We start from the raw sequence: 56,924 nt of genomic DNA, 5'->3' as shown, positions 1-56,924 counted from the left end.
CACCCGGTCGGCGTCCATGCCCAGCTCGCCGGCGATCAGCGCCGACGCCCGGCCGACCCGCTCGCTGTGGCCGCGCGTGTACGGGTCCTTGAGGTCGACCGCGTGCACCAGCGCCCGCACGGTCGCCTCGTGCGCGTCCCGCACCCGCCGGGCGCGGGCGAACACCCAGCACGCCACGTACATCGGCAGCGGCACCAGCACCGCCGCGAAGACCCCGTAGCCGCGCAGCCACAGCAGCGCCGTGGTCAGGCCGACCACGCCGTACGTCAGGTGCGGGCCCAGCGCGCCGAGCAGCGGCTCGCCCCAGGCCGCGGCGGGCGGGCAGTGCTCCGCGGTGACCAGGACCGCGCCGGTGAGCGCGGTGGCGGTGACGCAGAAGACGAGGGCGGCGACGGCCGCGGGCAGCAGCGCGTACGGCAGGTCGCCGGCCCGCAGCGCGGCGGGCCCGTCGAGCAGCCGGGCGGCCAGCGACGCGGTCCACGCGGCGACCGCCAGGTGGGCGGCCCGCCAGCAGCGCCGCACCCACGGCACGGGGTGCCCGGCCAGCGACCCGGGCACGGCGACCAGCGCGGCCGCGGCGGGCGGCAGCAGCAGTGCGCCGGCCAGCAGCACGGGCAGGAACGGTCCGACGGCCGACGGCGGATGCCGTTCACCGGGCAGCACGCCCGGCTCGCACAGCGCGTACAGGACCGCGAGGACGACCACGGTGCCCCACGGGACGCCGGCGACCGGCGCGGGCGCCGCGCACAGCACCCCCGCGGCGCACACCGCGCCGACGGTGACACGGGCCTCACGCGGCAGCGCACGGCGGGCCGCGGCGGGCGGACGGGGAGCCGCACCCGCAGCACCGGCCACGGCGGGAGCACGCGGCGGACCGGACGGGTCGGTGGAGCCGGACCCGCCGGACGGGCCGGTGGAGCCGGTGGCACCGGACGCGCCGGACGGGCCGGTGGAGCCGGACGCGCCGGACGGGCCGGTGGAGCCGGTGGCATCGGACGCGCCGGGCCTTTCGGCGGTACCGGACGCGCCGCCGGGCGGACCGGGCTCGCCCGAGGCGTCGCCGGACGCGTCACCGGGATCACCGGACGTGCCGGAGGCAGCCGGCACCGCCGCCCCGGGCGCAGTGGGCACCATCCGCACGAGCGGCCTCCCCTCGGGCTCCTCGACATGCACGGCGGGCGCGGCCCTGTCCCCCGCCGAGCCCGTCAGAGACTCAGGAGGATAGGGCCGCGCCCGCCGTGGAAGAGCCCGCGTCGCCCTCGCTCACCCGCACGGGTGACCGGGGTGTTCGGGAGGCCGCGCGGCCGGGAGGCCGGCCGGTGTCAGGCCGAGGGGGCCTCGGTCGGGGTGAACGCCTCCGGCTCGGGCACCGCCTCGCCGGAGCGGATCATCTCGAGCCGCATCATGACCTTCGACCGCAGATCGGTCGGGACGTCGTCGGAGCCGCAGCAGCGTTTGACCAGCTTCTTCACGGCCTGTTCGAGCCCGTACTTCTCCAGGCACGGATGGCACTCGTCGAAGTGCTGCCTGAACTTGGCGCAGGCTTCCTCGGACATCTCGTCGTCGAGGTACTCGTAGAGGTGGTCGAGCACCTCGGAGCAGTCCGTCTCATGTGCGTTGCCGCAGCTCATGAATCCGCGCCCTTCTCCTCCACCGCGCCTGCCGGAACGAGCCCGCGCTCGCGCGCGTAGTCCTCGAGCAGCTCACGCAACTGACGCCGTCCGCGGTGCAGCCGCGACATCACGGTGCCGATGGGTGTTCCCATGATGTCCGCGATCTCCTTGTAGGCAAAGCCCTCGACGTCCGCCAGGTAGACCGCGATGCGGAACTCCTCGGGGATGGCCTGCAGGGCCGCCTTGACGTCGGAGTCGGGCAGGTGGTCGAGCGCCTGCGACTCCGCCGACCGCAGACCGGTCGACATGTGCGACTCGGCTCGTGCCAGCTGCCAGTCCTCGATGTCCTCCGCGCCGCTGCGCAGCGGCTCGCGCTGCTTCTTGCGGTAGGAGTTGATGAAGCTGTTGGTGAGAATGCGGTACAGCCAGGCCTTCAGGTTGGTGCCCTCGCGGAACTGGTGGAACGACGCGTACGCCTTCGCGTACGTCTCCTGCACCAGGTCCTCGGCGTCGGCCGGATTGCGGGTCATCCGCAGCGCGGCCGAGTACATCTGGTCGAGGAAGCCCATGGCGTCCCGCTCGAAGCGCGCCGTGCGCTCCGCGACGCTCTCCTGTGCCTCTCCCGTGCCGGACGCACCCGCGTTACTCGCCGTGCTGTCGTCGGTGCCGGTGACCGGACCCACCTCCTCAGTGACGCTTACGTGTCCACGCGCGGACACGCTCGTCTGGGAGGATATTGCACGAGGGATGGGCGTGCCGGTTCCGCCCTTGCCGTCCTTGGTCGTGGACCACTCGGTCCACTCCAGAAACGGTGCGGCGGCGGCCGCCTGTGCACCGGCGACATCCGCCTCTGCACGTGGCCGGCATGCGGCTGAAACCATGCGGCTGCCTTTCTCGCCAAGCTCCGGGAAGCTGTTTCCGTCTGTCGCCTGTCACAACGCGTGCTGTGATGTCGTCATTCCCGAGGACGAGAATGCCGGGCCTCCCCGCGGCGGAGCGCCGCGGGGACGGTGCGTCCCCGGCCGGTTTCAGGCCGTGGCGAGCCCCAGGCCGGCCAGCCAGTCGCCGACGGCGCCGGTGAGGATCCGCAGCGCCTCGTCCTGGGTGAGCGGCGCCCGCTTGGGGACGGCGAAGCCGTGGTCGCCGTACGGCACCTCCGTCGGGACATGGCCGCGCGGGAACTCCGCCGGGCGCCCGAAGGTGTCGTTGCCGCCCTGCACGCCCAGCAGCGGCAGCGCGCCGGCCGCCGCGGTCAGCTCCTCGGCCCGGGACTTCTCCGGCTTGCCCGGCGGGTGCAGCGGGAAGGACAGCGCCAGCACCGCCGCGGCGCCCAGCTCCCGCGCCGTCCGGCAGGCCACCCGCGCGCCCGCGCTGCGCCCGCCGGCCACCACCGGCAGCCCGGGCGCGGCCAGCGCCGGCCACAGCGCGGTCCACCCGGCGTCCAGGGTCTTCGGCGCCGGCGCGAGCTTACGGCCGGCCACCCGCCACGGCTGCTCCACCAGGGCCACGATCACGCCGCGGGGCGGCAGCGCGGCGGCCAGCGCCGCCAGGTCACGGGCCTCGATGCCGCCCCCCGCGCCGTGCCCGAGCGCCAGCACGCAGCGCGCGGCGGCCTTCCTCGGCGGGCCGTGCCAGGTGATCCGGGCCGGCCCGGCGGGGGTCTCGACCGTCTCCACCGTCCCGGCCGCCGGCTGCCGGGGCTTCCCGGGCCGTGCGGGCTGCTTGGGCTGTGCGGGCTGCGGCATCAGAAGAGCGTCTCCTCCTCGGGGGCCGCGAGTTCGGTGACGAGTTCGGGGCCGTTGTTCTGCACGTTGCTGACCGCGGTGCCGACGGGGTACGCGCGCAGCAGACCGGTCGGCGGGGGCGCCAGCAGGCCGGAGAGGTCGTCGGGGTCGGTGGTCGCGGGGTTGAGCCAGGCGTCCCACCGGTCCGGGGTCATCATCACCGGCATCCGCGGGTGGATCTCGGACAGCGAGCGGGGGCCGCGGCCCTCGTAGCCGGCCAGGTCGGCGGTCTCCGCGGCGGTGGTCACCACCGTGCAGGTGGTCCACCAGGCCCGCGGGTGGTCGTCGGGCAGGGTGCGGTCGCGCCAGAACTCGTACAGCCCGGCCATCGCGAACACCGAGCCGTCCGCCGGGGTCACGAAGTACGGCTGCTTGCGGGGCCGCTTCCGCCTGCCCTCCTCCTCCAGCTGCCGCTCCTGCGTGCCGGTGACCCACTCGAAATAGCCGTCGGCGGGTATCAGGCAGCGCCGGGCCGCCAGCGCGCGCCGGAACGACGGCTTCTCCGCGACCGTCTCGGCGCGCGCGTTGATCAGCCGCGCCCCGCCCTCGGGCGTCTTGGCCCACGACGGGACGAGCCCCCAGCGCAGCACACGCAGCTGCCGTACCGGATCCGGGGAACCGGAGTCCCGCACCGGACGGTCAAGTACGACGTAGACGTCTTTCGTCGGCGCCACGTTGTAGTCCGGCGCGAGCGTCTCGGTGGGCTCCCACTTCTGGACCTCGAAGATTCCCGTGAGGTCCTCGGGTTTCCGGCTCGCTGCATACCTGCCACACATAGCTGCAACACTGCCACGACCACGGCCCCAGAAAGCAACACGCGAAGGATTGATCGCCCGATGAACGTCGCGAGCATCACCGAGATGTGGCACCGGCTGACCGGAACCCAGCCCGACCCTTCGCGCTGGCTGGTGGGGGCGACCGCCCTGGTGGCGCTGGCCGCCGTGCTGATGCGCGGGCTGTGGCACGTCACCAGGAACGCGGTGACGATCGCGCACGAGGGCGGCCACGGCCTGCTCGCGCTGCTGTCCGGCCGGCGGCTGGACGGCATACGCCTGCACTCCGACACCTCGGGGCTGACCGTCTCGCGGGGCAAGCCGCACGGCCTGGGCATGGTGCTCACCGCGGCCGCCGGGTACACCGCGCCGCCGCTGCTGGGGCTGGCCGGTGCGGCGCTGCTGGCCGCCGGGCACATCACCGCGCTGCTGTGGGGCGCCACCGCCCTGCTCCTGGTCATGCTCGTGATGATCCGCAACGCCTACGGCGCCCTCACCGTGGTGACCGCCTGCGCGCTGTTCCTGCTGGTCTCGTGGCTGACCAAGGCCCAGGTGCAGGCGGCGTTCGCCTACCTGGTGGTGTGGTTCCTGCTGGTCGGCGGTGCCCGCCCGGTCGCCGAGCTGCAGCGCACCAGGCGCCGCGACCGCAGCGGCACCTCCGACGCCGACCAGCTCGCCCGCCTCACCCACACCCCGGCCGCCCTGTGGCTGCTCTTCTTCTACGCCGTCGCGCTCTGCTCCCTGGTCGGCGGCGCCCGCTGGCTGCTGGGTCGCTGACCCGCGGGTCGGGTCCGGGCCTAGCACCTTCCTGTTTCCAGCGGGTTTCGGCGGATTCGCCGACTTATCTCCCCGTACCCGAGCCACTACGCTTGCTGACCATGACGGACAGCACCGCGCAGACCGACGTGTGGCCGGCCCCGGCAGCGGCCGGGGCCGTGGACGCCCTCGTCCAGGTACCCGGCTCCAAGTCGGTGACCAACCGCGCCCTGGTGCTGGCCGCCCACTCCACCGAACCCGGCTGGGTGCGCCGCCCGCTGCGCAGCCGCGACACCGTGCTGATGGCCGAGGCGCTGCGCGCGATGGGCGTGCAGATCGACGAGATGGTCAACCCGGACGGCGGCGAGGCGTGGCGGATCATCCCGGCCGGCCTGCACGGCCCGACCCGGGTGGACGTCGGCAACGCGGGCACCGTGATGCGCTTCCTGCCGCCCGTCGCCGCGCTGGCCGACGGCCCCGTTCGGTTCGAGGGCGACGCGCGGGCGTACGAGCGGCCGCTGCACGGCGTGATCGACGCGCTGCGGGTGCTCGGCGCCCGGATCGACGACGAGGGGCGCGGCTCGCTGCCGATGACCGTGCACGGCGCGGGATCGCTGGCCGGCGGCGCGGTCGACGTCGACGCGTCGGCGTCGTCGCAGTTCGTCAGCGCCCTGCTGCTGTCCGGCCCGCGCTTCAACAAGGGCCTGGAACTGCGCCACACCGGCCGCACCCTGCCCTCGCTGCCGCACATCCGCATGACCGTGGACATGCTACGGAAGGCGGGCGCGAAGGTGGACACCCCGCAGGACGGCGGGGCCCGCAACGTGTGGCGGGTGGCGCCCAGCGCGCTGCTCGGCCGCGACCTGACCGTGGAGCCTGACCTGTCCAACGCCGCGCCCTTCCTGGCCGCCGCGCTGGTCACCGGCGGCCGGGTGACGATCCCCGGCTGGCCGCGGTACACCACCCAGCCGGGCGACAGCCTGCGCGAACTTTTCACCCGGATGGGCGGCTCGTGCGAGCTGACCGACGCCGGCCTGACGCTCCGCGGCGGCGGGCGCGTGCAGGGCCTGACCGCCGACCTGCACGACGTCGGCGAACTCGCCCCGGTGATCGCGGCGGTGGCCGCGCTTGCCGACGGCCCGTCCGAACTGAGCGGCATCGCCCATCTGCGGATGCACGAGACGGACCGGCTGGCCGCGCTCGCCCGCGAGATCAACGGCCTGGGCGGCGACGTCACCGAGACCGAGGACGGCCTGCGGATCCGCCCGCGGCCACTGCACGGCGGGGTCTTCCACACCTACGAGGACCACCGGCTGGCGACGGCCGCCGCGGTGCTCGGCCTGGCCGTCGAGGGTGTCGGCGTGGAGAACGTGGCCACCACCGGCAAGACCCTGCCGGACTTCCCCGACCTGTGGACCGCGATGCTCGGCGCCCCGGCCGCCGCCGGCCGGCCGGCCACCGCCGGGCCCGCGCAGGCCAAGGCCCAGGGGCAGGGCTGAGCAGTGCGGCGCTACGGCAAGAACCCCGACGAGGACGACATCCGCGTCCGCCCCAACCGCAAGGGGAACCGCCCGCGGACCAGCATCCGCCCCAAGCACGAGGACGCCGCCGAGGGCATGGTGCTCACCGTCGACCGCGGCCGGCTCACCGTCCTCGTCGACGACGTCGAGATCGTGGCGATGAAGGCACGGGAACTCGGCCGCAAGTCCGCGGTGGTCGGCGACCGGGTGGCCGTCGTCGGCGACCTGTCCGGCGTCAAGGACACCCTGGCGCGGATAGTCCGGGTCGAGGAGCGCTCCTCGGTGCTGCGGCGCACCGCCGACGACACCGACCCGTACGAGCGGGTGGTGGTGGCGAACGCCGACCAGCTGGCGATCGTCACCGCGCTCGCCGACCCCGAGCCGCGCCCCCGGATGATCGACCGCTGCCTCGTCGCCGCCTACGACGCCGGGCTCCAACCGCTGCTGGTGCTCACCAAGTCCGACCTGGCCCCGGCCGAGCCGCTGCTGGAGACCTACGGCGCGCTGGACCTGGACTACGTGGTGACCAACCGGGACGACTTCCTGACCGGCGGGGTGGACCAGATCCGGCAGCGGCTGGCCGGGCGCGTGACGGCCTTCGTCGGGCACAGCGGTGTGGGCAAGACCACGCTGGTCAACGCGCTGGTCGAACGTCAGCGCAGCACCGGCCGGGTGAACGCGGTCACCGGGCGCGGCCGGCACACCACCACGTCCGCGCTCGCGCTGCCGCTGCCCGGCGACGCGGGCTGGGTGATCGACACCCCGGGCGTGCGGTCCTTCGGCCTGGCCCACATCGACCCGTCGCGCGTCATCCACGCCTTCCCCGACCTGGAGCCCGGCACCGCCGACTGCCCGCGGGCCTGCTCGCACGACGAGCCCGACTGCGCGCTGGACGACTGGGTCGCCGCCGGCCACGCCGAACCGGCCCGGCTCGACTCCCTGCGGCGGCTGCTGGCGACCAGGGAGCGGCGCGAGGGCGACTGAGCGGACCGCCCGACTGGCGGCGAGTGCGCCAAGGCGGTCACACGCACCGGGCATGCTGTGTGATGATCGACAGCGCACGGCGTGCCGGACGCCGTGCGGTACGGCGCAGCGAGCGGGCTGCGGACGGCGGCCCGCGCAGAACGGAGGCAAGCGATGGCCTGGCTCCTCGTGGTGGTCGCGGGGCTCTTCGAAACCGGGTTCGCCGTGTGCCTCAAGCTGTCGCACGGCTTCACCCGCCTCTGGCCGACCGTCGCCTTCGCCCTCTTCGCCCTCGGCTCCTTCGGCCTCCTCACCCTCTCCCTGAAGAAGCTCGACGTCGGCCCGGCCTACGCCGTCTGGACCGGCATCGGCGCGGCCGGCACCGCCATCTACGGCATGGCCTTCCTCGGCGACCTCGTCTCCGCCCTCAAACTCGCCTCGATCTCACTGGTGATCCTGGGAGTGATCGGGCTGCAGATCTCGGGGTCGTCGCACTGATATTTTTGCCGGCGCGCGTCAGGGTGGGGGTAGCCCGCGGGGTGAACGGATCGGGTGAAGGTGATCGGTGCGGGTAGCTCGCAACGTGAACGGATCGGCTGAAGGTGATCGGTTGCCCTAGCTCGAAAAGTGGACGTCCTGGCCCTTATTGCCGCGCCCTCGCCTCCGGGCCCTTAGATCCGGTGTCTGCCGGTCGATCGTGCTCGGCCCGCTCGTTCCTCACGGGGCTGCGCGCGTTCTCCCTCTAGACACCGGCGGGCCCTTCGGCTCGGGCGCTACAAAAACGGGTGAGGCCGCACATGCAGAACGCCCCCAGGGTTCGCTGTCAGGGTCACCCTGGACCAGCTGTCTGGGGTACCCCATAGGCCCGCACCAATTCCCCCGGCTGCCCCGTGTAGGCATCGAGCCAAAGGGCCCGCCGGTGTCTAGAGGGAGAACGCGCGCAGTGAGCGACGAAGGAGCGAGCGAGCACGATCGACCGGCAGACACCGGGTCTAAGGGCCCGGCGGCGAGAGGCCGGCAAAAAAGGGCCAGGACGTTCACTTTTCGAGCTACCCGCACCGATCACGTTCAGCCGGAACGTTCACCTTGCGAGCTACCCGCACCGATCACGTTCAGCCGATCCGTCCACCTTGCGAGCTACCCGCACCGATCACGTTCAGCCGATCCGTCCACCTTGCGAGCTACCCGCACCGATCACCTTCACCCCCCTCCCCCTCACACCACCTCCCTCACCACCGGAAAGTGGCAGGCCGCGACGTGGTCCGGGGCGTGGGGGGTGAGGAGAGGGGGTTCGGTGGTGCAGCGGGTGCGGCTGGTGGGGTCGAGGGTGGCGAAGACCGGGCAGCGGGTGCGGAAGCGGCAGCCGGTGGCGCGTTCGGTGGGGCCGGGCGGGTCGCCGGCGAGGAGGATGCGGGTGCGGCGGCGCTCGCGTACGGGGTCGGGCAGCGGCACCGCGGAGAGCAGCGCCTGGGTGTAGGGGTGGCGCGGCCGGGCGAAGACCTCGGCGACGGCGCCGGCCTCGACGGTCCTGCCGAGGTACATCACGCTGACCCGGTCGGCGATGTGCCGCACCACGGACAGGTCGTGGGAGACGAACAGGTAGGACAGGCCGAGTTCGGCGCGCAGCCGCAGCAGCAGGTTGAGCACACCGGCCTGCACGGACACGTCCAGGGCGGACACCGGTTCGTCGAGCACCAGCAGGCGCGGGTCGACCGCGAGGGCCCGGGCCACGCCGATGCGCTGGCGCTGGCCGCCGGAGAACTCGTGCGGGAAGCGGGCGGCGTGGGCGGGGTCCAGGCCGACCTGGCGCAGCAGTTCGGGGACGCGGCGGGCGATCCGGTCGCGGTCGGCGCGCTGGGCGCGCAGCGGCTCGGCGATGATGTCGCCGACGGGTTGCCGCGGGTCGAGACTGGCCATCGGGTCCTGGAAGACGATCTGCACCTGGGCGCGCAGGGCGTGGGCCTCGCGGCGGGTCAGTCCGGTCGCCGGACGGCCCATCAGTTCGACGCTGCCGCGCTCGGTGCCGGCCAGTTCCAGGATCTCGAAGAGCGTGGTGGACTTCCCCGAGCCCGACTCGCCCACCAGGCCCAGCACTTCGCCCTGCCGGATGTCCAGGTCCACGCCGTCGACGGCGTGCACGGACCCCACTCTGCGCTTGAACACGGCGCCCTTGAGCAGCGGGAAGGTCTTCGCCAGCCCGCTGACCCGCAGCACCTCGGCGGTCTCCGGCCGTTCCTGGGCGCGCGGCGCGGCGGCGCGTTCGGCCTCGGGCACGGGGAACACGTCCAGCGGTCCGAGCCCGGCGACGTCCGCGGTCCGCACGCACGCCGCCCGGTGGTCCCCCGCGGCAGGGTCCGCCGACCTCGGCGAGGGCTCGGCCCCGCCCGTTGCGCCGCCGGCGACGTCCGCGGTCCGCACGCCCGCAGCCGTCGGCGACGGCTCGGCCCCGCCCGGTGCGCCCGCGGCGACGTCCAGCAGGGCGGGCTCCGCCTCCCGGCAGCGGTCCTCGGCCAGCGGGCAGCGCGGGGCGAAGGCGCAGCCGGGCGGCAGGGCGTCCGGGAGGGGCGGGCTGCCGGGGATCGGCACCAGCACGCCGGGGGCGGACCCGTCCGCCCCGGGCCCGCCGTCGAGGCGCGGGACGGCGCCGATCAGGCCGAGGGTGTAGGGCATGCGGGGGCGGGCGAACAGGGTCCGCACGTCGGCGGTCTCCACGATCCGCCCGGCGTACATCACCGCCACCCGGTCCGCGGTGCCGGCGATGACCCCGAGGTCGTGGCTGACCAGGAGCAGTGCCGCGCCGGTCTCCCGCTGGGCGGTGCGCAGCACGTCGAGGATCTGGGCCTGGATGGTGACGTCGAGGGCGGTGGTGGGCTCGTCGGCGAGCAGCACGTCGGGGTCGTTGGCGACGGCCATCGCGATCATGGCGCGCTGCCGCATGCCGCCGGAGAACTCGTGCGGGAACGCCTGGGCGCGCACGGCCGGTTCGGGGATGCCGACCAGGTCGAGGAGTTCGACGGCGCGCCGCGCGGCCTTGGCGCGGGTCATGTCCTGGTGGGTGCGGAGGGCCTCGACGATCTGGTCGCCGATCCGGTAGACGGGCGTGAACGCGGTCAGCGGGTCCTGGAAGACCATGGCGATCCGGTTGCCGCGCAGCCGGGAGAGCGCCGTGTCGGAGGCGCCGACCAGTTCGGTGCCGTCGAGCCGGACGGAGCCGCCGACGGTGGCGCTGTCCGGCAGCAGGCCCATGGCCGCCAGCGCGGTCACCGACTTCCCCGACCCGGACTCGCCCACCAGGCCCAGGACTTCACCGCGGCGCAGCGCCAGGTCCACGCCGCGCACCGCGGGCGTGCCGCGGAAGTCGACGGTCAGTCCGCGGAGTTCGAGCACGAGGTCGCTCACCGCGCACCCGCCTTCGCGCCCCGCCGGGACGGCCGTCGCCGTCCGCCGCCGGGGCCGCGGGAGGTCGGGTCGAGGGCGTCCCGCAGCCCGTCGCCGATGAGGTTGACCGCGAGCACGAACACCACGAGCAGCCCGGCGGCGAAGAAGAACATCCACGGGTAGGTCACGGCCGCGCCGGTCCCGTCGGCGATGAGCGTGCCGAGCGAGACGTCGGGCGGCTGCACGCCGAAGCCGAAGTAGGACAGGGCGGTCTCGCTCATCACCGCGGAGCCGACCGCGATGGTGGCGTCGATGATGAGGAAGGAGGCGACGTTCGGCAGCACGTGCCGGACGATGATCCGCACCGGTCCCACCCCCATGTAGCGGGCGGCCCGGACGAACTCCCGCTCCCGCAGCGAGATCGTCATGGAGCGAACCACCCGGGCGGTGACCATCCAGGCGAACAGGGCGAGCAGGAAGGCGAACACCAGCCAGCCGCCGCCCTTCAGCCGGGGCGAGATGATCGAGATGATCAGGAAGCTGGGGAAGATCAGCAGCAGGTCGGTGGTGAAGGTCAGCAGCCGGTCGGTCCAGCCGCCGAAGTAGCCGGCGCAGGCCCCGACGGCGGCCGCCGCGCCGGTCGCGAGTACGCCCACCAGCAGCCCGATGACCAGGGATTTCTGGAGTCCGCGCACGGTCTGCGCGAACACGTCCTGCCCGATCCTGTTGGTGCCCCACCAGTGCCGGGACGAGGGCGCGGACCGCAGGGCGGTGTAGTCGACGTCGCTGTAGCCCCAGCGGGTCAGGTGCGGGCCGGCGAAGGCGAGCACGAACAGCAGCACCACCACGACCAGCCCGGCGACCGCGGTGCGGTGGGCGGCGAAGCGGCGCAGCACCACCCGGGTGCGGCCGGGCGGCGCGACGAGGGTGCCGTCGTCTGCGGCCCCGGCGAGCAGGGCCTCGGGTGCGGTTGCCATGGGTGGGTGGGCCCTGTCAGGAGTGGCGGATACGGGGATCGAGCGCGGCGTGCAGGAGGTCGGCGAGGAACCCGGACAGCAGGACCACGACGGCGGCGAACGTGCTGACCGCGACGACCGAGTTGACGTCGTCCTTGGCGATCGAGGCGACCAGCCACTCGCCCATGCCGTGCCAGCCGAAGATCGCCTCGGTGAAGATGGCGCCGGTGAACAGGGCGAGGAAGTTGTAGGAGAAGAACGTCGACATCGGGATCAGCGCGGTACGCAGCCCGTGCCGCAGCAGCGCCCTGCGCCGGGTCAGGCCCTTGGCGCGCGCGGTGCGCAGGTAGTCGGAGCCGAGCACGTCGAGCATGGTGTTGCGCTGGTAGCGGCTGTAGAGGGCGACGGTGACCAGGCCGATGGACAGGCTCGGCAGCAGCAGGTGCACCGCCCGGTCCTTCAGGTGCGCGAGGAGGCCGCCCTGCAGGCCGGGGGTCTTCTCCCCGGTGAACTGGATGACGTCCGAGCCCAGGGCCTGGTTCAGCCGGATCGCGCCGATCTTGAGCAGCACGGCGAGCAGGAACACCGGGGTGGACAGCAGCAGGAAGGAGCCGAGGGTCACCAGCCGGTCGGGGAGCCGGTACTGGCGGACCGCGGTCCACGCGCCGGCGAGCACCCCGAACACCGTGCCGAGCACGGTGCCGACGATCAGCAGCCGCAGGCTCACCCCGACCCGGCGGCCGAACTCGTCGTTGACGGAGGCGTCGTCGATGGTGCGGCCGAGGTCGCCGCGCACGGCGTGCCCGGCCCAGTGCCCGAAGCGCTCGGCGAGCGGGGTGTGGTCGTTGATGCCGAGCTCGGTCAGCTGCGCGTTGACGGCGGCGGGCCGCGGCGGCGGCTGCCGGGCCTCGAAGTAGGCGCGCGGCTGCAGCGCGGTGGCGGCCAGCGCGTACGACAGGCAGACCGCCACCAGCAGCAGCGCCGCGTAGTAGCCCAGCCTTCTCGCCAGATACGCCAGCACGTCGGCGGTCCTCTCCGTCGGGGTCCTTCCGATCTTCGAGTCCTCACATTGCCGCACTGTGAAGAGTCCATGTCAACATCCCGGAGAGCGATTCGCGCCGTCCGCATGCCGGTCTACGGTGTGGCCACTCTGGGTCTGCTGGGACCTGAGTGCCGGCTGCACACTGCTGCACGACAGGAGGAGTTGCTCATGCCAAGGACCTTCGGCAGATCCGCGACCGCATGCGCGGTCGCCCTCGCGGCGGTGCTCGCGGCGGCGGGGTGCAGCAGCAGTTCGCACGACTCGACGTCCCCGAAGCGCGGTTCCGCGCCGCCGGCGGCGGGCTCGCAGGAGGTCAACGCGCAGCCCGCGGACAAGGTGCGGCAGGGCGGCACGATGAAGATGGCGATCCAGCAGTGGGTCTCGCAGTGGAACTTCTACCAGGTCGACGGCACGCAAGGAGACGGCCAGAGCATCGTGCAGCAGGTCGAGCCGAACCTGTTCACCTTCGACGCCCAGGGCGACTCGGTGCTCAACAAGGACTTCCTGGTCTCGGCGAAGGTGACCTCCACCAGCCCGCAGGTCGTCACCTACCGGCTCAACCCCAAGGCGAAGTGGTCCGACGGCAGGCAGCTGAGCTGGCAGGACTTCGCCACCCAGTGGAAGGCGCTCAACGGCAAGGACGACCGCTACCTGGTCGCGGACACCAGCGGCTACGACCAGATCGCGTCGGTCACCCGCGGCGCGGACGACCAGGAGGCGCGGATCACCTTCCGCACCCCGTACGCCGACTGGCAGCGGCTGTTCCGCCCGCTGCTGCCCGCGCCCTCCATCGCCACCCCCGAGCTGTTCAACAAGGGCTGGCTGGCGAAGATCCCGATCACCGGCAACTCCTGGAAGGTCGGCTCGTACGACAGGACGGCGCAGACGGTCACCACCGTGCCGGACCCGAACTGGTGGGGAGCCAAGCCCAAGCTGGACGCGATCATCTACCGGGCGCTGGACGCCTCCGCGCAGACCGACGCGTACCTCAACAAGGAGATCGACTACACCTCGGCGATCCAGCCCGAGGACTACAAGCGGCTGTCCGGTGCGCCCGGCACGGACATCCGGCACGGCGCCCGCTGGGACGAGGTGCACATCACCTTCAACGGCGCGCGGGGCCCGCTGCAGGACCTGCGGGTGCGTCAGGCGGTGGACCTGGCGATCGACCGCAAGGGCCTGGTCGAGGCGTTCTCCAAGGACCTGCCGTTCCCGGTCTCGCCGCTGGGCAACCACTTCTTCATGCCCAACCAGCTGGGCTACCACGACAACAGCGGGCGCTGGGGGACGTACGACCTGGCCGGCGCCAAGCAGCTGCTGGACCAGGCCGGCTGGAAGGACAACGGCGCCGGGAAGGCCAGGACCAAGGACGGCAAGCAGCTCACCCTGGACTACGTGCTCAGCGCCGGCTCCAGCTCCTCGGCGACCGACCAGGCCCAGCTCGTGCAGGCGCAGCTCGCCCAGGCCGGCGTCGACGTCCGCATCCGGCAGGTCCCGGCGAACGACTACTTCGAGAAGTACGTCAACACCGGCGCGTTCGACCTGGTGAGCTTCCGCAACGTCGACGCGATCTTCCACACGCTGCTCTACTCCACCTTCCAGGCCCCCAAGGGCCAGCAGGTGTACGGCAACTACGGCCGCGTCACCACCCCGCAGATCCAGCAGCTGCTGGACCAGGCCGCGCAGACCACCGACCAGGCGCGGTCCAACGCCCTGTACAACCAGGCGGACACGCTGCTCTGGGAGCAGGTGCACTCGATCGAGCTGTACCAGCGCCCGCAGATCCTCGCGGTCCGCAAGGGCCTGGCGAACTTCGGCGCCTCGGGGCTCGCGGACTGGTCCTACAACACCATGGGCTGGACCAAGTAGCCGCCCCCGTACGGCAGTCGCGGCCCGCCGTCACCGGCGGGCCGCACCCCGGTCCGGGTGGCCGCGGCCGTCAGCCCGCGGGGCGCTCCAGCAGGCTGCGCACCAGCTGGGCCACCCGCAGGCAGGCGTCCTCGTCACTCGGGGCGGGGGCGATGACGTAGGAGAGGGTCAGCCGGATCGCGGCCTCGCAGGCCCAGGCGACGCCGTCCCGGCCCAGCTGCGGGAATCCGGCCTCCAGCGCGTCGACCGCCCGTAAGTGCAGCGCACCCACCAGGTCGGGCAGCGGCGGGCGGTGGGCGCGCGGGCCGGTGAGCCCGGCGCGGACCAGCGGGCTGCGGCGGGCGCTGCGCAGCGTCCAGCCGGCGGCCGCCGCGAAGCACTCCCCCGGGTCGCCGCAGTCCCGCCCGGCCAGATCCAGGGCCCGGTCGACGCCGGCCAGGTACGCCTCGGCCTCCCGCCGGGCGAGCGCCCTGGCCAGACCGTCCTTGCTGCGGAACTCGTTGTAGAGGGTCTGCCGGGACACCCCGGCGGCGGCCGCGACCTCGACCATCCGGACCGCCGCCCACGGGCCGCTGCCCAGCGCGGCGAACGCGGCGTCGAGGAGCGAGTCCCTGGCTGTCGGCATCGTCGCCTCCCGGGCCACCGCGCCGTGGCCGCGGGCGCGGGGGTGCGAAGAGAATTGACGCGGCCGCGGGGTCTGTCAAGGTTCCGCGTCGCGGTCCGGCCGGTGCGCCGCCGGGCGGCCCGCGGGGGTCGGCGCGCCCGGCGCGCCGCGGGCGGATGACGCTGCCGCGCGGCGGTTTCGGTGTCCGGGGCCGGGCCCGCCGATGGCCGCGGCCAGGCGGGATCGCTACTGTTCGGCTCATGGCCGACTACAACGACGACCTCCGATTGGCCCATGTGCTGGCCGACGCCGCCGACGCCGCGACCATGGCCCGCTTCAAGGCCCTCGACCTGAAGGTCGAGACGAAGCCCGACCTGACGCCGGTCACCGAGGCGGACAAGGCCGCGGAGGAGGTCATCCGCGGCCAGCTCAGCCGGGCGCGGCCGCGAGACGCGGTGCTGGGCGAGGAGTTCGGCAGCGACGGCGGCGGGGCCCGCCGCTGGATCGTCGACCCCATCGACGGCACCAAGAACTATGTGCGCGGCGTGCCGGTGTGGGCCACCCTCATCGCGCTCGCGGTGCGCGGCGAGCAGGGCGACGAGGTCGTCGTCGGCGTGGTGTCGGCGCCCGCGCTCGGCCGCCGCTGGTGGGCGGCCAAGGGCGGCGGCGCCTACACCGGACGCAGCCTGTCCTCGGCGACCCGGCTGCACGTCTCGCGCGTCGGCAAGCTCGCCGACGCCTCGTTCGCGTACTCCTCGCTGAGCGGCTGGGAGGAGCAGAACCGGCTCGACGGCTTCCTGGACCTGACACGCGACTGCTGGCGGACCCGCGGCTACGGCGACTTCTGGCCGTACATGATGGTCGCCGAGGGCTCGGTGGACATCTGCGCGGAGCCCGAGTTGAGCCTGTGGGACATGGCGGCCAACGACGTGATCGTGCGGGAGGCCGGCGGCCGGTTCACCTCGCTCGACGGCACGCCGGGACCGTACGGCGGGAACGCGGCGGCCTCCAACGGGCTGCTGCACGGCGAGCTGCTGGGGTACCTCAGGCCGTCCTGACCGCCCGCCGGGCACCGTCCTGACGGAGCACCGGCGCCACCGCCCCACCGGCGCGCGGGAGTTGAGCTCCCGCACGCCCCCTTGCCCGGCACCGGAGTGCGTGTGACGATGAAGGTGCCGGAGTTTGTGAATTTGTGAAAACATTCACGGGGATTCCAGAGCGCCGGCGCCACGCCCCCAACGGAAGGCTTCACCCCCAAGGAGGTGCCCCTTCATGCTGGTCCGCGACGCGATGACCACGGTGGTCCTCACCATCGGCCCCGCCCACACCCTCCGCCAGGCCGCCCAGCTGATGTCCGCCCGCCGCGTCGGCGCGGCCATCGTCCTCGACCCCGACACCTGCGGCCTCGGCATCCTGACCGAACGCGACGTGCTCAACGCGATCGGCGCCGGGCTCGACCCCGACGACGAACCCAGCCACGCCCACACCACGACCGACGTGGTCTTCGCCGCACCCCAGTGGACGCTGGAGGAGGCCGCGGCCGCCATGCTGCGCGGCGGATTCCGGCACCTCATCGTCCTCGACGGCCAGGAGGCGGTGGGCGTGGTGTCCGTGCGCGACATCGTCGCGTGCTGGGCGACGGCCCACACCGCGGTCCCGGCCTGACGGCCACGCCCGCTTCGACGGCGATGGGACCGGAGCCCTTTGGCGTCCGGCCCCATCGGCCTCAGCGGTCAAGCGGTCATCAGGTGCGGAGGGCCATGGACCGCGGCCTGCGCGCTTGCCGTCACCGGCCCCGCGGTCGTCATCGACCGGGACCGTGAACTCGATCCTACGATAGACAATGTCTAAGTCAAGAGAGAGACCAGTCACGGATCTATTCGCTTCCAGGACTCCCGCTGTTAAGCTGGACACATGAGCGACCTGCTGGAACGACTGCGCGAACGCGGCTGGCGCATGACCGCCCAGCGGCGTGTCGTCGCCGAGGTCCTCGACGGCGAGCACGTCCACCTCACCGCCGACGAGGTGCACGCCCGCGCCACCGCGCGCCTCCCGGAGATCTCCCGGGCGACCGTCTACAACACGCTCGGCGAGATGGTGACCATCGGCGAGGTCCTCGAGGTCGCGACCGACGGCCGCGCCAAGCGCTACGACCCCAACGCCCACCGGCCGCACCAGCACCTGGTGTGCTCCCGCTGCGGCACCATCCGCGACGTGCACCCGCTCGGCGACCCGCTGGCCGCGCTCCCGCAGAGCGAGCGGTTCGGCTTCGCCGTCTCCGAGGTCGAGGTCACCTACCGCGGCCTCTGCCCGGACTGCGCGTAGGCGTCACCCGCGAGCCCGGAGCGCCGGGCGCCGATCCGCTCGGCGAGCCGGCGCACCGCCGGCTCGGTGCGGGTCCGCCCGATCCACAGCGTCTCCGGCGGCACGGCCTGCGGCACCCGGCTCAGCCCCTCGAACACCTCGCGTGCCACACCCGCGTCCGGATCGTTGGCCAGCGGGGCCAGCAGCGGCACCAGCTGGTCCGGAGCGGCCAGCCGGGCCACCCCGCGGGCCGCGGCGCGGCGCACCGGGGTGTGCGGGCTGTCCAGCAGCCCCGTCAGCAGCCGGGCGTCCGAGGCGTCACCGCACTCGCCGAGCCCCGTCGCCAGCCCCGCGAGCAGCCGGGGCGCCGCGTTCGCGGCCTTGACGGCCTTGCGCAGCTGCACCCGGTAGACCTCGGCGGGCGGCTCACCGCGCTGGTACAGCTGCCAGCGCGCCTGCGCCCGCACCATCCTGGCCCGGTCGGCCAGCAGCGGCACCAGATGCTTGGCCGGGACGTCCGGCGGCAGCGCGGCCACCGCCAGCTCCCGTACGCCGGCGCCCTTCGCGGTCAGCAGCCGGCCCGCCTGGCCGGGGTCGAGTTCGAGCAGCCGCTGCGCGCACAGCCTGCGGCACACCTGGTCGCCGTCGTACAACGCGGCCCGCTGCAGGTCACCCGGCACGTACTCGCCCAGGTCCAGGGCGAGTTCGACGCCGAAGCGGCGGGCCGGCGGATCGGCGTCCGCGGCGAGCGCGCGGACCGCGCGGCGGTGCGGGGGCGTGGCGAGCAGCACCCGGTAGTCGGCCAGCAGCCCGCCGGCCCGGTGGCGGCGCTCCATGCGGAGCAGCACGCGGACCGCGGCGGCCACCTCGTCCGGAGCACTGCGGACCATCAGCGCGCGGGTCGCGCGCTGCCTGACCTCCACCGCCCAGTCGTCGGTGCGCAGTGCGAGCGCGGCGGCGGCCAGCGGCCCCCCGCAGCCGGCGAGGCCCTCGACCGCCGCCTGGCGGGTCGTGCCCCGGGCGTCCAGGGACTCCAGGAACAGCCGCAGCGGGCCTGACGGGCCGCTGACCGGCGGGCCGGGGCGGGCGTGCCGGTCGAGCAGGAGCAGCAGCCGGGCCGGGGCGGCGGACAGCGCGTCCAGAGCGGCCGTCCGGGCGCCGGAGGGGCCGGTGGTCAGCACCGCGCGCAGTTGGGTCAGGAGGTGGCGCACCTCCTCCGGTCGGCCGTCGGCCGCGGCCGCGCACCAGGCAGCCCAGCTTCCGGAGTCCACGGTCAGGGCCGTGGCCCGCCCCCGCCGTCTGCGCAGCAATACCGCCTCCAGGCTCGGCCCGGCCGTCGTACGCTCCCAGGATCGCGCGCCGTACCCGTGGCGGCCAGGCAGGTTGCCCGGACTTTGCCCGAAGTGTGATGAAAGAAAAGACGAGGCCCGGAAACCGAGTTTCCGGGCCTCGTCCTCTGTGGTAGCGGGGACAGGATTTGAACCTGCGACCTCTGGGTTATGAGCCCAGCGAGCTACCGAGCTGCTCCACCCCGCGTCGTTGTGCCCTTACTGTAGCCCAGCCGCCCCGCGCCGACCAAATCCCTTTCCCGGAGGGGCCGGGCGGGTGACAGGTCGGCGGCGGGACGGCCGTCAGGCCGTCAGTTCGTGGGTGACGGCATCGCGCAGGCGTGCGGCGCGCTCGGCGACCGGGGCGGGACCGCAGGCGATCGCGCGGGCGCACCAGGACTGCGCCTCGGCGAGCGCGCCGCGGCGGGCGGCGAGCAGCGCCAGGCGCAGCGCGGCGCGCCCGTGGCCGGCGTCGGCGGCCAGGGTCCACCACTCGGCGGCCTCCGCCTCCTGCCCCTCACGCGCCAGCAGCAGACCGAGGTTGAACGCGCCGTTGCGCGACCCGGCCTCGGCGGCCAGCCGGTACCAGTGCCCGGCGTCCTCGGCGTCGCCCCGCTTGGCGGCGCGCATGCCGAGCCGCACCTGGGCACGGCGGTGGCCCTGCCGGGCGGCCCGCTCGTACCACTCCTCGGCCTCCTCGCCGGCCGCGTCCGCGCCGGGGTCGGCGGACTCGCCGCCGGCGTCCCGCGCGGCGTCGAGCAGCGCGCCGAGCCGGAACGCCGCCTCGGGGCTGCCGCCGCCGGCCGCGCACCGCAGGTGGCGCTCCGCGCCGTGGTGGTCGCCCTCGCGCTCCAGCGCTATGGCGACCTGGAGGGCGGCCTCGGCGTGCCCGGCCGCGGCGGCCCGCTCGTACCAGCCGCGCGCGGCGTCCCGCTCGCCGCGGCCCGCGTGCAGGATGCCGAGGTTGAACGAGGCGTCGATGCTGCCCGCCTCGGCCGCCTTGGAGAACCACGGCTCGGCGCCCGCCGCGTCGCCGCGCTGCAGCAGTAGCACGGCCAGCGCGTTGGCCGCCTCGCGGTGGCCCGCGTACGCGGCCTTGCGGTACCACTGCTCGGCCTGCGAGCCGCGGCCCTGGCCGGCGCACAGCAGGCCGAGGTTGTACGCGCCGTTGACGTCACCGGCCTCCATGGCCGTGCGGTACCAGCGCTCGGCGGTCTGCGTCTCGCCCTCCTCGGCGTGCAGCGCGCCGAGCGCGTTGGCCGCCTGGCCGTCGCCGGCCTGGGCGGCACGGCGCCACCAGGTGGCGGCCTGGTCGATGTCGCCCGCGTCGCGCAGCAGGAAGCCCAAGGCGCAGGCCGCCCGGGCCTCGCCGTCGCGCGCTGCGGTCAGGTACCAGCGCTGGGCCTCCGCGGTCTCGCCGCGCTCCTCCAGGAGCGTGCCGAGGCGCAGCGCGGCCCGGCGGTGGCGGCGGGCCGCGGACTGCCGGTACCACTGCTCGGCCTCGCGGTTCTCGCCGCGGTCCGCGCAGATCCGGGCGAGCCGGTAGGCGGCCTCGCGGTGGCCGTGCTCGGCGGCGAGCCGGAACCACTGCTCGGCGCCGTCCTCCTGGCGGTGCTCGATCAGGTCGGCGAGCGCGTACGCGCCGAGCGCGTGCCCGGCGTCGGCGGCCTGCCGCAGCCAGTACTCGGCACCGGGCTCGTCGCCCCGCTCACGGTAGTGGCGGCCGAGCGCGTGCGCGGCGGCGGCGGAGCCCGCGACGGCGGCGATCCGCCACCAGCCGGCCGCCTCGTCGGCGTAGCCGCGCTGGTGCAGCAGCAGGGCCAGGTTGTTGGCGGCCGCGCGGTCGCCGTGCTGGACGGCGGCGCGCAGGTAGGGCTCGGCGCCGTCGAGGTCGCCGCGGCGCAGCAGGAGGGTGCCCAGCGCGCTCATCGCCGCCGGGTCGCCCTGGTCGGCGGCACGGCGGTGGCGGGCCGCGATCTCGGCCTCCTCGCGCATCGCGAGGGTCTCCTCGTCGGGCAGTTCGGTGATCAGTGCGGGCACGGCGTCCGTGCGGCCGTCGCCCTCGGGCTCGGCCTCCCGCGGTGCGGGCAGCATCCCGGCCGCGGTCGCGGGCAGCGACGGACCGCCCGCCGACCCATGCCCCTCATGGATCTGACGAGTGTTCAGCAGCCTTGCACCATCCCCCATGAGTTCCATCGTCGCACCACCCGATACCGGCGTACACCTGGTATACCGCAAGCCAGTCGGTCACTTCAGCGTTTTGTCGACTTCCCGACAAGGCGTCACTCCAAACCCCTCAGCGCGAAGCTCCCCCGAACAAGTGAAGAGGCCCGGAGTCGATTGACTCCGAGCCTCTTCGTGCAGTAGCGGGGACAGGATTTGAACCTGCGACCTCTGGGTTATGAGCCCAGCGAGCTACCGAGCTGCTCCACCCCGCGTCGTGTGGAACCACCGTATCACGACTCGGGGATGAGCCCTGGTCAGCGGGTCGGGGTGGGCGTCGCCCCGGTCGGCGTGGGCGTCGCGCGGGCCGTCGTGCCCTTCTCCGCGGCCTGCGCCCGCTTGAGCGCGTCGGCGAGCCGCTTCTGGGCCGAGCCGTACGCCGTCCAGTCACCGTGCTGCATCGCCGTCTGGCTGTCGTCGTACGCCTGCTGGGCGTCCGCCAGCGCCTTCTGCAATTCGGGTGTACCGGTGCCGCCGGTTGACGGCGGCTTGGCGCCGCTGCCGCCGGTCGAGCCGGAGTCGGCCGGCGGCGAGCCGCTGGTCTGGAACACCGCGTCCAGTGCCTCGTCGAGGGTGTCCTTGAACGCCATCGTCCCGTCGAAGTCCACCAGCACCTTCTGCAGCAGCGGGTAGTTGATGGCCGGGTCCGATCCGCGGACGTACACCGGCTCCACGTACAGCAGGCCGCCGTCCAGCGGCAGGGTGAGCAGGTTGCCGTACTCGATCGTGGAGTCGCCGCGTTTGAGCAGGTTCAGGTCGGGGGCGAAGCGCCCGTCGGAGTTGAACTTGCTCTGCACCTGCTGCGGCCCCTCCACCGGCGAGTTGAGCGGGAGTTTGAGGATCCGCATCTTCCCGTAGTCGGGACTGGTGGCGTCCGCGTCGACCGCCATGAAGGACGCGAGGTTGTCCCGGCTGGTGGGGGTGAACGTGGTGGTCAGCGAGAACGCTTGGCTGTTCTGCCCGGGCATCTTCAGGCTCAGGTAGTACGGCGGGACGGCCTTGCCGGACTTCGACGCCGGGTCGTCGGGGACCTGCCACACCTCGCTGCCACTGTAGAACTGGGCGGCGGTGGTGACGTGGTACTTCGCCAGCAGCTGCCGCTGCACCTTGAACAGGTCCTGCGGGTAGCGCAGGTGGGACATCAGGTCCTGGGAGATCGCGCTCCGGGGCTGCACGGTGTGCGGGAACGCCTTCATCCACGTCTTGAGGACCGGGTCCTGGGTGTCCCACTGGTAGAGCTTCACCGTGCCGTCGTAGGCGTCGACGGTGGCCTTGACGGAGTTGCGGATGTAGTTGACCTGGTTCTGGTGGGCGACCACCGTGCGCTGGTTGTCGGTCAGCGAGTCCGTGGTGGTCTCGCCCAGCGTGGTCCGCGAGGCGTACGGGTAGCCGTCGCTGGTGGTGTAGGCGTCGACGATCCACTCGACGTGGCCGTCCACCACCGCGGGATACGGGTCCCCGTCGATCGTCAGCCAGGGCGCCACCGCCTCCACCCGCTCCTTGGGGGTGCGGTTGTAGAGGATCTTCGAACCGTGGCCTATCGCGCCCGAGTACAGGATCTGCGGCTCGCCGAAGGTCACCGCGTAGGCCGCCCGCGTCACCGGGTTGTCCAGGCTGACGCCGCCCTTGCCGGTGTACGTGGTGGTGCGCTCGCCGCCCTTGTCGGCGTAGTCCAGCTCCTTGGTGGGGCCGCCGACGATGGAGTACTGCGTGGTCCGCTCGCCGAAGTAGATCCGCTGCTCGTACGGGCCGAGCTTGCCGGACGTCGGCAGGTTCTGCTCGGTGTAGACCGGCTGCCCGACCGGGTCGGAGCCGGTGGCGGTGGTGCCCTTGGCGGCGATGACGCCGTAGCCGTGCGTGTACTTGAAGTGGTCGTTGATCCAGTTGTTCTCGGGGATGCCGTTGATGTTCAGCTCGCGCACCCCGACCACGGTGTCCTGCTCCTGGCCGTCGACGGTGTACCGGTCGACGTCGAGGGTGGACGGGAAGGAGTAGTAGCCGCGGGACTGCTGCATCTGCTGGAACGTCGGCGAGACCACGTTCGGGTCCAGCACCCGCACGGAGGCGGCACCGGCCACGTCCTTGCGCAGCGCCGCCTTGTCGGTGCTGCTGCTCTTGCCGGTGTAGTCGGACACCTCGCTGTCGTCGATGCCGTAGGCGGCCCGCGTGGCGTCGATGTTCTTCTGGATGTAGGGCGCTTCCTTGGCGGCCTCGTTCGGCTGCACCTGGAACTTCTGCACGAGGGCCGGGTAGAGCCCGCCGATCAGGATCGCGGACAGCACCATCAGGCCGAAGCCGATCATCGGCAGCGACCAGGTGCGCCGCCACAGGGTGGCGAAGAACAGCACCGCGCAGATCACCGCGATGCAGAAGAGGATCGTTTTGGCCGGCAGGTACGCGTTGGCGTCGACGTACCGCAGCCCGGTCCAGTTGTCGGTGGACTTCAGGCCGCTGGGCTTGACCGCGAGCGCGTAGCGGTCCAGCCAGTAGGCGACCGCCTTCAGCGAGACGAACAGGCCGAGCAGCACCGACAGGTGCCCGGTGGCCGCCGCGGTGGCCCGCCCGCCCGGCGAGGTGATCCGCAGCCCCCCGTACAGGTAGTGCACCAGCGCCGCCGCCACCAGCGACAGCACCACGGCCGCGAAGCCGAAGTCGAGCAGGAAGCGGTACCAGGGCAGGTCGAAGGTGTAGAACGACACGTCCTTGTGGAACTGCGGATCCTTGATGTGGAACGGCGTGGCGTTGGTGGTCAGCAGCCACAGCCGCCAGTGCGCCGCGGCCGACCCGCCCGCGATGAGCCCGACCACCGAGCAGATCCCCAGCAGCACCCATGCCTTGTACGGGGCTATGCCCATCCGGTAGCGGTCCAGGTTCTGCTGCTCGGCCGACATCGCGCTCAGCGGCGGCCGCAGCCGGTGCGCGAGGTAGATGTTGGCCCCGACCACCAGCGCCATCACCAGGCCGAAGACGCAGAACAGCCCGACCTTCGTCCACAGCATCGTGCTGAACACCGAGGAGAAGTACACCGAGCGGTACCAGAGCCAGTCCGTCCAGATCCCGGCGAACATGACGAACCCGATCATCAGGACGGCGAGGATGCCGACGGTGATGAGCAGCGACCGGGCGCCCCGGGACGCGCGGACCGTCCTGACCCGCGGTCCTGACGGCCTTCCGCTGCGGTCCGGCATCTGGAATACCAAGGTGCGCACCTCGAACTGTCGTGAAAAAGGCGTCCCGGGTCGGACGCCCACTGGTGCAACTTACCTACGCTTTGGCCGGTTCCCGATTCAGGTAACGGAAGAGGCAGGATGGGGCCCATGTCCAACACCCCCGAAGAGGGCACGCCGCTCGCGGCGACCCCGCTGACCCGTGCCGTCCTGGAGATCGACAGCTACGCCGCGGGGCTCGGCTGGGACCAGCCGGCCCGGCTGTTCGCCCTGGTCGACACCGCCCATCTGCGCGCCCACGAGCCCGGTCTCGCCGACCAGCTGGGCCTCGGCGACGAGGAGGCCTCCGGCGGGCTGACCCCGATCGAGCAGGACGAGCTGCCGCCGGGCACCCCGCTCGACGAGTTCCTGGCCACCATCGCCTGGCCGGAGGTGATCTCCGGCTGCGCGCTCACCGTGGAGCGGCTGATGCTGCCGCCGTCCGCCGAGGCCGCGATGCCCAAGGGCCTGGACGACGCCGCGCTGGCGTCCTGGGTGGCGCGGCACCCCGAGCGCCAGGAGGTGCGGATGACCGTCGCGGTGCTGAGGGACGGCGCCCGCGAGTCCGCGGTGCGGCTGCGCGAGAAGGACTCCCCGACCGAGGTGCTGACCGGTCCCGAGCTGGTGCCAAGCCTGGCGGACGCGCTGTCGGCGACCTTCGACTGACCCTTGGCCGGTGCCGCGCGGCGACCGGCGCCGCGCGGGTGCCGCGCCTGTTGCGGCCCTGGTCAGCTCTTGCAGCTGGGCAGGGCCGCGTCGTTGCCCGCCTTGATGTCCTTGAGCGCCGTCATGGCGTCGTCGAGGGTTTTCACCTTCACCAGGGTCAGGCCCTTGGGGACGTCCTTGGCGGCTTCCTCGCAGTTGTCCGCGGGGGTCAGGAAGAACTTCGCACCCTTGTCGCGGGCGCCGATCGTCTTGAGGCTGATGCCGCCGATCGGTCCGACCGCGCCGTTGTCGTCGATGGTGCCGGTGCCGGCCACGAACTGGCCGCCGGTCATGCTGCCCGGGGTGAGCTTGTCGATGATGCCGAGCGCGAACATCATGCCCGCGCTCGGGCCGCCCACGTCGGCGAGCTTGATGTCGATGGTGAAGGGGAAGAGGTGCTCGACCCCCGCCTGGATGCCGACCACCGCGCGGGACGGGCCCTCGTCGTGCGACTGGCGCGTGGTGATCGTCACCTGGTGGGTCGGGGCCGACGAGGACTTGACGTCCGCGGCCCGCACGATGGTGAAGTTCACCTGCTCGCCCGGCTTGTGCTTGGTGACCAGCTTGGCCACCTGGTCGGCCTGGGTGATCGCGGTGCCGTCCACCGCCTTGATGACGTCCCCGGCGTGCAGCGTTCCCTCGGCCGCGCCGCCCTTGACCACCGCGGCCACGATCACCCGGGACTGCACCGGGATGTGCAGTTCGTCGAGCGCGGCGACCTTGGCGCTGTCCTGGGACTGGCTGAACTCCTCGGCGTTCTCCTGGTCGGCCTGCTGGGCGGTCTGGCCCTGCGGGTAGAGGGTGTCGTGCTCGACCACCTTGTCGTCGTGCCGCGCCCAGCCCAGCAGGGCCTCGACGAGGTTCATCCGGTAGTCGGCGCCGGTCACCCGGACCGTCGTCATGTTGAGGTGGCCGTCCGCGGGGTACGTCTGGTGGCCCGAGATCTGGATCACCGTGTCGCCGCCGTAGTCGCCGAGGGTGTTGACCGTCGGGCCCGGCGACATCTCGGAGTACGGCGTGGGCGTCAGCAGCGCCACGCACAGCAGCGCTATGAGCGTCAGGGTCGAGGCGATCAACGTCGCGGTGCGGCGTGGCATGGAGTCGACCCTACGGGAAGGAACGGGTGACCGGCCTCTTGGGTGAGTCCTCCTCGCCCGCCCCCACAGCAGCCTGTGCGGCGGCTGTCCGGCGCCTGTGGCCGCCGCCCGCGCCGTGCCCGGAGAGGATGATCCGGCGCCTGCGGCCACCACGTTCTCCGGGGGCCCCGGCCGGGGTGCCGGCGGCCTCCGCGGCCTCCTGCGGGTCCGTGCCGGCCTCGGCGGGCGCCGGGCGCGCGGGCTTGTCGGGGACGGTCTCCATGGCCGCCCTGAAGCGCTCGTAGCCGGCCAGCGAGGCACCGTCGTGCGTGACCCGCTTGCGTACCGCCCAGCGCGCCCAGATCGCCGCGAAGACGGCCGCGACGGCAGGAATCAGCAACCACACGAGTGCACCCACGACGAACTCCCGACCCCGAATCGACCCCAGAGGTCCCAAATCAGACCTATGAGCAGATTAACCACCCAGTGCGTCAACGCTGAGCCGGGGCACCGGGTTACGCAACCGGAAATCCCACTAACGGACGGTTACGTCATCAGAGTGGGTGCGGGGGGCGGGGACCGCTCAGTGGGCGCCGTCGGCGGCTCAGTGGGCGCCGACCCACTCGTCGGCGCCGTCGTCGAAGGTCTGGTGCTTCCAGATCGGCACCTCGCTCTTGAGGTCGTCGATCAGCCGGCGGCTGGCCGCGAACGCCTCGCCGCGGTGCGGGCAGGACACGGCCACGACCACCGCGATGTCGCCCACCGCCAGGTCGCCGACCCGGTGCACCGCCGCCAGGGCCCTGACCGGGTACTCCGCGGCCACCTTCTCCGCGACCCGCCGCAGCTCGGCGCCCGCCGAGGGGTGGGCAGAGTAGGACAGGCTCGTCACCTGCGCATCCGGGCGCCCGTCGTGGTCGCGCACGGTCCCCACGAAGAGCACGGTGCCGCCGGCCGCGTCGTCGCCGACCGCGGTGAAGACCTCGTCCACCGACAGCGCGCTGTCGCGGATCGCCAGCAGGCGGATCGGGCCGTCGTTCGCGTCGCGGTCCTCGTACATGGCTGCCATGCCCTCCATGCTCCCTCACCTTCCCGCAATACGGAAAGAGCTTTCCATTATCGGCGCGGTGTCCAGGGTGTCCCGGTCCCGTGTGCCGGTGGGAGCGCCACGCTCACCGGCCGTCACCCTCACCGGACGCGGCGCCCACTGGCTCGAACGCGCACCGGCTCCGGCGCTCACAGGCCGCGGCGCTTGCGGGCCCGGCGGACGACCGCCGCCGCACCGACCAGTGCCACGGTGGCACCCGCGGCGCCCAGCGTCGTCGCGTCCTTGCGGCCCAGCCTGCGCCCGGCGACGGAGTTGCGGCCCGCGACCTCCTCCAGCAGCTCGGCCAGCACCTCCTCGTTGGTCCACTTCGGCCGCCAGCCCGCGTCGTGCAGCCGGCTGCCGCTGACCACCCACGGGTGCATGGTGTAGGCGAGGTCGCCGGCCGGCGACGGGGTGAGGCCGAGGCGGTGCAGCCGGGAGGCCGCGCCGAACGCGATCGCCGGCGGCAGTTCCATGCGGCGGATCCCCGACAGCTCCTCGACCTCCTCCTGCTCCAGCCAGCCGTCGCAGCCCACGGCCATCTCGCCGTCGACCTTCTCCAGCACCGCGTACTCCAGCGCCGACACCAGGTCCTCGACATGGCAGAACTGCCAGCACGGGCGGCTGCCGGCGACCACCAGCAGCCGCGGCGACTCGAAGTAGCGGGTGAGCGCGGTGTCCGTGCCGCCGACCAGGACCGCCGGCCGCAGGATCGTCACGTTCAGGCCCGGGTGGGCGCGCGGCGCCCGCCGGCCCAGCCGCTCGATCTCCAGCAGGTCGTCGACGAAGCTGGCCTCGGAGGTGGCGCGCAGCGGCGCGTCCTCGGCGAGCGGCACGTCGTTGTCCGCCTGCGCGCCGTAGACCATCGCCGAGGTGCACAGCACGACCCGGCGCACCCCCGCGGCGGCGGCCGCCGTCAACACGGTCTGCGTGCCGCGCACGTTGAACGCCGAGCGCGCCTTGGGGTCGGACTCCAGGTCCAGATCGACCGCGAGGTGCACGACGACGTCCGCGCCGCGCAGCTTCTCGGCGATCGCCGGGTCGCGCACGTCGAGCACCCGCCAGGTCGCCCCGGGCACGTCCCCGCGCCGCTCGTCGATCGCCAGGACCTTCTTGACCTGCTCCGATTCGACGAGCCGCAGCGCCAGGGCATGGCCCACCCCGGAGGCCGCCCCCGTGACCGCGACCACCGGTCCTGAGGCGCTCCGACCGGCGCTCCGCTCTGGGCGAACGTGTGCTTCTGGGGAACTCACCGGGTGTCTCCCACGGTTGTCTCAGATACGTACGCAGCCATCCTGCCGGACACGTGTCTAGGCTGGAGGTACAGCCCACCACACACACCCCATCACGACACAGAGCCGAGGAATCCCGTGAGTGACATCCCATTCGGATTCGGCGTCCCTCCGGAGGAGCCTGAGGACGGGGACGAGGGCAAGCAGCGCAAGGGCGACGGGAGCGGCCAGGGCGGACAGTCCGGACCCCCCAATCCCTTCGGTTTCGGCGGCAACCCCTTCGGGCCCGGCGGCGGGGACAACCCGTTCGCGGCGATGTTCGGCTCCCTGAACCCCGGTGACCTGGGCGCCGCCTTCCAGCAGCTCGGTCAGATGCTCTCCTACGAGGGCGGCCCGGTGAACTGGGACATGGCCAAGGACATCGCGCGCCAGACCGTCGCCCAGGGCACGCCCGACGGCGTCAAGGACAGCAGCGTCGGCCGCGCCGACCGCGACTGGGTCGCCGAGGCGATGCGCCTGGCCGACCTGTGGCTCGACGGCGTCACCTCGCTGCCGTCCGGTGCCAACACCGCGGTGGCGTGGAGCCGCGCGGAGTGGGTCGAGGCGACCCTGCCGGTCTGGCGGGAGCTGGTCGACCCTGTCGCCGAGCGGGTCGCCGGTGCCATGGGCGACGTCCTGCCCGAGGAGATGCAGGCCATGACCGGCCCGCTGCTCGGCATGATGCGCTCCATGGGCGGGGCGATGTTCGGCTCCCAGATCGGGCAGGCACTCGGCACCCTGGCCGGCGAGGTCGTCGGCTCGACCGACGTCGGCCTGCCGCTGGGCCCCGCGGGCAAGGCCGCGCTGCTCCCGGTGAACGTGGCCGCGTTCGGCGACGGCCTGGGCGTCCCGCAGGAGGAGGTCCGGCTCTACCTGGCGCTGCGCGAGGCCGCTCACCAGCGGCTGTTCGCCCACGTGCCGTGGCTGCGCGCCCATCTCTTCGGTGCCGTCGAGGGCTACGCCCGCGGCATCAAGGTCGACACCGCCCGCCTCGAGGAGGCCGTCGGGCAGCTCGACCCGTCGCAGCCCGAGCAGCTCCAGGAGGCGCTGCAGCAGGGCATGTTCCAGCCGCAGGACACCCCGGAGCAGAAGGCCGCGCTGGCCCGGCTGGAGACCGCGCTCGCCCTCGTCGAGGGCTGGGTGGACGCGGTGGTGCACGAGGCCGCGGCCCCGCACCTGCCGTCGGCCGGCGCCCTGCGTGAGACGCTGCGCCGCCGCCGCGCGTCCGGCGGTCCCGCCGAGCAGACCTTCGCCACCCTGATCGGTCTCGAACTGCGGCCGCGCAGGCTGCGGGACGCCGCCCGCCTGTGGGCGTCGCTGTCCGACGCCCGCGGCATGGACGGCCGGGACGGCCTGTGGGCCCACCCGGACATGCTGCCGACCGCCGCCGATCTGGACGACCCGGACGGCTTCGTGCACCGCGAGACCTTCGACTTCTCCGAGCTGGACAAGATGCTCGGTGAGGCGGCCGGCGAGGCGGTGGACTACACGCTCACCAAGGACGCGAAGGACGCCAAGGACTCCAAGGACGCAGACGCGGCCGGCGCCAAGGACGCCAAGGACGACGGCGCCGAGGGCGACGAGGCGGGCACGGAGGGTGCCCAGGACACCAAGGACGGCGGGGACACGAAGGACGCCAAGGACGCCAAGGACACGGACCCCGGCTCCGGACGGGACGGCGGCGAGGGCGACACCGGCAAGTGAGCGCCCTGCACACGGACGCGGTCGGCGTCCTGAAGGTGTGGGCCGCGCCCACCGCGGAACAGGAGAAGCTGCGCCAGGAGTACCTGGCGCACCTGGCCGCGCACCCCGACGGTGTCCTGAAGTCCTGCCGGGCGGGCCATGTGACCGGCAGCGTGCTGGTCGTCGACCCGCCGCGGCAGCGCGTTCTGCTCACCCTGCACGCGAAGCTGCGGATGTGGCTCCAGATGGGCGGGCACGGCGAGCCCGACGACAGCACGCTCGCGGCCGCCGCGCTGCGCGAGGGCGTCGAGGAGTCCGGCATCGAGGGGCTGCGCCTGCTGGTCCCCCGGCCGGTCCGCCTGGACCGCCACGCGACGCCGTGCGCCTGGCACCTGGACGTCCAGTACGCGGCGGTGGCGCCCGAGGGCGCGGTCGCCGCGATCAGCGACGAGTCGCTGGACCTGCGCTGGTTCGGCTACGACGAGGTCGCCGACGTGGCGGACGGCTCCGTGCTGGCGCTGCTGGCCGCGACCCGCGCCCTGCTGTAGGGCGCGGGGTCGCTGTCCTGTGGCGCGGTCCGCACCGCGCGATCCTCCGGTGTGCGGTCCCCGGCGTCGGGCGGGCGGGACCCGCCCGGCGTCAGCGGTTGGACCAGATGTTGCCCGGGTTCTGCCCGCGGGCGCCCTGCGGGCCCATGCCGTACTGCCCGCGCAGACCCCCGAGCTGCATGTTCTGCGGGGGCATCAACTCGCTCGGCTGGACCAGGACGTAGCCCTGCCCGACGAAGTTCAGTTCCCAGCCCTCGCCGGTGGTGCCGCGCCGCCGGAACACCGACGAACTGCTGGTCTGCGCCTGCATCTGGACCCGCAGCCCGGTGGACCAGGCCACCACCGCGTCCGCGTCGCAGGACACGTACTTGTCGGGCGTGACGGGCATCATCAGCGGCTTGCCCGAGGTCATCAGGGCGACCTTGCCGCTGCCGGAGATGTTCAGGTTGTACTGGCCGGTGCCGGACAGGCCGAACTGGCTGTCCACCGCGATGACTTCCCAGTGGAGGCCGGAGTCGAGCGCCAGCACGTAGGCGCTGTCGACGGTCAGGCCCTCGTGGTCGACGTCCAGGACGTGGATCTGCTGCGCGAGGTTGGCGAGGTACACCGTTCCCTGGCCGGAGCACCGCATGAGGTCCAGGCCCTCTCCGGTGTGGCCGCGGGTCCTGCGCTGGTACGGCGACTGGTACTCGCCGTCGAACTCGATCATGCCCTGGTAGGCCACCATGGCCCCCTTGCGGGCCAGGCAGTCGGGACCGGTGTTGCCGTCCAGCCGCACCCGCAGCAGATACGAGTTCTGCAGGCTGTAGTAGCTCTGGTCCTGGACCTCGGTGTAGGCGAAAAGCGGGCTCTGCATGATGTGTCGCTCCCCCTCAGCCCCGGGCCCGGAGCCGGTCAGTGCTGTCCTCGCTCGGCTGGACCACCACGAAGCCCTGCCCGGAGAAGCCGATCTGGAACGCCTCGCCGCTGCCGCGCCCGATCAGCGACGACGCCTTGAAGCTGCGCTTGGCCTTCATCTTCAGGCCGGAGGACCAGGCGACGAGCGCGTCCGGGTCCACGTAGGTCTCGTCCGCGCCGCTGCCGCAGTCGACCACGATCGGCGTGCCCCGCGAGGTGACCGCGACCCAGCCGGTGCCGGACACGCCGACGTTGAAGAGGCCCTGCCCGGCGAACTTGGCGAGGCCCTTGACCCGCTCGACTCCCCACTGCAGGTGGGCGTCGAAGGCGAGGAGGTTGCTGCCGTTCACCGACACCGACTCGTTGCTGAGGCTCAGGCACACCACGTCGGCGCCGTAGTCCGCCAGGTACAGCAGGCCGTCGCCGCTGCACTTCATCAGCGGGGCGCCCTCACCGGTCAGCCAGGACGAGGCCATCTGCCGCACCGCGGGCGGGTTCGGCTCGTACTGCACGAAGCCCTCGTAGGCGATCATCGAGCCGGTCCTGGCGAACAGGTCCTGGCCGGTCTGCATCGCGACCTTGAGCATCGAGGAGCCGTGGTTCTCCATGCGGGCGGTGACCGGCGTCGGCGCATAGCCGGCGATCATCTGCTGGTCCATGGCGGGTCACACCTCGTAGGGCTGGACGACGATGAAGTTGCCGGGCGCGCCGCGGAACTGGAGGTTCACGGTCTCGCCGCTGTGGCCGGGGTAGGCGCTGCGGCGCAGCCTCACCTGGCTGGACACGATCACCTGGGAGCCGGCCGACCAGGCGACGATCGCGTTGCTGTCGGCATAGGTGGTCGGGGTGACCGGGAGCACCACCGGGGTGCCGTGGGTCTTGACGATCACCGTCCCGGTGCCCTGGAACAGCATGGTGAACAGGGCGCCGCCGGGGATTCCGTGGCCCTCGATCCTGCGCACCTCGTGCTGCAGGCTCTCGTCGAACGCCAGGACGTTCTCGGCGGACACGCACAGGGCGTCGCCCTGGAGCTCCACGGGGTGCAGGTAGGAGGCGTTCTCGGCGAAGAAGACCTGGCCGTTGCCGGTGCAGCGCATCAGCTGCATCTCCTGGCCGGTCATGTTGCCGACGATGCGGCCGGTGAAGCCGGCGCCCTTGTACCCGAAGTCGACCTTGCCCTGGTAGAGCACCATGCTGCCCTGCCGGGCGAGGACCGGCTGGCCGCCGGCCTGGCTGAGGTCGGCGCGCATCATCTTCGGGTTCTGCTGCGTCCAGCGCTGCCCGGTGGGCGCCTCGCGGTACTTCTCCATGGAGACGGCGAGCCCCTGCGCCGCCTGCACGGGCATGGACGGCAGGCCGTAGTTGGCGGGCGCGCCGGGCTGCGGGTAGCCGGGCTGCTGGCCGAACGGCGGGCCGGGCGGCCCGGGCGGGCCGGGGAACGGCGGCGGGGTCATGCCCGGTCCGGGCGGTGCGGTGGGCGGCGGGACCTGGCCGAAGGGCGGTGCCTGGCCGGGCGGAGGGGCCAGCGGCGCGATCATCGTGGGCGCCTGGTGGATGTCCTGGCCGCCGCTGCCGGGCGGCGGCGTGAAGCCGGGCTGCTGGGCCGCCGGCTGCGGCGGGGCGGCGGGCGCACCGAACGAGGGCGCGGGAGCGGGGGCCGGCACGGGAGCCGGGGCCGGGGCGCCGAACGACGGCGCGGGCGCCGGCGGCGGGGTCGGGCCGCCGGACGGCGGGGCGAACCCGGGCGCGGGGGCCGGGGCGCCGCCGCCGGGGGGCGCGAACCCGGGCGCGGACTGCTGCTGCGGCGGCTCCGCCGCGGGCTCCTCCTCGAGGACCTCGCCGCCGAAGTTCTGCAGCAGCGCCGCGAGCCCGCCGTCGAAGCCCTGGCCGACGGCGGCGAACCGCCACACGTCCTTGAGGTAGATGTCGGCGAGCATCACCGCCCGCTCGGTGCTGAACTCGGCACCGGTGAAGGCGTACCGGGCGACCTCGTCGCCGCCCGCCACGAGCCGGATGTAGCCGGGCCCGATCTGGGACATCTGCCCGTCGCCGTCGATCGTCGCGGTGAAGCTGAGCCGCTGGACCGCGGCGGGGACGCGCTCCAGCGTGACGCGGAACGACTCCGTGTCGCCGGCCTGCGCGCCCAGCAACTGGATGGACTCCTCGGGTGACTTGGGCTGGTTGAAGAAGACGAAGTAGCGGTCGTCGGAGAGCTTCTCGTCCGCGTCCAGCCCGAAGCAGCTGATGTCGAAGGTCAGTCCGGGGGCGGCGATCTGCACGCCGACGTACAGATCGGTGCCGGCGGTCAGATCGCTGATTTTGGCCTTGTGGCCGCGTTGGAATTCCCTGGCCATGCTGGGACCTTCCCCCATCCCCTGTGTGCTGCCGGTGCGTTGCGACAGGCTAACCGCTCGGCCCGACGGCGGGCCATTCCTCCCGGGTCACCGCTCCGTCACCGTTTCGCGCGCGCCGTGACGCGCGGGAAGCGGAGGAAACGCGGTGCGGGGGGATCGGCGGCGCGCGGGCAGTTGCGGCCGAACGATTCTGCGGTCCGTCGGTCAGTCCTGCGGTGTCGGCGGGTTCGGCAGCCGGTCGGCGGCCACCACGCCCTCCAGGAAGCCGCGGGCCCGCTCGGTGCGCGGGTAGCTCTCCAGCAGCTTCCAGAACCGGGGGCCGTGCCCGGGCACCAGAAGATGGGCGAGCTCGTGCAGCAGGACATAGTCGATGACGTACTCGGGCATGCCCTGCAGCCGGTGCGACAGCCGGATGCTGCCCTCGGACGGCGTGCACGAGCCCCAGCGGGAGTTCTGGTTGGTCACCCAGCGGACCGTGTCCGGCACGGCGCGGCCCTGCAGGTACTGCTCCGACAGCCGTTCCGCCCGGCCCGCAAGCTCCTCGTCGCCGGGCATCCGGCGGCTCTCCTGCGCGGCGAGCTTCTCCAGCATCACGCTCACCCAGCGCTGCTCCTCGGCGGCGGACATCCGCGCCGGGATGAGCACGACGGTGCGGTCGCCGTCCCGGTAGGCGGACACCGTCCGGCGCCGGCGGGCGCTGCGACGCACCTCCACAGCGCTCGCCTCGCTCATCCGGAGGCCGCGGGCGGTCTGGCTGGCGAGGTTACGCGCTGGATCGGGCGACACGCCTCGACCGTACCCGTTTCACCTGTGGGAAGTCCCGCCTCCAAGCCGTTCGACCCGCGAATCACCTCGGTTCGCACACATCTGGAATGGCCTCGTTCACCTGTCCCACGATCCGGTGAACCCTCGCTCACCTGCACGTAAGCGGAAGGGGGCGGGGGTGGGCGCGGGTGCGGCACCGGGCCCCGGCGTGGCGGCGCGGCTGGGCGAGGGATGCCGGGGCGCGGCGGGGGCGCGGGGGCCCGCGGTGAGGGCGCGGGTGGTGGGTACGGGGGCGCGAGTACGGGGCGCGCGGGGTCGGGAGCGCGGGTGGGCGCGGGGGCGGGGCACGGGTGCGTGCGCGGTCGGGGCACGGGTGCGTGCGGGACGCCGCGCCGGGCGGGCAGGCGTGCGGGCGGGCGGGCAGGCGTGCAGGCGTACAGGCGTACAGGCGTGCAGGCATACAAAACGACCATCTCCCACAGCCTGTGGATAACTCGGCGGCGGTTCGGAACCGGTCGGGCATGCTGGCAGGGCCGCTCACGGACAGTGAGCAGATGGACGGCTTGCGCGACGGGCGCGCGCCGGACCAGGGCGGCGACGGGTTCGTGTGGGAGCAGTTGCGAGAAGGGGTGTGAGGGCGATGCGGCCGATGCTGAAGACGGCGCTGCGGCGGAGCTGGCGGGACGGGGAGAGCGTGCAGTTCGGGGTGGACCCGGACCACGCGGTGGTGCTGGAGCCGATCGACGGCCCGGCGGCCGGCTTCCTGGAACTGCTCGACGGCACACGGAGCACCGCGACACTGACGCGGGACGCCGGGGCGCTCGGGCTGGAGCCGGACCGCGTGCGGCGGCTGCTCGCGCTGCTGGCCGACGGTGGCGTGCTGGACGACGCGGCCGCCCACGCGGCGCTGTCCTCGGCGGTGCGGCACCGGACGCCGCTGCTGGACCGGCTGCGCCCGGACCTGGCGGCCCTGTCGGTGGTGCACCCCGGGCCGGGCGGGGCGGCGGCGCGGATAAGGCACCGGAGGGCGGCCCGGGTGCGGGTCCACGGCGCGGGCCGGGTGGGCGCGCAACTGGCCGCGGTGCTGTCAGCGGCCGGCGTGGGCGCGGTGGAGGTGCTGGACAGCGGGCGTGTGGAGCCGTGGGACACGGCGCCGGGCGGCATCCCGGCCGAGCAGGTCGGCGAGCGCAGGGACGCGGCCGGGCGCGGCGCGGTCCGCCGGGCGGCGCCTGAGGCCCGGCGCGGCACGACCGGAGCGGGCGCCGCGGGCGGCGGTCCCGGCGGAGGTCCTGGTGCCGGCACGGGAACGGTGGTGGTGGTCGCCCCTCGCGACGGCCTGCACGCCTACGCCCCTGATCCGGAGGAGGCCCGGCGGCTCGTGGAGTCGGGGGTGCCCCACCTCTATGCGGGCGTGCTGGAGGGCACGGGCGTGGTGGGCCCGATGGTCCTGCCGGGGCGCACCGCCTGCGGGGAGTGTGTGGGGCTGCGGCTCGCCCGGCGGGATCCGGCGTGGCCGCGGATGCTGGCGCAGCTCAGGTCGGGGCGGCAGCCGGCGGTGCCGGCCTGCGACATCGCGCTGGCCACCGCGGTGGCCGGGCTCGCGGCGGCGCATGTGCTGGCGCATCTCGACGGCCGGACGCCGCCCAGCGCCGGGGCCCGCGCGGAGCTGTCGCTGGACCGGTTGTCGGAACGGGTCCGGCAACTGCCCGCGGAGGCCGGCTGCGGGTGCGGCGCGGCGGCCCGCGCGGCCCGGGTGGGTGCCGGACCCGGGTACGGAGAGGACCGGACGGAGGACGGCCCGGCCCGCAGTCCTGCCCGCCGTCCCGCCCCGAGCGCTGCCCGCCCTGGGCGCGATCAGGCGCACGAACCCGCCGGCGGGCGTGTCTCCCACGCCGTCCAGGGGGCCGTCCGCATCCCGGACCGTGGCGCTGCCCCTGACGACCGGGACAATGCGCCGCCGGTGGCGGCATCCGGCGGTCTCCTCTCCTGGGCTGGTGAAGGGAGGGGCACAATGGCCATGTGACCGACCGGAAATGAGGGGCGCATGTCTGATCTTCCGCGCAAGGCTGTGACCCGGACCGCGAAACTGGCAGCGCTCCCTCTGGGGTTCGCCGGGCGGGCCACGATGGGTCTCGGCAAGCGGCTCGGCGGCCGGCCGGCCGACGAGGTGGCGACCGAGTTGCAGGAACGCACCGCGGAGCAGATCTTCAAGGTGCTCGGCGAGCTCAAGGGCGGCGCGATGAAGTTCGGGCAGGCGCTGTCCGTCTTCGAGTCCGCGCTCCCGGAGGACGTGGCCGGGCCCTACCGGGCGGCGCTGACGAAGCTGCAGGAGGCCGCCCCGCCGATGCCGGCCCGCACCGTCCACCGGGTGCTGGCCGAGCGGCTGGGCAAGGACTGGCGGTCGCTGTTCGCTGAGTTCGAGGACACTCCCGCGGCGGCGGCGTCGATCGGCCAGGTGCACCGCGCGGTGTGGAGCGACGGCCGCAAGGTCGCGGTGAAGGTCCAGTACCCGGGGGCCGGCGAGGCGCTGCTGTCGGATCTCGGCCAACTCGGGCGCGTGGCACGGCTGTTCGGCCCGCTGATCCCGGGCATGGACGTCAAGCCGCTGCTGGCGGAGCTGCGCGAGCGGGTGTCGGAGGAGCTGGACTACGAGCTGGAGGCGAAGGCGCAGCACGCGCACGCCGCGGAGTTCGCCGGCGATCCGGACGTCGAGGTGCCGGACGTGGTCCACCAGGCGGACCAGGTGCTGGTCACCGAGTGGATGGACGGGGTGCCGCTGTCCGAGGTGATCTCCGGCGGCAGCCAGGAGATGCGCGACCGGGCGGGGCAGCTGCTGGCCCACTTCCTGTTCGCGGGGCCGGCGCGCACCGGGCTGCTGCACGCCGACCCGCACCCGGGCAACTTCCGGCTGCTGGTGGACGACGGTCCGGCCGAGGGCTGGCGGCTGGGCGTGCTGGACTTCGGCACCGTGGACCGGCTGCCGGAGGGCCTGCCGCTGCCGATCGGCACGGCGCTGCGGCTGGCGCTGGAGGGCGAGGCCGAGCAGGTCTACGCGATGCTCCGCACGGAGGGCTTCGTCAAGCCGACGATCACCCTGGACGCGGACGCGGTGGCGGACTACCTGCAGCCGATCATCGAGCCGGCCGCGCGGGAGGAGTTCCGGTTCGAGCGGGCGTGGATGCGGGCGCAGGCGGCCAGGATCGCCGATCCGCGCTCCCCCGCGCACCAGTTGGGCAAGCAGCTGAACCTGCCGCCGTCCTACCTGCTGATCCACCGGGTGACGCTGAGCACCGTCGGGGTGCTGTGCCAGCTCGGTGCGACGGTCCGGCTGCGGGACGAGCTGCTGGAGTGGCTGCCCGGCTTCGACCCGGAGGGCACCGCGGAGTCGGCCTGACCCGCGGGCCCGGCCGCGCTACCACCAGGCGGAGTCCAGGCGGCCCTCGATGCTGCGCAGGTGCTTGCGGGCGCAGCCGTCGCAGAAGTAGACGCGGCGGCCGTTCTCCACGGAGCAGGTCCAGGTGAGCGGCAGGCCCTCGCGGGTGACGCCGCAGCGGGCGCACGTCGTCGCCTGGGAACCGGCCGGGGAAGGCTTGTGATCCACTGCTTGACGATACCTCCGCCCGGGCCGGCTTCGCCGTCTGAACGCACCGCGGGGCCGGTCCTTTCGGACCGGCCCCGCGGGGTCGTCTTGGGAGGTCATGCGCTGGTCGTGCACACAAGCGGAATCACGGGATTCCAGCCGGCGCGGTTACTGCATCACGGCCATGGCCAGGGCGCGCCGGGCACGCAGGGACGCGCGTTCGGCACGCCGCTGCAACCGGCGGGCGGCGAGCAGGTGCATGGACCTGCGTTCGTGCTCCGCCTCCTGCAGCCGCTGTTGCATATGGGCACGTGCCAGGGCTTCTGGCATGAGTTGCATTTCGAGCTTCCTGTTCTGGCGCGACGCCAACGCGTCGGATTCACGGGGGGGCAGTTCGCTGAGGGTGGGAGTCATCGGGGCCTGCTTCTTCGGATCGTGCGTGAGAGGGCGGTCAAGGGTGCCGGGGGTCGTGGACTTCCTGATGTTCATGCCGCGACCGCGTCCTTGCGCGGGCGGCCACGGGGCCGCTTGCGGGGAACGACGACACCCTGGATGAACAGCTCGCCACCCCATACACCCCAGGGCTCGCGGCGGTCCTTGGCACCCGCGAGGCAGGCCTCGCGGACCGGGCAGGTCTGGCAGAGGGACTTGGCGTACTCGACGTCCGCCGGCGACTCCGCGAAGAAGACCTCGGGGTCGTAGGTACGGCAGGGGACGGGCACGCCGAGTCGCTCGATCTCGTCGTCGAGCTCGGTGAGGGGCAGCAAGGTGGTCTCCGGAGGCTGTGCGGGCGGGCGGGTCGGGTCGGGGAGGGATCCGGACGATGCGTGCTGGGCGGTATGCACGGTTGGGTTCGTTCCTCGTCTGTCGGTCCGGCCGGTGGTTCGGCCGGCTCTTTCGTGCAGGTCTGAAGAAAACAGAAGGGCCGCGGATCCCGGTCTGGGATTCCGCGGCCCTGAGGTGCGCCGACCTGATGCCTGATCAGGCTGGATCACTCCAGGGTTCGAGCCCGCGGAAGGCCCACTTACCGTGCTGCTGCGTCTTCTGCTGTCCGTTCGCGTGTCCATTGGCGGCTTCTGCGCCCGTGGCGGTACCAGCGCCGGCGCCGTTGGCCGCCGCCGCAAAGGCATAGGCCTGCGCCTGAGCCTTCGCCGCCGCTACCGCGGGCGCCTGGGTCGGTCGCTCGATCCGCTCACTGACCGGCAGAACCGGCAGGAGAGCGGCGGAGGACAGACGGGAGCCGGGCATCGAAATGCCGAGCGGGCAGGCAAGGACCACCGAGCGATCGGTCATGACGTTGGTCAGCTGGCTGATCATCGGGGTTCGCCTCCTCTCGGCGTCTCGTAAGGGCAGTGGAACGGACTTGCCTAGTACATCACGAGCGGGTGGGCCTTTGGAAGAGCCGTTCCCGACCGTGCTCGTGAAGGCTATGGGGACCGCCGCGCGATGCGCAAACTATTTTTCGGCTTCTTCTTCAGAAGATTCTTCGGGCAGGTCGGAGCCCTGGCGTGGATCGTCCGCCCGGTCCCCGTCCGGGACTTGGCCGCCGCCCTGAACCGGAATTTCGAGTTCCGTCCCGGAGCAGAGCGCGAGCACGTCCTCGCCGAACCGTTCGAGCTTGCGGGCGCCCACTCCGGCGATCTGCGACAGCTCTCCCTCGCCCGACGGGCGGACCTCGGCGATCGCCAGCAGCGTCTTGTCGGTGAACACGCAGTAGGCCGGCTGCCCGAGCGCCTTGGCCTGTTCCATCCGCCAGGCGCGCAGCCGCTCGTACAGCGCCTCGTCGAGATCCGAGGGGCAGTCCTCGCAGCGCATCAGCTTGATCTCGCCCGCGTCCGAGAGCGTCCGGCCGCACACCCGGCACAGCACCGGGCCGCGCCGCCTGCGGCCGCCGCCCTGGCCGCGCTCCACGCCGCCGCTGCCGCCCGCTCCCGCGCCGCGGGCCCCGCGGGCCGCCGAACCCGGCCGCAGCCCGTCCAGGAAGCGTGAGGGCCGCCGGCCGCCGCGGCCGCCGGGCGACCGGGACAGCGCCCAGGACAGCGACAGGTGGAACCGGGCCCTGGTGACGCCGACGTACAGCAGCCGGCGCTCCTCCTCGACCTGCTCGTCGGTCTTGGCGTAGGTGATCGGCAGGGTGCCCTCGGTCAGGCCGACCAGGAACACCGCGTCCCACTCCAGGCCCTTGGCGGCGTGCAGCGAGGCCAGGGTGACGCCCTCGACGGTCGGGGCGTGCTGGGCGTTCGCCCGCTCGTCCAGTTCGGCCACGAAGTCGCCGAGAGTCGCCTCGGGCCGGGCGGTGGCGAAGTCCTCCGCCAGCCGCACCAGGGCCGCCAGCGACTCCCATCGGTCGCGCACCGCGCCCGAGCCGGCGGGCGGCTCGGAGGCCCAGCCCCGGGAGCTGAGCACCGCGCGCACCTGGTCGGGGACCGGCTCCGGCTCCCCCGGTTCTGCCGACGCCCGCGCCGCGCCGCGCAGCAGCAGCCCGGCCTCCCTGACCTCGGGCCGCTCGAAGAACCGCTCGGCTCCCCGCAGCTGGTAGGGCACCCCGGCGTCGGCCAGTGCCTGCTCGTAGACCTCGGACTGCGCGTTGATGCGGTAGAGCACGGCGATCTCGCTGGGCCGCACCCCGGAGTCGATGAGCTGGCGGATCCGCCGGGCGGCGCCCTCGGCCTCCGCGGGCTCGTCGGAGTACTCCTGGTAGACCGGGTCGGGGCCGGCCTCGCGCTGCGAGACCAGCTCCAGCCGATGGGCGGCCGCCTGCCCGCGGGCCTGCCCGAGCAGCCCGTTGGCCAGCGCCACGACCTGCGGGGTGGAGCGGTAGTCGCGGATCAGCTTGACCACGGTGGCGTCCGGGTGCCGGGTGCGGAAGCCCAGCAGGAACTCCGGGGTGGCGCCGGTGAAGGAGTAGATGGTCTGCGAGGCGTCGCCCACCACGCACACGCTGTCCCGGCCGCCGAGCCACAGGTCGAGCAGCCGCTGCTGGAGCGGGCTGACGTCCTGGTACTCGTCGACGACGAAGTGCTGGTACTGCGAGCGCACGGTGTCCGCGACGTCCGGCCGGTCCTGCAGCACGCCGACGGTCAGCAGCAGCACGTCCTCGAAGTCGATCACGGAGCGGTCGCGCTTGAGCTGCTCGTAGGTGGTGTAGATCCGGGCGACCTCGGCCGGGTCCCGCGGCACCTCCCGGCCGGTCTTGGCAGCCGCCGCCGCGTACTCCTCGGGGACGGTCTGGGTGACCTTGCACCACTCGATCTCGCCGGTGACGTCCCGCAGCTCGTTGCGGTCCAGCCGGATGCGGCAGCGCGCGCCGGCCTCGGCGACCAGCTGCACCTTGCGCTCCAGCAGCCGCGGCATCTCGCCGCCGATGGCCCGCGGCCAGAAGTACTGGAGCTGGCGCAGCGCCGCCGCGTGGAAGGTGCGCGCCTGCACTCCGCCCGCTCCGAGCTGCCGCAGCCGCCCGCGCATCTCGCCCGCGGCCCGTGCGGTGAAGGTGACCGCGAGCACGCTCCCGGGCTGCAGTATCCCCGCCCGCACCCCGTAGGCGATCCGGTGCGTGATCGCCCGGGTCTTGCCCGTGCCGGCGCCGGCCAGCACGCACACCGGCCCGTGCAGGGCCGTGGCCACGGCGCGCTGCTCGGGGTCGAGGCCGTCGAGCACCGCGTCCGCGGAGTCGGGTACCGCGGGGAAGAGCGAGTCGTGGAGTGTCGCAGTCACCCCGCCACTCTGCCACTTCCCGCGGACACCCCGGGAAGGTTATCCACAGGGCGGCCGGTAGCGTCCCGGAATGCGGCACGCCTCCCCGGCGTTCCCGTACCGGCGGCACGAGCCGCCACCGCCACCCCTGCGCGAAGGAGCACCACCGATGTCGGGCACCGTGACCATGTACAGCACCACCTGGTGCGGGTACTGCCGTCGTCTGAAGTCCCAGCTGGACCGCGAGGGCATCGCGTACACCGAGATCAACATCGAGCAGGACCCGGCGTCCGCCTCGTTCGTCGAGAAGGTCAACGGCGGCAACCAGACCGTGCCCACCGTCCAGGTCGTCCCGCTCGGCGGCGCCCCCGAAGTGGTCATGACGAACCCCAGCCTCGCGCAGGTCAAGCAGGCCCTCGGCGCCTGAGCCGGCCCCCGCGGGCCGACAGCCGCACGCCGGAGACCCGGCGGCGGCCCGGGTTCAGCGGCCGACGCCCGGCGCGGGCAGCGGCTTGCCGTACCAGAGTTCGACCAGGCGGGCCGCGATCGAGATGCCCGACGGGGGCAGCACCTCGCCGGACTCGAACGCGGCCTGCAGCTCCTCGCGCGAGAACCAGCGGGCCTCGTGTATCTCGTCACCGTCCACGGTGATCTGCGACGAGGTCGCCTGCGCGGTGAACCCCAGCATCAGGCTGGACGGGAACGGCCAGGGCTGGCTGGCGACGTACTCCACCTCGCCGATGGCGACGCCCACCTCCTCCTGCACCTCCCGGCGCACCGTCTGCTCCACCGACTCGCCGGGCTCCACGAACCCGGCCAGCGTGGAGAAGCGGCCCTCGGGCCAGTGCACCTGGCGGCCCAGCAGCGCCCGGTCCTTGTCGTCGGTGACCAGCATGATCACCGCCGGGTCGGTCCGCGGGTAGTGCTCGGCGCCGCACGCCGGGCAGCGCCGGATGTGGCCGGCGGCCGCGATCACGGTCCGCTCGCCGCACCGGGAGCAGAAGCGGTGCATCCGCTGCCAGTTCTCCAGCGCCACCGCGTGCACCATCAGCCCGGCCTGCAGCGGCGACAGCAGCCCGCCGACCTCGCGCAGCCCGGCGGCCCTGGCCGCGTCGTCCATCCGCCCCGGCAGGGCGTCCTTCTGCAGCGCGAAGTAGCGCACGCCGTCCGGATCGATGCCCAGGAAGTAGCGGTGGGTCTCGGTCTCGGGCGCGTCGAACGCCGGCGTCATGACGATCTCGGTGCGGCCGTCCTCGGTGTCCTCGACCATGACCTGGCCGCCGGAGACCACGAACACCCGGGTCGTCGGGTGGCTCCAGGCCGCAGCCAGCCACGCCTCGTCCAGGCGGTGATGGGCCGCCCGGTCCACGCCCTGGTGGGTGAGGGCCAGCGGCTGCGAAGTCGCGTCGAGTTCGGTCAAGGTGCTTCCTGCTCCCGGTCGTTCACGTGCGTCGGCTGAGGTGCGTGCGGCCCGCTTTCATCAGCGGCCCGACCCGGCCCGCCAGGGCGCGGCCCGCCAGTCGGCGGCCAGCTCCCCCCACAGATGAGCGGTGGTCTCGACCCCCTTGAACAGCAGGTCGAGCTCCACCTTCTCGTTCACCGAATGCCAACCGTCGGACGGCACGGAAATTCCCAGGAACAGCACGGGAACGCCCAGCACGTCCTGCAGGTCCGCGGCCGGCCCCGAGCCGCCCTCGCGGGTGAAGCGGATCTCCTGGCCGAACGCCCGGCCCATCGCCCGCACCAGCGAGCGAAGCGCGGGGTGGTCCAGCGGGGTCAGGCAGGGGCGGGTGCCGCCGCCCCAGAAGCGGATCTCGTGCCGGATACCGGCGGGCAGCCGCTCCGCCACCCAGCCGGTCACCAGCCGCTGGATCACGGCGGTGTCCTGCCCGGCCACCAGCCGGAACGAGAACTTGATCGTCGCGGTCGACGGCACGATGGTCTTGCCGCCCGGGCCGCCGTAGCCGCTGTGCAGGCCGTTGACCTCGGCGGTCGGGCGGGCCCAGATCCGCTCCAGGGTGCTGTGGCCGCGCTCGCCGAGTGCGGCGTGCGACTTCGCGGTGCGCAGCCACGCGGCCTCGTCGAAGGGCAGCTCGGCGAGCAGCTCGCGCTCCCGCCCGGTCAGTTCGACCACCCCGTCGTAGAAGCCGGGTATGGTCACCCGCCGGTCGTCGTCGTGCAGCGCCGCCACCAGCCGGGCGGCCTCGGTCGCCGGGTTGGGCACGGCGCCGCCGAACGAACCCGAGTGGATGTCCTGGTCCGGGCCGTACAGCACGATCTCGCCGTCGACCAGGCCGCGCATGCCGGTGCACACCGTCGGGGTGTCCTCGGACCACATCCCGGTGTCCGAGACGATCACCGTGTCGCAGGCCAGCCGTTCGGCGCGCTCCCTGATCAGCTCCAGGAAGTGCGGCGAGCCGGACTCCTCCTCGCCCTCGACCAGGAACTTCAGGTGCACCGCGGGCGTGGTCCGCCCGGTCGCCGCCAGATGCGCGCCCAGGCCCAGTGTGTGCAGGAACACCTGGCCCTTGTCGTCGGCGGCGCCCCGCGCGTGCAGCCGCCCGTCGCGCTCGGCCGGCTCGAACGGGTCGGTGTCCCAGCCGTCGGCCGGCGCCGCCGGCTGCACGTCGTGGTGCCCGTACACCAGCACGGTCGGCGCGTCCTCGTCCTCGCTGCGCCACTCCGCGAACACCGCCGGCGCACCCTTGGTCGGCCACACCTCGGCGACCGGGAAACCGGTCCGCTTCAGGACCGCGGCCAGCCACTCCGCGCTGCGCAGGAGGTCCGGGGCACGGTCGGGGTCGGCGGACACCGAGGGGATGCGCAGCCACGCCGCCAGGTCCGTGAGGAACCGCGTGCGGTGGGCGCGGATGTACGTCTGGACAGCGTCGTCCGGGGTGGAGCTCATGGCGTGCAGCCTAGCTTGGGCACCCGTGAACAAGGCCGGGCGGGTCGCGGCGCCCGTCCCTCCCCCGCCGGGCGCCACCCGCGCCGGGCCGGGCCGCTCAGCCGCGAGGCGCGCCGTCGACGCCGGGCCGGGCCGCTCAGCCGCCGGGCGGCCGCGGGTCGAGCAGGCGCTCCAGTTCCGCGCGGCCCGGCAGCCCGGGCGGACGCACGACGTCGCCGGTGCGCACGTACAGGAACGCGGCCCGCACCGCGCTGGGCGGCACCTCCTGCCGCTCGGCCCACGCCAGCCGGTAGACGGCCAGCTGGAGCGGATCCCCGGGCGAGATGTCCGGGTGCCCGGTCTTCCAGTCGAGCAGGTCGTACCCGTCGCCGTCCCGGTACACCGCGTCGATCCGCCCGCGCACCACCCGCGCGCCCAGGGCGATCTGGAACGGCACCTCGACGGCGTACGGGGTGCGGTCGGCGAACGGCGTGCGCAGGAACGCCTCCTTCAGCGCCGCCAGGTCGCGCTCGTCGGCGATGTCGAGGTCGTCCCGCGGCTCCGCGCCCGGCAGCTCGTCCAGCCCGAACAGCGGGCCGGTCTCCAGCCGCGACTCCAGCCAGCTGTGGAACCGGGTGCCGCGCCGGGCCGCGGGCGCCGGCGGCCTCGGCATCGGCCGGGCCAGATCGCGGGCGAGCCCGTCGGGATCGGCGGCCAGCCGCAGCAGCTGCGTGGCGGTCAGCGAACGCGGCAGCGGAACGTCGTGGACCCTGGCCCGCGCCCGCCGCAGCTCACCCGCCAGCGCGTCCAGGTCACGGTCCCAGGACGCGGCCAGCCGCTCCTCCTCCGACACCAGCCCGGCGCCCCCGCCCGGCGCCCCCGCGGCTTCCGCTCCCTCCGCCGACTCCGCGGCCGCAGCCGTCCCGACGGCGCCCACCGGGTCCTGCGCGTCTCCGGCTCCCACGCCTCCCGCGGCAGGCGCGCCCTCCACCTCCGGACCCGCCGCCGCCCCGGCCCCCGCGTCCAGGTGCGCGACCACCGACTTCGCGGCGTACCGGCGCCGCTCCAGGGCCGCCGGGTCCAGCGGCAGCGGCCACGGCTGCTCGGCCGCCTCGGCCAGCGCCGGGTTGACGTCCTCGGGAGCAGGCGCGTCGGCCCAGTGCTCGATCTCGCCGTACCCGGCCTCGCAGTGCGCGCGCAGCGCGTCCAGGAACACGGACGGGCCGAACGGCGACTTCTGGCTCGGGCCCCACCAGTGCCCGGAGCCCAGCAGCAGGGACCGCGGGCGGGTGAACGTCACATAGCCCAGCCTCAGCTCCTCGACCCGCTGGTGCTCCTTCATCGCCTCCCGGAACCCGTCGACGCCGGCCCGCGTCCACTCCGGCACGTCGGGCAGCGTCGCCGCGTCACCGCGCAGCCCGTGCGGCAGCACCTTCGCGTTGACCGGCCACAGCTCACGGCCGCGCTCGCTCGGGAAGCCCTTGGCCACCAGCCCGGGCACCGCGACGACGTCCCACTCCAGGCCCTTGGACTTGTGCGCGGTGAGCACCTTGACGGTGTTCTCACCGCCGGGCAGCGAACTGTCCAGGCCCTTCTCGTACTCCGCGGCCGTACGCAGGAAGGCGAGGAACGCCAGCAGCGTCGCCTCACCGTCCAGGGCCGCGAACCCCGCGGCCACGTCGAGGAAGGTCTGCAGGGTCTCGCGGCGGCGGGCGGCCAGCGCGTGCGGCGACGCGGACAGCTCCACCTCCAGGCCGGTGACCGCCAGCACCCGGTGCAGCACGTCCATCAGCGGATCGGCCAGCGCCCGCCGCAGATCCCTCAGCTCCGCCGCGAACCGCGCGAACCGCACCCGGGACTCCGGCGAGAACGGCAGGTCGTCCCCCGGATCGGCGTCCAGGAACGTCTCCAGCGCGTCGGCCAGCGAGACGACCTCGGCCGGGTCCACGCCCTCCACGGCCGCCGCCAGAGCGTCCCCCTCCGCGCCCGGCCGTCCCGAGCGGACGAGCAGCCGGGCACGGCGGCCGAGCAGCGCCAGGTCCCGGGCGCCGATCCGCCACCGCGGGCCGGTCAGCAGCCGCACCAGCGCGGCATTGGCGGTCGGGTCGTGCAGCACCTCGCACATCGCCACCAGGTCGGCGACCTCCGGCAGATGCAGCAGCCCGGACAGTCCGACGACCTCCACGGGCACGTCCCGGGCGACCAGCGCCGCGTGGATCTCCGGGAAGTGCGCCGCGGTACGGCACAGCACGGCGATCTCCCCGGGCGGGGTGCCGGTGCCCACCAGATGGGCGAGGGAGTCGGCGAGCCAGGCGATCTCCTCCTGCTGCGTGGGCAGCAGCGCGCACCGCACCAGCCCGTCGCGCTCGGCACCCGGCGCGGGCCGCAGCGCCTCCACGCCCTCGTGGCGCTCGCGCAGTTCCGCGGCGAGGGTGTTGGCCAGGTCCAGCAGCCGACCGCCGGAACGGCGGTTCTCGCTGAGCGAGTAACGCGCCGCGGGCAGCCCGCCGGCCTGCGGGAAGTGCCGCGGGAAGTCGTCGAGGTTGGCGACGGACGCACCGCGCCAGCCGTAGATCGCCTGGCAGGGATCGCCGACCGCCGTCACCGGATGACCGGTACCGCCACCGAACAGGCCGGCCAGCAGCAGCCGCTGCGCGACCGAGGTGTCCTGGTACTCGTCGAGCAGCACCACCCGGTACTCGTCGCGCAGGAGCGCGCCGACCTCGGGCCGGGTCTGCGCGAGCGTCGCCGACAGGGCGATCTGGTCGCCGAAGTCCAGCAGGTCCCTGCGCTGCTTCTCGTTCCGGTAGACGGCGGCGAGCTCGGCGAGGTCACGACGCGCGGCGACGGCCGCGGCCACGTCCCTGACCCAGGCGTTGCCGCGCTTGGCGGGGTCGACGGCCGCCAGCTCCGCGGCCAGCCGGGTGTCGTGGGCGCGCAGCCGCTCGGCCGGCACCAGATGCTCGGCCAGCTCCCCGGACAGCGCGAGCAGGTCGCCGACAAGGGTCGGCAGGCCCTTGGTCAGCGCCGGGTACGGTCCGGGCGCGGCCCGCAGCACCTTCGCGGCGAGCTGGTAGCGGGTGGCGTCGGCGAGCAGCCGGGCGCCCGGCTCCAGCCCGATCCGCATCCCGTGGTCCTTCAGCAGCTGCCCGGCGAACGCGTGGTACGTCGCGATGCGGGCGTCGCCGGGCGGCGCACCGGGCTCGCGTCCGCCGTCGAAGGAGCCGCCGTACAGGCCGCCGTACGGATCGCCGTACGGGCCTTCGTCGTCCTGGCCGCTGATGCCGGCCCGCTCCAGCGCCCGCCTGACCCGCTCGGACAGCTCACCCGCGGCCTTGTTCGTGAAGGTCAGGCCCAGCACCTGCTCCGGGGCGACCTGCCCGGTGCCGACGAGCCACACCACCCGGGCGGCCATCACCGTGGTCTTGCCCGACCCGGCCCCGGCCACGATCACCGCCGGAGCCGGCGGCGCGGTCGCGCAGGCCAGCTGCTCCGGGGTGAAGGGGATGCCCAGCAGCTCCTTCAGCTGCTCGGGTCGGGTGATGCGCGGTGCCACCCGGTGAGGCTATCCGGCCGCGCCGACAGGAGCGCCGGCGGATTCATATCGAGATGTCCGGGTTGCCGAACGCGCTGACGTCGATCGTCTGGCCGGCGGGCGGGGCGGAGATGTGCGGGGATGTGCCGAAGCCGCTGAACGACGCGGAGTTGGAGGTGTCGTCCGGGGTGAAGGCCCGCAGGATGTAGGGGGTGCCGGAGGCGGCGACGAGGATGTCGGTGGTGGTGCCGTCCGTGTCCCTCTCGACGACGGACACGGCGGGCCGGCCGGCCGCGGTGGTCGGGCCGCCCTTGGTGTAGGTGCCCGACGAGGCGCCCTGCGAGATCTGGTCGAGGATCATGCCGAGGTCGCACAGCTCGGCGAAGTTCTGCCCCTGCTTCTGGGGCATCTTCAGCCACTTGCCGGCCAGCAGCCGGGCCATCGCCTCGCCGTTCTTGCCGCCCTGCGTCCGCCAGAACGCGCCGTCGGCCTTCAGGTAGTACGTCGAGTGGGTGCGGATGACCTGCAGCTTGTCGCCGTCGGCGGTCGCGGCGGCGGCGCACAGGCCGGACTTGGTCAGGGCGGACGTGAAGTGCACGGCCCCGCCGTTGTCGTCGGTGGTGCGCAGGTCGATGGTCATCGAGGGGGCCGCCTTCATGGCGGTCATCGCACGGTCCATCAGCTGGCGTCCCGTCAGGTCCGCGTAGGGCCCGGTGTCGGTGTGCGTCGACGCGGGGCGCACCAGGGGTGCGTCCGCGCTGCTCCTGTGCCCGCCGCAGCCGGCGAGGCCCAGCGTCGCCGCACCCGCGGCCAGCGCCGCGGCAAGGATCCTGTGTGTGGCCCCCATGGCCGCCCCCTCGTACTGTGCACCTTCTTCGCGCGCTCCCACGCGCACCCCGCCTTCGTGGTGGTACCGCCAACATAGCGCCGGGGCCCGACAGGCGCCGTCGCGTTTGCGGGCGGTTCACCGGGCGGTCCCCTACTCCACGGCGTGCCGGCTACTCCACGACATGGCGGCTACTGCACGACGTGGCGGCCCTCGGGGCGGGCGGTGCAGGAGCTGCGGAAGGCGCAGTGGGCGCAGTGGCGGCCGGTGGCCGGGGTGAAGCGCTCGTCCAGGACCCGGCCGGCGGCCTCGGCGAGCAGGTCCTGGGCCCACTCGCCGGCGAGCGCCTCCTGCTGCTGGACGGCGGGCATCGCGTCGCCGCCCGCCTTCTGCGCGGCGCCGAGCCTGAGGTGGACGAGTTCGGCGCCGCCGGGGTGGGGGCGGTCCCCGCCGAACAGCGGGTCGACCGCGCCCTCGCGCACCGCCAGCTGGTAGACGGCCAGTTGGGGGTGGCGGGCGACCTCGGCCGCGGTCGGCTTGGCCCGGCCGGTCTTGAAGTCCACGACGTACGCCTGGCCTTCGGCGTCCGTCTCCACGCGGTCCATGCTGCCGCGGATCCGCACCTGCACCTCGCCGGCGTCCAGCGTGACGTCGAAGTCGTGCTCGGTGGCGACGGTGGTGCGGCCGCGTTCCATGACGTGCCAGCGCAGGAAGCGTTCCAGGGCGGCGCGGGCGTTCTCCTTCTCCTGCCGGGATTTCCAGGGCGCGTCGAAGGCGAGCGCGTCCCACACCGAGTCCAGCCGGGCCATGAGGACGTCGAGGTCGGCGGGCGCGCGGCCGGAGGCGACCTCGTCGGCGAGTACGTGCACGACGTTGCCGAAGCCCTGGGCGGCGGTGGACGGGGGCTCCGCCTTGACCTCGCGGCCCAGGAACCACTGCAGGGCGCAGGTGTTGGCGAGCTGGTCCAGCGCGGAGCCGGACAGGGCCACCGGCCGGTCGCGGTCGCGGACCGGCACGGCGGAGCGCGTCGGCTCGTAGAGGCCCCACCAGCGGTCGGGGTGCGCGGCGGGGATCAGCGGGTGGCCCTCGTCGGTGAGCGCGGCCATCCGGGCCAGCCTGCGGGCGGCGGCCTCGCGCAGCGCCGGGGACGCGTCGGGGTCGACGGTGGTGGCCCGCAGTTCCGCGACGAGCGCGGCGACGGCCAGGGGGCGGCGCGGGCGGTGGGCGACGTCGCGGGGTTCGACGCCGAGTTCGGCCAGGAAGCGGGAGGGCTGGTCGCCGTCGTCGGACGAGGACTTCACGGCGGTGACCAGGAGGCGTTCGCGGGCGCGGGTCGCGGCGACGTAGAACAGCCGGCGTTCCTCGGTGAGCAGCGCGCCCTGCGACAGGGGCGGGGCGAGGCCGTCCCGGCCGATCCGGTCGGCCTCCAGGAGCGAGCCGCGGCGGCGCAGGTCCGGCCACACGCCCTCCTGCACCCCGGCCACGACGACGAGCCGCCACTGCAGGCCCTTCGAGCGGTGCGCGGTCATCAGGTGCACGGCGTCGGGCCGTACGGTGCGGCCGCTGAGGGTGTCGGCGGCGATGTCGAAGCCGGACAGCTCCTCGATGAGGTTGAGGGCGCCGCGGCCGCCGGTGCGTTCCTCGGCGCGGGCGGCGGTGTCGAACAGGGCGCACACCGCGTCGAGGTCGCGGTCGGCGTTGCGGCCCGCGGGGCCGCCGCGCAGCGCGGCGCGCTCCAGCCGGGCGCTCCAGCCGGACCCGGACCACAGCCGCCACAGCGCGTCCTCGGCGGTGCCGCCCGCCGCGAGCACGGCGCGGGCGGCGGCGAGCAGCCGGCCGAGGCGGAGCGCGGCGCGCGCGTACGCCTGGTCGTGGGTCACCAGCCGCTCCGGCTCGGCGAGGGCCTCCGCGATCAGCACGTCGGACGGCCGCGGCACCGCGGCGCCCGCGGCCCGCTCCTCCTCGCGCAGCGCCCGCCCCAGCCGGCGCAGGTCCGCCGGGTCCATCCCACCGAGCGGCGACACGAGCAGGTCGAGCGCCTCCTCGACCCCTATCCCGCCCGCGGCGTCGGGCCCGGGTGTGGGTGCGGGCTCGGGTTCGGGTTCGGGTTCAGACGCGGGCTCGGGCTCGGCCCGCGGCTCCGGCTCCGGTCCGGCTTGCGCTGCGGCATCGCGCTCGGTTCCAGCCGCGGCCCGCGGCTCCGGCTCGGCCGCAATGTGCGGCGCGGACCCGGCGCTTCCGCAGCCTGCGGGCCCGGCCCCGGCCTCGCCCGCCGTCGTGCCGTCGGCGGCCGGCTCGGCCTCGACGTCAAGCGCGGACCCGGCGCCTCCTTCGTTCGTGCGCCCGGCCCCGGCCTCGCCCTCGTCCGCCCCGGTGTCCTCGGCACCCGCCGCGACCTCGATGTCCGGCGCGGACCCGGCGCTTCCGTGGCCTGCGGGCCCGGCCCCGGCCTCGACGCCAAGCGCGGACCCGGCGCCTCCTTCGTTCGTGCGCCCCGCCCCGGCCCCGTCCGCAGCCGTGTCCGCGGAACCGGCCCCCGCCCCGGCCGCCACGTCCGGCCCGGACCCGGTGCCTTCTTCGGCCGCGGGCCCGGCCTGGCCCTCGGTCGCGGGCCCGGCCTTGCCGACCGGTGCCGGCTCCGCCTCCGTGATCAGGGGGCGCGCGGCGATGTGGAGGGCGTGCAGGAGGGGGGCCACGGCGGGTTCGGTGTGGAGGGGGGCGGCGGACGCCTCAAGGTCGACGGGGACGCCGGCGGAGGTGAGGGCGCGGCGCAGGGCCGGGAGGGGGGTGGCGCTGCGCACGAGGACGGCCATGTCGCGCCAGGGGATGCCGTCCTCCAGGTGCGCGCGGCGCAGGGTGTCGGCGATGGAGTCGACCTCGGCGCCGGGCGAGGGGTAGGTGCGGACGGCGACCGTGCCGCCGTCGCGGACCGGGGTGAGGGCGCGGTGGGCGCGGACCGCCGCGGCGGGCAGGCGCGGCAGGGGCATCCGGGAGGCGACCTGCCGGCCGGCGGCCAGCAGTGCCGCGCCGGAGCGGCGCGAGGTGCCGAGGACGAGGACGGGCGCGTCGGCGCCGGTCCGCCGCGGGAAGGCCTGCGGGAAGTCGAGGATGCCGTTGACATCGGCGCCGCGGAACGCGTAGATCGCCTGGTCGGGGTCGCCGAAGACGACGAGGGTGCGGCCCTGCCCGGCGAGGGCGTGCAGCAGGCGCACCTGGGCCGGGTCGGTGTCCTGGTACTCGTCCACGTACACCGCGTCGTACCGCGCTGCGAGCTCCGCGTGCACCTCGGGGCGCCCGGCGAGGCGTACGGCGCGGTGGACCAGCTCGGTGTAGTCGACGACCCCCTGCAGGTCGGTGACGTCCAGGTACTCCTGGAGGAAGGCGGCGGCGGCGAGCCAGTCGGGGCGGCCCGCGCGGCGGGCGAACGCGGCGAGGTCGCCGGGGCCCAGGCCCAGCTCGCGCGTGCGGGCCAGTACCGCCCGCACCTCGTCGGCGAAGCCGCGGGTGCCCAGGGCCGCCCGCAGGTCGTCGGGCCACCGGACCCGGGCGCGGCCCTCGCGGGCCAGCGCGGCCTGCCCGGCCAGCAGCTCGCGCACCACCAGGTCCTGCTCGGGCCCGGACAGCAGCCGGAGCGGCTCGGCGAACAGGCCGGACCCGGCGGTGCCCTGGTGGGCGCGGAGCAGCGCGTAGCAGAAGGAGTGGAAGGTGGCGGCCTGCGGGGTCGCGTGTTCCCCGGCCCGGGCGGCCATCCGGTCGCGCAGCTCGGTGGCGGCCTTGCGGCCGAAGGTGAGGACGAGGATCCGGTCGGCGGGGGTGCCGGCGGCGACCCGGGCGGTGACCGCCTCGACGAGCGTGGTGGTCTTGCCGGTGCCGGGGCCGGCCAGCACCAGCAGCGGTCCGTCGCGGTGCTCAACCACCTCGCGCTGTGTGGCGTCCAGCACAGGGGGCGCCGCGGGCGCCACGGGCGTGCGCACCAGCCGGTACCCGCCGGCCACCGCTCCCCCGGTGGCCGTGCGGGCCCGGGGCACGCCTGTGCCGCCGGGCGTGCCGGGCCCGGCGGGCGCGCCCGGCAGGGCAGGATCGGCTGGATCGGCCGCCGGACGGGAAGAGGAAGAGGGGTTCACGTGGTTCGCCGGTTTCGTGAGGGTCGAGGAATGTACTCCGTACGGAGAGCCGCGGGTATGTCAGTGCTCCGCATGCCGGAAGCTGGATGACATGACCGTCCGGCTGTCACCCGCTGACCGCGCCTCCCGGGGCGTCGGCCGCGCCCTGCCCGTCCCAGCGGGCCCGGCGCATGTCGACCTTCGGCACGTGGCGTTCGGCGGGCGGACCGGCGAGCCGCAACGGGGTGCCCTCGGCGCGGTACTCGGCGAGCGCGTCCCGCTCGTGGCCGGGCAGCAGGACGCCGTCGGACCGTACGACGCGCCACCACGGCACGCCGCTGCCGTGCAGGGCCATGATCCGGCCGACCTGGCGCGGGCCGCCCTCGCCGAGCCATTCGGCCACGTCGCCGTACGTCATGACCCGCCCCGCGGGGATCAGCTCGACCGTCTCCAGGACGCGTTCCGCATAGGGGCTGGGCGCCCCCGGGTCGTACTCCTCGCTCATCCGTCCAATCCTGCCCCAGACGTCCGACACCGGGGGGTTCCGGTGCGATCCGGGGGGCCGTCGTGCCACCATCGTGCGGGCGGTGACTGGTGATACGAGACCAAGAAGACCAAGAACAGGCGACAGGGGACACAACGGGCGCGCGGGAGGCCGGGGAGGCCGCCGCCGCCCCCCGTGCCGTGCCCGCGCCCGCCGCCGGCCAGGAGGAGGGCGGCGCCGGCAGCGGCAGCACCCGTCAGACCGGCGCCGACACGCCGCGCGGCGGGGGCTCCCCCGGCGGCGGCAGCAGGAGCGGCGGGTCGGACGACGACCACGGCCGGGGTGCCGACGGCGGCGGTCCTGACGACGGCGCCCCGCACGACGGCGGTGCCGACCTGCCCGAGTCCGGGTCGACCCGGCACGCCGTCTCGGTCGACGAGCCGCTGCTCGCCGCCCGGGTGCACCGCCCCGCCGACCTGGTCCGCTTCCTGCTCGGCGTGCTCGGCATCGCGGTCGTGCTGGCCGTCGCCGGGTTCGCGCACGCGACCACCACCGGCCTGGAGACCGACATCAACAAGGGCGCCACCCACGCGCCCGGCTTCCTGTCGTCGTTCGCCGGCCTGACCGCGAGCGTCGCGGTGCTGATCGTGCCGGTCGCCTTCGCCGTGGAGCGGCTGGTCAAACGGGACGGCCTGCGGATCGCCGACGGCGTGCTCGCCGCGGTGCTGGCGCACGGCACGGCCCTGGCGACCGACCTGTGGGTGACGAACTCCGCACCGTCCTCGATCCGCGAGGCGCTGTCGCACACCGCGCCGGCCGGCACCGGCATGACCGATCCGGTGCACGGCTATCTGGCGCCGGTCATCGCCTACGTCACGGCGGTCGGCATGGCGCGCCGGCCGCGCTGGCGGGTCGCGCTGTGGTTCGTGCTGCTGCTGGACGCCTTCGCGGTGCTGGTCGGCGGCTACACCACGCCGTTCTCGATCGCGCTGACCGTGCTGATCGGCTGGACCGTGGCGTACGGCACGGTCTACGCGGTCGGCTCGCCGAACGTCCGGCCGACCGGCCAGAACCTCATGGCGGGCCTGCGCCGGGTCGGCTTCGCCCCGCTGACCGCGCGCCGGGTGGGCCACGACGAGCCGGCGACCGCGGACTCCGACCGCGGCCGGGCGTACCTGGTGACGATGGAGGACGGCCCGCCGCTGGACGTGACGGTGGTGGACCGCGAGCAGCAGGCGCAGGGCTTCTTCTACCGGGCGTGGCGCCGGCTGTCGCTGGTCGGCGGCATCACCCAGCGCCGCAGCCTGCTGTCGCTGCGGCAGGCGCTGGAGCAGGAGGCGCTGCTGGCCTACGCGGCGATCGCGGCGGGGGCGAACGCGCCGAAGCTGATCGCGACGTCCGAGCTGGGCCCGGACGCGGTGATGCTGGTCTACGAGCACATCGGCGGCCGGCGGCTGGACGCGCTGGCCGACGAGGAGATCACCGACGGGCTGATGCGGGAGACCTGGACGCAGGTGCGGGCGCTGCACTCGCGGCGGATCGCGCACCGGCGGCTGGTCGGCGAGTCGCTGCTGGTGGACCGGGGCGGCCGGGTGTTCCTGACCGATCTGCGCGGCGGGGAGATCGCGGCCGGCGACATCGTGCTGCGGATGGACATCGCGCAGCTGCTGACGACGCTGGCGCTGCGGGTCGGCCCGGAGCGCGCGGTGGCCTCCGCGCTGGCGGTGCTCGGTCCCGACACGGTCGCCCAGTCGCTGCCGCTGCTGCAGCCGATCGCGCTGAGCCGGGCGACCCGCGCGCAGCTGAAGGTGCTGGCCCGGGCCCGGGCGCAGCGCGAGCGCGAGGCTGTGCTGGCCGCGTCGGCGCGGGAGAAGACGGCCCGCGAGCAGCGGCGGGCGCTGGAGGCCGAGCATGCCCCTGACCAGGCCGAGGCGTCGGCGAAGGTGCCGTCGAAGGCCGAGCGCAAGGCCGAGGACAAGGCGGAGAAGCGGGCGATAGAGGACGCGCTGGAGGAGGTCCGCGAGGAGGACCTGCTCTCCCGGATCCGCCAGCAGGTGCTGCTGATCCGGCCGCAGGCCCCGGTGGAGCCGGCGCGCCTGGAGCGGATCAAGCCGCGGACGCTGGTCACCGTGATCGCCGGCGCGTTCGCCGCGTACTTCCTGCTGTCGCAGCTCAGCTCGGTGCCGATCGGCCAGGCCGTGCTGCACGCGGACTGGCGCTGGGCGATGATCGCCGTCCTGGGCTCGGCGGCGAGCTACGTGGCGGCCGCGTGCGCGCTGTCGGGGTTCGTGCCGGAGCGGCTGTCGCTGATGCGGACGGTGATGGCGCAGGTCGCCGGGTCGTTCGTGAAGCTGGTGGCGCCGGCCGCGGTGGGCGGTGTGGCGCTGAACACCCGCTATCTGCAGAAGGCCGGCGTGCGGCCGGGGCTGGCGGTGGCCAGTGTCGGCGCGTCGCAGTTGGTGGGCCTGGGCGCGCACGTGATGCTGCTGATGACGTTCGGCTTCATCACCGGGACCGAGAAGACGCCGTCGCTGTCGCCGTCGCGCACGGTGATGGCCGGGCTGCTGACCGCGGGCGTGCTGGTGCTGGTGGTCACGGCGGTGCCGGGGCTGCGCAAGTTCGTCTCGACCCGGGTGCGGGCGCTGTTCGCCGGGGTGGTGCCGCGCATGCTGGACGTGCTGCAGCGGCCGGCGAAGCTGCTCACCGGTATCGGCGGCACGCTGATGCTGACGGTGTGCTTCGTGATCTGCCTGGACGGCTGCGTGCGGGCGTTCGGCGGGCACCTGAGCTACGCGGCGATCGCGGTCGTCTTCCTGGCGGGCAACGCGCTGGGGTCGGCGGCGCCCACGCCGGGCGGCGTCGGCGCGGTCGAGCTGGCCCTGACCGGTGGGCTGATCGCGGCCGGGCTGCCCAAGGAGGTCGCCACCCCCGCGGTGCTGTTCTTCCGGCTCCTGACCTTCTGGCTGCCGGTCCTCCCCGGCTGGATGGCCTTCACCAACCTCACCCGCAAGGGCCAGCTCTAGAAGACTCATGAAGATCTTGGTGAGGGGCTGTCCGGTCGGAGGCTGGGCAGCCCCGGTTCGCTATGCGGTGGCCGGAGTGAGTTGCCAGCTG

The 56,924-nt window shown here is 73.9% G+C and carries 46 protein-coding genes and 2 tRNA genes (1 of these 48 running past the window's edge); 15 read left to right on the top strand and 33 right to left on the bottom strand.

Annotated elements, in window-relative coordinates; all coding sequences use genetic code 11:
* The 5 genes from ACH4TG_RS38995 to ACH4TG_RS38975 form a co-directional block, all read right to left on the bottom strand.
* Window positions 1-1,134, bottom strand: partial view of an HD-GYP domain-containing protein gene (locus ACH4TG_RS38995; RefSeq protein ID WP_398247726.1) — the 5' portion only. It extends 582 nt beyond the left edge of the window; only the first 1,134 of its 1,716 coding nucleotides appear in the window; it begins with the start codon at window positions 1,132-1,134; its stop codon lies beyond the left edge, outside the window.
* A gap of 188 nt (window positions 1,135-1,322) precedes the next feature.
* Window positions 1,323-1,631, bottom strand: a complete 309-nt coding sequence (gene rsrA, locus ACH4TG_RS38990) for a mycothiol system anti-sigma-R factor (RefSeq protein WP_398247724.1) — start codon at window positions 1,629-1,631, stop codon at window positions 1,323-1,325.
* Complete coding sequence (locus ACH4TG_RS38985; RefSeq protein ID WP_398247722.1) at window positions 1,628-2,296, bottom strand: sigma-70 family RNA polymerase sigma factor; 669 nt, start codon at window positions 2,294-2,296, stop codon at window positions 1,628-1,630. The genes rsrA and ACH4TG_RS38985 overlap by 4 nt, the downstream gene beginning before the upstream one ends.
* A gap of 345 nt (window positions 2,297-2,641) precedes the next feature.
* Window positions 2,642-3,358, bottom strand: coding sequence for an alpha/beta family hydrolase (locus ACH4TG_RS38980; RefSeq protein ID WP_398247720.1), 717 nt, complete (start codon window positions 3,356-3,358; stop codon window positions 2,642-2,644).
* Window positions 3,358-4,173 (bottom strand): SOS response-associated peptidase, encoded by an 816-nt coding sequence (locus ACH4TG_RS38975; protein WP_398247718.1) that lies wholly within the window; start codon window positions 4,171-4,173, stop codon window positions 3,358-3,360. Before ACH4TG_RS38975 ends, ACH4TG_RS38980 begins: the two co-directional genes overlap by 1 nt.
* Window positions 4,174-4,233: 60 nt before the next feature.
* Between ACH4TG_RS38975 and ACH4TG_RS38970 the strand changes: the two genes are divergently transcribed.
* The 4 genes from ACH4TG_RS38970 (at window position 4,234) to ACH4TG_RS38955 (ending at window position 7,907) form a co-directional block, all read left to right on the top strand.
* Window positions 4,234-4,947: a M50 family metallopeptidase gene (locus ACH4TG_RS38970; protein WP_398247716.1), complete on the top strand. Its 714-nt coding sequence runs from the start codon at window positions 4,234-4,236 to the stop codon at window positions 4,945-4,947.
* A 101-nt stretch (window positions 4,948-5,048) separates the two neighbouring features.
* Complete coding sequence (aroA, locus tag ACH4TG_RS38965) at window positions 5,049-6,425, top strand: 3-phosphoshikimate 1-carboxyvinyltransferase (protein ID WP_398247714.1); 1,377 nt, start codon at window positions 5,049-5,051, stop codon at window positions 6,423-6,425.
* 3 nt (window positions 6,426-6,428) lie between these two features.
* Complete coding sequence (gene rsgA, locus ACH4TG_RS38960) at window positions 6,429-7,430, top strand: ribosome small subunit-dependent GTPase A (protein WP_398247712.1); 1,002 nt, start codon at window positions 6,429-6,431, stop codon at window positions 7,428-7,430.
* A gap of 153 nt (window positions 7,431-7,583) precedes the next feature.
* Window positions 7,584-7,907: a DMT family transporter gene (locus ACH4TG_RS38955; protein WP_398247710.1), complete on the top strand. Its 324-nt coding sequence runs from the start codon at window positions 7,584-7,586 to the stop codon at window positions 7,905-7,907.
* A 717-nt stretch (window positions 7,908-8,624) separates the two neighbouring features.
* Here the strand turns inward: ACH4TG_RS38955 and ACH4TG_RS38950 are convergent.
* The 3 genes from ACH4TG_RS38950 to ACH4TG_RS38940 are packed head-to-tail and all read right to left on the bottom strand — an operon-like array spanning window position 8,625 to window position 12,764.
* Window positions 8,625-10,808, bottom strand: a complete 2,184-nt coding sequence (locus ACH4TG_RS38950) for a dipeptide ABC transporter ATP-binding protein (protein WP_398247708.1) — start codon at window positions 10,806-10,808, stop codon at window positions 8,625-8,627.
* On the bottom strand, window positions 10,805-11,764 hold the full coding sequence (locus tag ACH4TG_RS38945) for an ABC transporter permease (protein ID WP_398247706.1): 960 nt from the start codon (window positions 11,762-11,764) through the stop codon (window positions 10,805-10,807). The genes ACH4TG_RS38950 and ACH4TG_RS38945 overlap by 4 nt, the downstream gene beginning before the upstream one ends.
* Before the next feature lie 16 nt (window positions 11,765-11,780).
* Window positions 11,781-12,764, bottom strand: a complete 984-nt coding sequence (locus ACH4TG_RS38940; protein WP_398247704.1) for an ABC transporter permease — start codon at window positions 12,762-12,764, stop codon at window positions 11,781-11,783.
* 189 nt (window positions 12,765-12,953) lie between these two features.
* On the opposite strand from ACH4TG_RS38940, the gene ACH4TG_RS38935 reads away from it, so the two are divergent.
* Window positions 12,954-14,654: an ABC transporter family substrate-binding protein gene (locus tag ACH4TG_RS38935; RefSeq protein ID WP_398247702.1), complete on the top strand. Its 1,701-nt coding sequence runs from the start codon at window positions 12,954-12,956 to the stop codon at window positions 14,652-14,654.
* A 70-nt stretch (window positions 14,655-14,724) separates the two neighbouring features.
* On the opposite strand, the gene ACH4TG_RS38930 is transcribed toward ACH4TG_RS38935, so the two are convergent.
* A complete protein-coding gene (locus ACH4TG_RS38930; protein ID WP_398247701.1) occupies window positions 14,725-15,279 on the bottom strand; it encodes a TetR/AcrR family transcriptional regulator in 555 nt (184 codons plus the stop codon).
* 239 nt (window positions 15,280-15,518) lie between these two features.
* Here ACH4TG_RS38930 and hisN point away from each other — a divergent pair, with 239 nt between their 5' ends.
* The 3 genes from hisN (at window position 15,519) to ACH4TG_RS38915 (ending at window position 17,583) form a co-directional block, all read left to right on the top strand.
* Window positions 15,519-16,316 (top strand): histidinol-phosphatase, encoded by a 798-nt coding sequence (hisN, locus tag ACH4TG_RS38925; protein WP_398247699.1) that lies wholly within the window; start codon window positions 15,519-15,521, stop codon window positions 16,314-16,316.
* A 214-nt stretch (window positions 16,317-16,530) separates the two neighbouring features.
* Window positions 16,531-16,923 (top strand): cyclic nucleotide-binding/CBS domain-containing protein, encoded by a 393-nt coding sequence (locus ACH4TG_RS38920; protein WP_398247697.1) that lies wholly within the window; start codon window positions 16,531-16,533, stop codon window positions 16,921-16,923.
* Window positions 16,924-17,172: 249 nt separating this feature from the next.
* A complete protein-coding gene (locus tag ACH4TG_RS38915) occupies window positions 17,173-17,583 on the top strand; it encodes a Fur family transcriptional regulator (protein WP_398247695.1) in 411 nt (136 codons plus the stop codon).
* Here ACH4TG_RS38915 and ACH4TG_RS38910 read toward each other — a convergent pair.
* The 5 genes from ACH4TG_RS38910 to ACH4TG_RS38890 form a co-directional block, all read right to left on the bottom strand.
* The gene (locus ACH4TG_RS38910; RefSeq protein ID WP_398247693.1) at window positions 17,553-18,833 is read right to left on the bottom strand and encodes a HEAT repeat domain-containing protein; all 1,281 of its coding nucleotides are present in this window, start codon (window positions 18,831-18,833) and stop codon (window positions 17,553-17,555) included. The genes ACH4TG_RS38915 and ACH4TG_RS38910 overlap by 31 nt on opposite strands.
* 188 nt (window positions 18,834-19,021) lie before the next feature.
* Window positions 19,022-19,098, bottom strand: a tRNA-Met gene (locus tag ACH4TG_RS38905).
* 95 nt (window positions 19,099-19,193) lie between these two features.
* Window positions 19,194-21,086, bottom strand: a complete 1,893-nt coding sequence (locus tag ACH4TG_RS38900; RefSeq protein ID WP_398247691.1) for a tetratricopeptide repeat protein — start codon at window positions 21,084-21,086, stop codon at window positions 19,194-19,196.
* Between the two features lie 168 nt (window positions 21,087-21,254).
* Window positions 21,255-21,328 (bottom strand) — tRNA-Met (locus tag ACH4TG_RS38895).
* A gap of 42 nt (window positions 21,329-21,370) precedes the next feature.
* A complete protein-coding gene (locus ACH4TG_RS38890) occupies window positions 21,371-24,322 on the bottom strand; it encodes a UPF0182 family protein (RefSeq protein WP_398247689.1) in 2,952 nt (983 codons plus the stop codon).
* A 108-nt stretch (window positions 24,323-24,430) separates the two neighbouring features.
* Here ACH4TG_RS38890 and ACH4TG_RS38885 point away from each other — a divergent pair, with 108 nt between their 5' ends.
* A complete protein-coding gene (locus tag ACH4TG_RS38885) occupies window positions 24,431-24,985 on the top strand; it encodes a PPA1309 family protein (protein WP_398247687.1) in 555 nt (184 codons plus the stop codon).
* 62 nt (window positions 24,986-25,047) lie between these two features.
* Here the strand turns inward: ACH4TG_RS38885 and ACH4TG_RS38880 are convergent, their stop codons facing one another.
* The 4 genes from ACH4TG_RS38880 to ACH4TG_RS38865 form a co-directional block, all read right to left on the bottom strand.
* The gene (locus tag ACH4TG_RS38880) at window positions 25,048-26,121 is read right to left on the bottom strand and encodes a PDZ domain-containing protein (protein WP_398247686.1); all 1,074 of its coding nucleotides are present in this window, start codon (window positions 26,119-26,121) and stop codon (window positions 25,048-25,050) included.
* Window positions 26,122-26,131: 10 nt separating this feature from the next.
* A complete protein-coding gene (locus tag ACH4TG_RS38875; protein ID WP_398247684.1) occupies window positions 26,132-26,518 on the bottom strand; it encodes a hypothetical protein in 387 nt (128 codons plus the stop codon).
* A 186-nt stretch (window positions 26,519-26,704) separates the two neighbouring features.
* Complete coding sequence (locus ACH4TG_RS38870) at window positions 26,705-27,175, bottom strand: molybdenum cofactor biosynthesis protein MoaE (protein ID WP_398247682.1); 471 nt, start codon at window positions 27,173-27,175, stop codon at window positions 26,705-26,707.
* Between the two features lie 158 nt (window positions 27,176-27,333).
* Complete coding sequence (locus ACH4TG_RS38865; protein WP_398247680.1) at window positions 27,334-28,437, bottom strand: SDR family oxidoreductase; 1,104 nt, start codon at window positions 28,435-28,437, stop codon at window positions 27,334-27,336.
* 117 nt (window positions 28,438-28,554) lie between these two features.
* Between ACH4TG_RS38865 and ACH4TG_RS38860 the strand changes: the two genes are divergently transcribed.
* Window positions 28,555-30,159, top strand: a complete 1,605-nt coding sequence (locus tag ACH4TG_RS38860) for a zinc-dependent metalloprotease (RefSeq protein WP_398247678.1) — start codon at window positions 28,555-28,557, stop codon at window positions 30,157-30,159.
* Complete coding sequence (locus tag ACH4TG_RS38855; protein WP_398247677.1) at window positions 30,156-30,686, top strand: NUDIX hydrolase; 531 nt, start codon at window positions 30,156-30,158, stop codon at window positions 30,684-30,686. The genes ACH4TG_RS38860 and ACH4TG_RS38855 overlap by 4 nt, the downstream gene beginning before the upstream one ends.
* Window positions 30,687-30,777: 91 nt before the next feature.
* On the opposite strand, the gene ACH4TG_RS38850 is transcribed toward ACH4TG_RS38855, so the two are convergent.
* The 4 genes from ACH4TG_RS38850 to ACH4TG_RS38835 all read right to left on the bottom strand — a co-directional run bounded on the left by ACH4TG_RS38850 (window position 30,778) and on the right by ACH4TG_RS38835 (window position 34,669).
* Complete coding sequence (locus ACH4TG_RS38850) at window positions 30,778-31,542, bottom strand: AIM24 family protein (protein WP_398247675.1); 765 nt, start codon at window positions 31,540-31,542, stop codon at window positions 30,778-30,780.
* 16 nt (window positions 31,543-31,558) lie between these two features.
* Window positions 31,559-32,242 (bottom strand): AIM24 family protein, encoded by a 684-nt coding sequence (locus ACH4TG_RS38845; protein ID WP_398247673.1) that lies wholly within the window; start codon window positions 32,240-32,242, stop codon window positions 31,559-31,561.
* A 6-nt stretch (window positions 32,243-32,248) separates the two neighbouring features.
* Entirely contained in the window at window positions 32,249-33,937 is a 1,689-nt protein-coding gene (locus tag ACH4TG_RS38840; RefSeq protein ID WP_398247671.1) for a TerD family protein, read from the bottom strand.
* 204 nt (window positions 33,938-34,141) lie between these two features.
* Window positions 34,142-34,669: a M48 family metallopeptidase gene (locus ACH4TG_RS38835; RefSeq protein WP_398247734.1), complete on the bottom strand. Its 528-nt coding sequence runs from the start codon at window positions 34,667-34,669 to the stop codon at window positions 34,142-34,144.
* 673 nt (window positions 34,670-35,342) lie between these two features.
* Between ACH4TG_RS38835 and ACH4TG_RS38830 the strand changes: the two genes are divergently transcribed.
* Window positions 35,343-36,725: a ThiF family adenylyltransferase gene (locus ACH4TG_RS38830; RefSeq protein WP_398247669.1), complete on the top strand. Its 1,383-nt coding sequence runs from the start codon at window positions 35,343-35,345 to the stop codon at window positions 36,723-36,725.
* 21 nt (window positions 36,726-36,746) lie between these two features.
* Window positions 36,747-38,096: an ABC1 kinase family protein gene (locus ACH4TG_RS38825; protein WP_398247667.1), complete on the top strand. Its 1,350-nt coding sequence runs from the start codon at window positions 36,747-36,749 to the stop codon at window positions 38,094-38,096.
* A gap of 18 nt (window positions 38,097-38,114) precedes the next feature.
* Here the strand turns inward: ACH4TG_RS38825 and ACH4TG_RS38820 are convergent, their stop codons facing one another.
* From ACH4TG_RS38820 to ACH4TG_RS38800, 5 genes are all read right to left on the bottom strand, one after another.
* Window positions 38,115-38,303 (bottom strand): hypothetical protein, encoded by a 189-nt coding sequence (locus tag ACH4TG_RS38820; RefSeq protein ID WP_398247665.1) that lies wholly within the window; start codon window positions 38,301-38,303, stop codon window positions 38,115-38,117.
* A gap of 147 nt (window positions 38,304-38,450) precedes the next feature.
* A complete protein-coding gene (locus tag ACH4TG_RS38815) occupies window positions 38,451-38,771 on the bottom strand; it encodes a hypothetical protein (protein ID WP_398247664.1) in 321 nt (106 codons plus the stop codon).
* On the bottom strand, window positions 38,768-39,127 hold the full coding sequence (locus ACH4TG_RS38810; RefSeq protein ID WP_398247662.1) for a WhiB family transcriptional regulator: 360 nt from the start codon (window positions 39,125-39,127) through the stop codon (window positions 38,768-38,770). Before ACH4TG_RS38810 ends, ACH4TG_RS38815 begins: the two co-directional genes overlap by 4 nt.
* Window positions 39,128-39,263: 136 nt before the next feature.
* Complete coding sequence (locus ACH4TG_RS38805; protein WP_398247660.1) at window positions 39,264-39,599, bottom strand: hypothetical protein; 336 nt, start codon at window positions 39,597-39,599, stop codon at window positions 39,264-39,266.
* A 138-nt stretch (window positions 39,600-39,737) separates the two neighbouring features.
* On the bottom strand, window positions 39,738-41,996 hold the full coding sequence (locus ACH4TG_RS38800; RefSeq protein ID WP_398247658.1) for an ATP-dependent DNA helicase UvrD2: 2,259 nt from the start codon (window positions 41,994-41,996) through the stop codon (window positions 39,738-39,740).
* A 148-nt stretch (window positions 41,997-42,144) separates the two neighbouring features.
* Here ACH4TG_RS38800 and ACH4TG_RS38795 point away from each other — a divergent pair, with 148 nt between their 5' ends.
* Window positions 42,145-42,402: a mycoredoxin gene (locus ACH4TG_RS38795; RefSeq protein ID WP_398247656.1), complete on the top strand. Its 258-nt coding sequence runs from the start codon at window positions 42,145-42,147 to the stop codon at window positions 42,400-42,402.
* 54 nt (window positions 42,403-42,456) lie between these two features.
* Here the strand turns inward: ACH4TG_RS38795 and nudC are convergent, their stop codons facing one another.
* The 6 genes from nudC to ACH4TG_RS38765 all read right to left on the bottom strand — a co-directional run bounded on the left by nudC (window position 42,457) and on the right by ACH4TG_RS38765 (window position 53,831).
* Complete coding sequence (gene nudC, locus ACH4TG_RS38790; RefSeq protein ID WP_398247654.1) at window positions 42,457-43,395, bottom strand: NAD(+) diphosphatase; 939 nt, start codon at window positions 43,393-43,395, stop codon at window positions 42,457-42,459.
* 60 nt (window positions 43,396-43,455) lie between these two features.
* Window positions 43,456-44,883 carry a M20/M25/M40 family metallo-hydrolase gene (locus ACH4TG_RS38785; protein ID WP_398247652.1) on the bottom strand — a complete coding sequence of 476 codons (1,428 nt, stop codon included), beginning with the start codon at window positions 44,881-44,883 and terminating at the stop codon, window positions 43,456-43,458.
* 136 nt (window positions 44,884-45,019) lie between these two features.
* Window positions 45,020-48,418, bottom strand: coding sequence for an ATP-dependent DNA helicase (locus tag ACH4TG_RS38780; protein WP_398247650.1), 3,399 nt, complete (start codon window positions 48,416-48,418; stop codon window positions 45,020-45,022).
* A 43-nt stretch (window positions 48,419-48,461) separates the two neighbouring features.
* Window positions 48,462-49,244, bottom strand: coding sequence for a hypothetical protein (locus ACH4TG_RS38775; RefSeq protein ID WP_398247648.1), 783 nt, complete (start codon window positions 49,242-49,244; stop codon window positions 48,462-48,464).
* A 170-nt stretch (window positions 49,245-49,414) separates the two neighbouring features.
* Window positions 49,415-53,197, bottom strand: a complete 3,783-nt coding sequence (locus ACH4TG_RS38770) for a UvrD-helicase domain-containing protein (protein ID WP_398247732.1) — start codon at window positions 53,195-53,197, stop codon at window positions 49,415-49,417.
* A 256-nt stretch (window positions 53,198-53,453) separates the two neighbouring features.
* Complete coding sequence (locus ACH4TG_RS38765; protein ID WP_398247646.1) at window positions 53,454-53,831, bottom strand: MGMT family protein; 378 nt, start codon at window positions 53,829-53,831, stop codon at window positions 53,454-53,456.
* A gap of 179 nt (window positions 53,832-54,010) precedes the next feature.
* On the opposite strand from ACH4TG_RS38765, the gene ACH4TG_RS38760 reads away from it, so the two are divergent.
* Window positions 54,011-56,833, top strand: a complete 2,823-nt coding sequence (locus ACH4TG_RS38760) for a lysylphosphatidylglycerol synthase domain-containing protein (protein ID WP_398247644.1) — start codon at window positions 54,011-54,013, stop codon at window positions 56,831-56,833.
* Window positions 56,834-56,924: the final 91 nt, after the last annotated feature.

This window comes from Streptomyces sp. NPDC020917, assembly GCF_044333795.1.
Classification (GTDB): domain Bacteria; phylum Actinomycetota; class Actinomycetes; order Streptomycetales; family Streptomycetaceae; genus Actinacidiphila.
This window is presented reverse-complemented; position numbering and strand designations above follow the sequence as displayed.

What these genes read in the sequence shown, in the direction of transcription:
- rsrA (WP_398247724.1), bottom strand. Translation starts at nt 1,631, where the DNA reads ATGAGCTGCGGCAACGCACATGAGACGGACTGCTCCGAGGTGCTCGAC.
- ACH4TG_RS38980 (WP_398247720.1), bottom strand. Translation starts at nt 3,358, where the DNA reads ATGCCGCAGCCCGCACAGCCCAAGCAGCCCGCACGGCCCGGGAAGCCC.
- ACH4TG_RS38975 (WP_398247718.1), bottom strand. Translation starts at nt 4,173, where the DNA reads ATGTGTGGCAGGTATGCAGCGAGCCGGAAACCCGAGGACCTCACGGGA.
- ACH4TG_RS38970 (WP_398247716.1), top strand. Translation starts at nt 4,234, where the DNA reads ATGAACGTCGCGAGCATCACCGAGATGTGGCACCGGCTGACCGGAACC.
- aroA (WP_398247714.1), top strand. Translation starts at nt 5,049, where the DNA reads ATGACGGACAGCACCGCGCAGACCGACGTGTGGCCGGCCCCGGCAGCG.
- ACH4TG_RS38955 (WP_398247710.1), top strand. Translation starts at nt 7,584, where the DNA reads ATGGCCTGGCTCCTCGTGGTGGTCGCGGGGCTCTTCGAAACCGGGTTC.
- ACH4TG_RS38945 (WP_398247706.1), bottom strand. Translation starts at nt 11,764, where the DNA reads ATGGCAACCGCACCCGAGGCCCTGCTCGCCGGGGCCGCAGACGACGGC.
- ACH4TG_RS38935 (WP_398247702.1), top strand. Translation starts at nt 12,954, where the DNA reads ATGCCAAGGACCTTCGGCAGATCCGCGACCGCATGCGCGGTCGCCCTC.
- ACH4TG_RS38930 (WP_398247701.1), bottom strand. Translation starts at nt 15,279, where the DNA reads ATGCCGACAGCCAGGGACTCGCTCCTCGACGCCGCGTTCGCCGCGCTG.
- hisN (WP_398247699.1), top strand. Translation starts at nt 15,519, where the DNA reads ATGGCCGACTACAACGACGACCTCCGATTGGCCCATGTGCTGGCCGAC.
- ACH4TG_RS38920 (WP_398247697.1), top strand. Translation starts at nt 16,531, where the DNA reads ATGCTGGTCCGCGACGCGATGACCACGGTGGTCCTCACCATCGGCCCC.
- ACH4TG_RS38915 (WP_398247695.1), top strand. Translation starts at nt 17,173, where the DNA reads ATGAGCGACCTGCTGGAACGACTGCGCGAACGCGGCTGGCGCATGACC.
- ACH4TG_RS38900 (WP_398247691.1), bottom strand. Translation starts at nt 21,086, where the DNA reads ATGGAACTCATGGGGGATGGTGCAAGGCTGCTGAACACTCGTCAGATC.
- ACH4TG_RS38885 (WP_398247687.1), top strand. Translation starts at nt 24,431, where the DNA reads ATGTCCAACACCCCCGAAGAGGGCACGCCGCTCGCGGCGACCCCGCTG.
- ACH4TG_RS38880 (WP_398247686.1), bottom strand. Translation starts at nt 26,121, where the DNA reads ATGCCACGCCGCACCGCGACGTTGATCGCCTCGACCCTGACGCTCATA.
- ACH4TG_RS38870 (WP_398247682.1), bottom strand. Translation starts at nt 27,175, where the DNA reads ATGGAGGGCATGGCAGCCATGTACGAGGACCGCGACGCGAACGACGGC.
- ACH4TG_RS38850 (WP_398247675.1), bottom strand. Translation starts at nt 31,542, where the DNA reads ATGCAGAGCCCGCTTTTCGCCTACACCGAGGTCCAGGACCAGAGCTAC.
- ACH4TG_RS38845 (WP_398247673.1), bottom strand. Translation starts at nt 32,242, where the DNA reads ATGGACCAGCAGATGATCGCCGGCTATGCGCCGACGCCGGTCACCGCC.
- ACH4TG_RS38840 (WP_398247671.1), bottom strand. Translation starts at nt 33,937, where the DNA reads ATGGCCAGGGAATTCCAACGCGGCCACAAGGCCAAAATCAGCGATCTG.
- ACH4TG_RS38835 (WP_398247734.1), bottom strand. Translation starts at nt 34,669, where the DNA reads ATGAGCGAGGCGAGCGCTGTGGAGGTGCGTCGCAGCGCCCGCCGGCGC.
- ACH4TG_RS38830 (WP_398247669.1), top strand. Translation starts at nt 35,343, where the DNA reads ATGCGGCCGATGCTGAAGACGGCGCTGCGGCGGAGCTGGCGGGACGGG.
- ACH4TG_RS38825 (WP_398247667.1), top strand. Translation starts at nt 36,747, where the DNA reads ATGTCTGATCTTCCGCGCAAGGCTGTGACCCGGACCGCGAAACTGGCA.
- ACH4TG_RS38815 (WP_398247664.1), bottom strand. Translation starts at nt 38,771, where the DNA reads ATGAACATCAGGAAGTCCACGACCCCCGGCACCCTTGACCGCCCTCTC.
- ACH4TG_RS38805 (WP_398247660.1), bottom strand. Translation starts at nt 39,599, where the DNA reads ATGATCAGCCAGCTGACCAACGTCATGACCGATCGCTCGGTGGTCCTT.
- ACH4TG_RS38795 (WP_398247656.1), top strand. Translation starts at nt 42,145, where the DNA reads ATGTCGGGCACCGTGACCATGTACAGCACCACCTGGTGCGGGTACTGC.
- ACH4TG_RS38785 (WP_398247652.1), bottom strand. Translation starts at nt 44,883, where the DNA reads ATGAGCTCCACCCCGGACGACGCTGTCCAGACGTACATCCGCGCCCAC.
- ACH4TG_RS38775 (WP_398247648.1), bottom strand. Translation starts at nt 49,244, where the DNA reads ATGGGGGCCACACACAGGATCCTTGCCGCGGCGCTGGCCGCGGGTGCG.
- ACH4TG_RS38765 (WP_398247646.1), bottom strand. Translation starts at nt 53,831, where the DNA reads ATGAGCGAGGAGTACGACCCGGGGGCGCCCAGCCCCTATGCGGAACGC.